54 protein-coding genes and 1 pseudogene are annotated in these 52,386 nt (G+C 68.1%); 28 read left to right on the forward strand and 27 right to left on the reverse strand.

What is annotated here, in order from left to right:
* The 13 genes from VM221_04185 to VM221_04245 all read left to right on the forward strand — a co-directional run.
* Positions 1-1,057 (forward strand): M48 family metalloprotease (locus VM221_04185; protein ID HUT74019.1); only part of this gene is annotated, 1,057 nt, incomplete at its 5' end.
* A 442-nt stretch (positions 1,058-1,499) separates the two neighbouring features.
* Positions 1,500-1,919, forward strand: coding sequence for a 30S ribosomal protein S12 (gene rpsL / locus VM221_04190; GenBank protein HUT74020.1), 420 nt, complete (start codon positions 1,500-1,502; stop codon positions 1,917-1,919).
* An 83-nt stretch (positions 1,920-2,002) separates the two neighbouring features.
* Entirely contained in the window at positions 2,003-2,470 is a 468-nt protein-coding gene (rpsG, locus tag VM221_04195) for a 30S ribosomal protein S7 (protein ID HUT74021.1), read from the forward strand.
* A 108-nt stretch (positions 2,471-2,578) separates the two neighbouring features.
* A complete protein-coding gene (gene fusA / locus VM221_04200) occupies positions 2,579-4,657 on the forward strand; it encodes an elongation factor G (GenBank protein HUT74022.1) in 2,079 nt (692 codons plus the stop codon).
* Between the two features lie 90 nt (positions 4,658-4,747).
* Positions 4,748-5,950 carry an elongation factor Tu gene (gene tuf, locus VM221_04205; GenBank protein ID HUT74023.1) on the forward strand — a complete coding sequence of 401 codons (1,203 nt, stop codon included), beginning with the start codon at positions 4,748-4,750 and terminating at the stop codon, positions 5,948-5,950.
* 12 nt (positions 5,951-5,962) lie between these two features.
* Positions 5,963-6,151, forward strand: coding sequence for a 50S ribosomal protein L33 (rpmG, locus tag VM221_04210; protein HUT74024.1), 189 nt, complete (start codon positions 5,963-5,965; stop codon positions 6,149-6,151).
* 94 nt (positions 6,152-6,245) lie between these two features.
* The gene (secE, locus tag VM221_04215; protein ID HUT74025.1) at positions 6,246-6,434 is read left to right on the forward strand and encodes a preprotein translocase subunit SecE; all 189 of its coding nucleotides are present in this window, start codon (positions 6,246-6,248) and stop codon (positions 6,432-6,434) included.
* A gap of 12 nt (positions 6,435-6,446) precedes the next feature.
* Positions 6,447-7,055 carry a transcription termination/antitermination protein NusG gene (gene nusG / locus VM221_04220; GenBank protein ID HUT74026.1) on the forward strand — a complete coding sequence of 203 codons (609 nt, stop codon included), beginning with the start codon at positions 6,447-6,449 and terminating at the stop codon, positions 7,053-7,055.
* A gap of 15 nt (positions 7,056-7,070) precedes the next feature.
* A complete protein-coding gene (rplK, locus tag VM221_04225) occupies positions 7,071-7,496 on the forward strand; it encodes a 50S ribosomal protein L11 (protein HUT74027.1) in 426 nt (141 codons plus the stop codon).
* Between the two features lie 20 nt (positions 7,497-7,516).
* Positions 7,517-8,224, forward strand: a complete 708-nt coding sequence (gene rplA / locus VM221_04230) for a 50S ribosomal protein L1 (GenBank protein ID HUT74028.1) — start codon at positions 7,517-7,519, stop codon at positions 8,222-8,224.
* A 202-nt stretch (positions 8,225-8,426) separates the two neighbouring features.
* Positions 8,427-8,960: a 50S ribosomal protein L10 gene (gene rplJ / locus VM221_04235; protein ID HUT74029.1), complete on the forward strand. Its 534-nt coding sequence runs from the start codon at positions 8,427-8,429 to the stop codon at positions 8,958-8,960.
* Between the two features lie 24 nt (positions 8,961-8,984).
* Complete coding sequence (gene rplL, locus VM221_04240) at positions 8,985-9,353, forward strand: 50S ribosomal protein L7/L12 (protein ID HUT74030.1); 369 nt, start codon at positions 8,985-8,987, stop codon at positions 9,351-9,353.
* A 177-nt stretch (positions 9,354-9,530) separates the two neighbouring features.
* Positions 9,531-10,076: a hypothetical protein gene (locus tag VM221_04245; protein ID HUT74031.1), complete on the forward strand. Its 546-nt coding sequence runs from the start codon at positions 9,531-9,533 to the stop codon at positions 10,074-10,076.
* A 12-nt stretch (positions 10,077-10,088) separates the two neighbouring features.
* Here the strand turns inward: VM221_04245 and VM221_04250 are convergent, their stop codons facing one another.
* The 5 genes from VM221_04250 to VM221_04270 all read right to left on the reverse strand — a co-directional run bounded on the left by VM221_04250 (position 10,089) and on the right by VM221_04270 (position 14,855).
* Positions 10,089-10,880 carry a sugar phosphate isomerase/epimerase family protein gene (locus VM221_04250; GenBank protein ID HUT74032.1) on the reverse strand — a complete coding sequence of 264 codons (792 nt, stop codon included), beginning with the start codon at positions 10,878-10,880 and terminating at the stop codon, positions 10,089-10,091.
* 95 nt (positions 10,881-10,975) lie between these two features.
* On the reverse strand, positions 10,976-11,614 hold the full coding sequence (locus VM221_04255; GenBank protein HUT74033.1) for a uracil-DNA glycosylase: 639 nt from the start codon (positions 11,612-11,614) through the stop codon (positions 10,976-10,978).
* Positions 11,598-12,506 carry a 4-hydroxy-tetrahydrodipicolinate synthase gene (dapA, locus tag VM221_04260; protein ID HUT74034.1) on the reverse strand — a complete coding sequence of 303 codons (909 nt, stop codon included), beginning with the start codon at positions 12,504-12,506 and terminating at the stop codon, positions 11,598-11,600. The genes VM221_04255 and dapA overlap by 17 nt, the downstream gene beginning before the upstream one ends.
* 22 nt (positions 12,507-12,528) lie before the next feature.
* Positions 12,529-13,806, reverse strand: coding sequence for an ACT domain-containing protein (locus tag VM221_04265; GenBank protein ID HUT74035.1), 1,278 nt, complete (start codon positions 13,804-13,806; stop codon positions 12,529-12,531).
* A 5-nt stretch (positions 13,807-13,811) separates the two neighbouring features.
* Positions 13,812-14,855: an aspartate-semialdehyde dehydrogenase gene (locus VM221_04270; protein HUT74036.1), complete on the reverse strand. Its 1,044-nt coding sequence runs from the start codon at positions 14,853-14,855 to the stop codon at positions 13,812-13,814.
* A 142-nt stretch (positions 14,856-14,997) separates the two neighbouring features.
* On the opposite strand from VM221_04270, the pseudogene VM221_04275 reads away from it, so the two are divergent.
* From VM221_04275 to VM221_04295, 5 genes and pseudogenes are all read left to right on the forward strand, one after another.
* Positions 14,998-15,141: pseudogene (locus VM221_04275) on the forward strand (hypothetical protein).
* A gap of 165 nt (positions 15,142-15,306) precedes the next feature.
* Positions 15,307-16,035 carry an energy-coupling factor ABC transporter permease gene (locus VM221_04280; GenBank protein HUT74037.1) on the forward strand — a complete coding sequence of 243 codons (729 nt, stop codon included), beginning with the start codon at positions 15,307-15,309 and terminating at the stop codon, positions 16,033-16,035.
* Positions 16,022-16,747, forward strand: coding sequence for a CbiQ family ECF transporter T component (locus VM221_04285; GenBank protein ID HUT74038.1), 726 nt, complete (start codon positions 16,022-16,024; stop codon positions 16,745-16,747). The genes VM221_04280 and VM221_04285 overlap by 14 nt, the downstream gene beginning before the upstream one ends.
* Positions 16,735-17,598 carry an energy-coupling factor ABC transporter ATP-binding protein gene (locus tag VM221_04290; GenBank protein ID HUT74039.1) on the forward strand — a complete coding sequence of 288 codons (864 nt, stop codon included), beginning with the start codon at positions 16,735-16,737 and terminating at the stop codon, positions 17,596-17,598. Before VM221_04285 ends, VM221_04290 begins: the two co-directional genes overlap by 13 nt.
* Entirely contained in the window at positions 17,595-17,879 is a 285-nt protein-coding gene (locus tag VM221_04295) for a hypothetical protein (protein HUT74040.1), read from the forward strand. The genes VM221_04290 and VM221_04295 overlap by 4 nt, the downstream gene beginning before the upstream one ends.
* On the opposite strand, the gene VM221_04300 is transcribed toward VM221_04295, so the two are convergent.
* The 13 genes from VM221_04300 to VM221_04360 all read right to left on the reverse strand — a co-directional run bounded on the left by VM221_04300 (position 17,876) and on the right by VM221_04360 (position 29,355).
* Positions 17,876-18,703: a TatD family hydrolase gene (locus VM221_04300; protein ID HUT74041.1), complete on the reverse strand. Its 828-nt coding sequence runs from the start codon at positions 18,701-18,703 to the stop codon at positions 17,876-17,878. The two genes, VM221_04295 and VM221_04300, sit on opposite strands and share 4 nt — an antisense overlap.
* Complete coding sequence (locus VM221_04305; protein HUT74042.1) at positions 18,700-19,614, reverse strand: hypothetical protein; 915 nt, start codon at positions 19,612-19,614, stop codon at positions 18,700-18,702. The genes VM221_04300 and VM221_04305 overlap by 4 nt, the downstream gene beginning before the upstream one ends.
* Before the next feature lie 130 nt (positions 19,615-19,744).
* Positions 19,745-20,221: a GNAT family N-acetyltransferase gene (locus VM221_04310; GenBank protein ID HUT74043.1), complete on the reverse strand. Its 477-nt coding sequence runs from the start codon at positions 20,219-20,221 to the stop codon at positions 19,745-19,747.
* A complete protein-coding gene (locus tag VM221_04315; GenBank protein HUT74044.1) occupies positions 20,218-20,988 on the reverse strand; it encodes a biotin--[acetyl-CoA-carboxylase] ligase in 771 nt (256 codons plus the stop codon). The genes VM221_04310 and VM221_04315 overlap by 4 nt, the downstream gene beginning before the upstream one ends.
* Positions 20,989-21,037: 49 nt before the next feature.
* Positions 21,038-21,877: a carboxylating nicotinate-nucleotide diphosphorylase gene (nadC, locus tag VM221_04320; protein HUT74045.1), complete on the reverse strand. Its 840-nt coding sequence runs from the start codon at positions 21,875-21,877 to the stop codon at positions 21,038-21,040.
* A gap of 5 nt (positions 21,878-21,882) precedes the next feature.
* Positions 21,883-22,707, reverse strand: coding sequence for an aspartate dehydrogenase domain-containing protein (locus tag VM221_04325; protein ID HUT74046.1), 825 nt, complete (start codon positions 22,705-22,707; stop codon positions 21,883-21,885).
* Positions 22,708-22,724: 17 nt separating this feature from the next.
* The gene (nadA, locus tag VM221_04330; GenBank protein ID HUT74047.1) at positions 22,725-23,651 is read right to left on the reverse strand and encodes a quinolinate synthase NadA; all 927 of its coding nucleotides are present in this window, start codon (positions 23,649-23,651) and stop codon (positions 22,725-22,727) included.
* A gap of 18 nt (positions 23,652-23,669) precedes the next feature.
* Positions 23,670-24,062: an aspartate 1-decarboxylase gene (panD, locus tag VM221_04335; protein HUT74048.1), complete on the reverse strand. Its 393-nt coding sequence runs from the start codon at positions 24,060-24,062 to the stop codon at positions 23,670-23,672.
* A 38-nt stretch (positions 24,063-24,100) separates the two neighbouring features.
* Positions 24,101-24,949 (reverse strand): pantoate--beta-alanine ligase, encoded by an 849-nt coding sequence (gene panC, locus VM221_04340; GenBank protein HUT74049.1) that lies wholly within the window; start codon positions 24,947-24,949, stop codon positions 24,101-24,103.
* 42 nt (positions 24,950-24,991) lie between these two features.
* On the reverse strand, positions 24,992-26,218 hold the full coding sequence (locus tag VM221_04345) for a type II secretion system F family protein (protein ID HUT74050.1): 1,227 nt from the start codon (positions 26,216-26,218) through the stop codon (positions 24,992-24,994).
* Complete coding sequence (gene folK / locus VM221_04350) at positions 26,205-26,705, reverse strand: 2-amino-4-hydroxy-6-hydroxymethyldihydropteridine diphosphokinase (GenBank protein HUT74051.1); 501 nt, start codon at positions 26,703-26,705, stop codon at positions 26,205-26,207. The genes VM221_04345 and folK overlap by 14 nt, the downstream gene beginning before the upstream one ends.
* Before the next feature lie 156 nt (positions 26,706-26,861).
* Positions 26,862-28,040 (reverse strand): dihydropteroate synthase, encoded by a 1,179-nt coding sequence (folP, locus tag VM221_04355; protein ID HUT74052.1) that lies wholly within the window; start codon positions 28,038-28,040, stop codon positions 26,862-26,864.
* Between the two features lie 76 nt (positions 28,041-28,116).
* Positions 28,117-29,355: a tetratricopeptide repeat protein gene (locus VM221_04360; GenBank protein HUT74053.1), complete on the reverse strand. Its 1,239-nt coding sequence runs from the start codon at positions 29,353-29,355 to the stop codon at positions 28,117-28,119.
* A gap of 453 nt (positions 29,356-29,808) precedes the next feature.
* On the opposite strand from VM221_04360, the gene VM221_04365 reads away from it, so the two are divergent.
* A complete protein-coding gene (locus VM221_04365) occupies positions 29,809-31,383 on the forward strand; it encodes a sensor domain-containing diguanylate cyclase (GenBank protein HUT74054.1) in 1,575 nt (524 codons plus the stop codon).
* Positions 31,384-31,453: 70 nt separating this feature from the next.
* Complete coding sequence (locus VM221_04370) at positions 31,454-33,115, forward strand: sensor domain-containing diguanylate cyclase (GenBank protein ID HUT74055.1); 1,662 nt, start codon at positions 31,454-31,456, stop codon at positions 33,113-33,115.
* Between the two features lie 21 nt (positions 33,116-33,136).
* Here the strand turns inward: VM221_04370 and VM221_04375 are convergent, their stop codons facing one another.
* The 5 genes from VM221_04375 to VM221_04395 form a co-directional block, all read right to left on the reverse strand.
* Positions 33,137-35,422, reverse strand: a complete 2,286-nt coding sequence (locus VM221_04375) for a sodium-translocating pyrophosphatase (GenBank protein HUT74056.1) — start codon at positions 35,420-35,422, stop codon at positions 33,137-33,139.
* Between the two features lie 125 nt (positions 35,423-35,547).
* Positions 35,548-36,510 carry a 6-phosphofructokinase gene (pfkA, locus tag VM221_04380; GenBank protein ID HUT74057.1) on the reverse strand — a complete coding sequence of 321 codons (963 nt, stop codon included), beginning with the start codon at positions 36,508-36,510 and terminating at the stop codon, positions 35,548-35,550.
* Positions 36,511-36,529: 19 nt separating this feature from the next.
* Positions 36,530-37,555: an ATP-dependent 6-phosphofructokinase gene (locus VM221_04385; GenBank protein ID HUT74058.1), complete on the reverse strand. Its 1,026-nt coding sequence runs from the start codon at positions 37,553-37,555 to the stop codon at positions 36,530-36,532.
* 61 nt (positions 37,556-37,616) lie between these two features.
* Positions 37,617-38,282, reverse strand: coding sequence for an NAD-binding protein (locus VM221_04390; GenBank protein ID HUT74059.1), 666 nt, complete (start codon positions 38,280-38,282; stop codon positions 37,617-37,619).
* A 15-nt stretch (positions 38,283-38,297) separates the two neighbouring features.
* Positions 38,298-38,750: a TrkA family potassium uptake protein gene (locus tag VM221_04395; protein ID HUT74060.1), complete on the reverse strand. Its 453-nt coding sequence runs from the start codon at positions 38,748-38,750 to the stop codon at positions 38,298-38,300.
* 349 nt (positions 38,751-39,099) lie between these two features.
* Here VM221_04395 and nikR point away from each other — a divergent pair, with 349 nt between their 5' ends.
* Together nikR and radC are read left to right on the forward strand one after the other, a co-directional pair.
* Positions 39,100-39,540 carry a nickel-responsive transcriptional regulator NikR gene (nikR, locus tag VM221_04400; protein HUT74061.1) on the forward strand — a complete coding sequence of 147 codons (441 nt, stop codon included), beginning with the start codon at positions 39,100-39,102 and terminating at the stop codon, positions 39,538-39,540.
* A gap of 103 nt (positions 39,541-39,643) precedes the next feature.
* Positions 39,644-40,330 (forward strand): DNA repair protein RadC, encoded by a 687-nt coding sequence (gene radC, locus VM221_04405; protein ID HUT74062.1) that lies wholly within the window; start codon positions 39,644-39,646, stop codon positions 40,328-40,330.
* An 8-nt stretch (positions 40,331-40,338) separates the two neighbouring features.
* Here the strand turns inward: radC and VM221_04410 are convergent, their stop codons facing one another.
* Entirely contained in the window at positions 40,339-41,271 is a 933-nt protein-coding gene (locus VM221_04410; GenBank protein HUT74063.1) for an NAD-dependent epimerase/dehydratase family protein, read from the reverse strand.
* Between the two features lie 256 nt (positions 41,272-41,527).
* On the opposite strand from VM221_04410, the gene VM221_04415 reads away from it, so the two are divergent.
* The 6 genes from VM221_04415 (at position 41,528) to wecB (ending at position 48,855) form a co-directional block, all read left to right on the forward strand.
* Positions 41,528-42,109 (forward strand): MerR family transcriptional regulator, encoded by a 582-nt coding sequence (locus VM221_04415; protein ID HUT74064.1) that lies wholly within the window; start codon positions 41,528-41,530, stop codon positions 42,107-42,109.
* Between the two features lie 99 nt (positions 42,110-42,208).
* A complete protein-coding gene (gene ychF, locus VM221_04420; GenBank protein ID HUT74065.1) occupies positions 42,209-43,300 on the forward strand; it encodes a redox-regulated ATPase YchF in 1,092 nt (363 codons plus the stop codon).
* 170 nt (positions 43,301-43,470) lie between these two features.
* On the forward strand, positions 43,471-44,559 hold the full coding sequence (locus tag VM221_04425) for a hypothetical protein (protein HUT74066.1): 1,089 nt from the start codon (positions 43,471-43,473) through the stop codon (positions 44,557-44,559).
* A gap of 301 nt (positions 44,560-44,860) precedes the next feature.
* Positions 44,861-46,576 carry an ATP-binding protein gene (locus tag VM221_04430; protein HUT74067.1) on the forward strand — a complete coding sequence of 572 codons (1,716 nt, stop codon included), beginning with the start codon at positions 44,861-44,863 and terminating at the stop codon, positions 46,574-46,576.
* 141 nt (positions 46,577-46,717) lie between these two features.
* Positions 46,718-47,680: an MraY family glycosyltransferase gene (locus tag VM221_04435; protein HUT74068.1), complete on the forward strand. Its 963-nt coding sequence runs from the start codon at positions 46,718-46,720 to the stop codon at positions 47,678-47,680.
* Entirely contained in the window at positions 47,668-48,855 is a 1,188-nt protein-coding gene (wecB, locus tag VM221_04440; protein ID HUT74069.1) for a UDP-N-acetylglucosamine 2-epimerase (non-hydrolyzing), read from the forward strand. Before VM221_04435 ends, wecB begins: the two co-directional genes overlap by 13 nt.
* A gap of 63 nt (positions 48,856-48,918) precedes the next feature.
* On the opposite strand, the gene VM221_04445 is transcribed toward wecB, so the two are convergent.
* From VM221_04445 to VM221_04455, 3 genes are all read right to left on the reverse strand, one after another.
* Positions 48,919-49,668, reverse strand: a complete 750-nt coding sequence (locus VM221_04445) for a class I SAM-dependent methyltransferase (protein ID HUT74070.1) — start codon at positions 49,666-49,668, stop codon at positions 48,919-48,921.
* Positions 49,669-49,869: 201 nt separating this feature from the next.
* The gene (locus VM221_04450) at positions 49,870-51,138 is read right to left on the reverse strand and encodes an Nramp family divalent metal transporter (protein HUT74071.1); all 1,269 of its coding nucleotides are present in this window, start codon (positions 51,136-51,138) and stop codon (positions 49,870-49,872) included.
* The coding region (locus VM221_04455; GenBank protein HUT74072.1) for a CBS domain-containing protein at positions 51,135-52,386 on the reverse strand (1,252 nt) is incomplete at its 5' end. The genes VM221_04450 and VM221_04455, both read right to left, overlap by 4 nt.

Below are 52,386 nucleotides of genomic sequence, written 5' to 3' on the forward strand. Positions count from 1 at the left end.
GGGCGGCCAGGCCACTCCCGCAGAAGTGGAAATGGGCAAGCAGGCCGCCCAGGAGATCGAAAAGGAGCTCCAGGTCGCGGACGACCCCGCGGCCGCCGAGCGCCTTGACCGGATCGTCGCGTGCCTGCGCCCTTACACCCAGCGCCCCGCCATCGACTACCAGGCCAAGCTCCTGGCGCGTGGCGGCATCAACGCCTTCTCCCTGCCCGGAGGCCACATCTACATCACCCAATCGCTGCTGGAGGCGGTGGAATCCGAGGACGAGCTGGCGGCGGTGATCGCCCACGAGATGGCCCACGTCGCCCTCGGCCACGGCATCGAGCTCGCCCGCCGCGAGGCCAAGATAAACAACAAAGCGGCGCTGGCGGTGCTGGCGGCGGTGCTGGCGGGCAAGAATGTTGATCCCGGCAACGTGATCATCGTCGCCTCGCTGGTGCGCACGGGGCTGCTCAGCGGCTACAGCCGCGAGGCGGAGCTGGAAGCGGACGCCAACGCTGTCATCTACCTGCGGCGGGCAGGTTACCACCCGGTGGCGGTGCTGACGGTGGTGGAGGGGCTGGCGCGCATGGAGCTCACCCACCCCAACGTCGAGCTCGGCATCTTCCAGACCCACCCCTACCCCGAGGAGCGCGCGCGCGCGACTCTGCGGCAGCTGCAAGCGATGGGGCTGCCCACCAACGCGCGCCCGGTGCTGGGGACCCTGACCACCACCTCGGAAGCGGTGGAGCGGGACGGTCGCACCATCGGACGCGTCACCCTCGACGACTTCGCCGTCTTCGAGCCGGCGGTGGCGGACGGCGACCTCACACCGCTACAGCGCGCGGCGCAGGCGGCCGCCGCGCTCAACCGGCTGGTGTTCGATGACCTGCGCATGTACGAGGTGCGCAGCGTTGTGGCGCCGAACCGCGCGCTGGTGCTGGGGCGGGGAGCGACGCTGCTGACCATCCTGCCCGGTGACGCCGAGTTCCACCATGCCACCCTCGCCGACCTCGCCGCCAAGGCCGAGGCCAACATCAAGCTCGCGCTGTGGCAGGAAGCCGTGCGCCGGGCGTTCTAGCGTTTTCCAGCAAAGCCCTCACGGCTGCGCCAACGACTGCCACCCCCACCCCCTGCAAACGGGAAGAGGCGACGAGACGTGCTCCCCCGGCTGGTCAAGGGATGGACGGATACGCGCGGGGTGTGAACTGATTCCCTTGTGCCGTGCGCCGGGGCTTGTGTGGATGAGCAGCGATGTGATACCATCCATGCCCCTGGTGGCGCGCGCCGCGAGCGGCGCCGACGGGTCGCGAGCCTGCCATAGGCCGGCGCCCGGACGCGAGTCACGCGGTGCGAGGTTCTCAGGCGGGAAAACCCCAGGCGGAGGGGTTGACAGAGAGTCAGGCGGTCGCTATAATTACAATTCGTTGCGCGGATGTGAATCCGTCTCGCACGGATGCAAGCGTCCGCGCTTCGTTATGGTAAGCGGGGGGGAGCGCAACTCCCGCAACAGGTGAAAGCGGTTGCCGACTATCCATCAGCTAGTCAGAAAGGGCCGCAAGCGCCAGCAGACGCGGGTGCGCCCGACCGTGCGCTGGGCGCTGGGGTGGAACTTCAACACCAAGCGGCGCAGGTACGTGCGGGTGCCGGGTCCGCTCAAGCGGGGGGTGTGCACGCGCGTATATACTGTAGGCCCAAGGAAGCCCAACTCGGCGCTGCGCAAGGTCGCCCGCGTGCGGTTGACCAATCGCATCGAAGTCACCGCCTACGTCCCCGGTGAAGGGCACAACCTGCAAGAGCACTCGGTAGTCCTCATCCGCGGCGGAAGCGTCAAGGATCTCGCCGGGATTCGCTATCATATCGTGCGCGGGGTCTTGGATACCTCCGGCGTCGAGGCGCGCCGGCAGGGGCGGTCAAAATACGGGGCCAAACGGCCCAAGTAATCGGCGGCGGAAGTGCGGGGCGCGACCCAGCCAGGCGTGCCTTGCACTTCGCGCGTCTCAGGCAGAGGTAGGAGTCACCGGATATGCCGCGAAAGGGCCCTGCACCGCGCCGACAAGTAAGGCCGGATCCGCTGTTCAACAGCTGGCTGGTGACACAGTTCGTCAACAAGCTGCTGTTGCGCGGCAAGCGCAGCACCGCGGAAGGCATATTCTACGGGGCGCTGCAGATCATTGGCGGGCGCGGCAAGGATCCACTGGCGGTGTTCGGGCAGGCGCTGCGCAACACCATGCCGGTGCTGGAGGTGCGGCCGCGCCGGGTGGGGGGCGCGACCTACCAGGTGCCGATTGAGGTACGCCCGACGCGGCGCGTGGACCTGGGCATGCGCTGGCTCATCCAGAGCGCGCGCGGGCGGGCGGGCCGGACTATGGATGGCAGATTGGCGGCGGAGCTGATGGACGCCGCAGACGGCCAGGGCGCTTCGGTCAAGAAGCGAGAGGATACCCATAGGATGGCGGAAGCCAACAAGGCCTTCGCCCACTACCGCTGGTAGGCCGGCAATGGTTCGCGTGCCGCGAGCCGACAGTCCGGCGACGGTCTGCATTACGCCGACCTACCGCAGGCGGTAGCGGGAGCCGGCCGGATTGATCGGGATTCGCTCATGGCACGCGATTTTCCGCTAGACAAGACGCGAAATATAGGCATCGCCGCCCACATAGACGCGGGCAAGACCACCACCACCGAGCGCATCTTGTTCTACACCGGCAAGGTGCACCGCATGGGCGAGGTGGACGAGGGGGCGGCAACCATGGACTGGATGCCGCAGGAGCAGGAGCGCGGCATCACCATCACCTCCGCCGCCACCACCTGCTTCTGGCGCGACCACCAGATCAACATCATTGACACCCCCGGCCACGTGGATTTCACGGTGGAGGTGGAGCGTTCGCTGCGCGTCCTCGACGGCGTGGTCGCGATCTTCTGCGCCGTGGGCGGCGTCCAGCCCCAGTCCGAGACCGTCTGGCGCCAGGCCAACAAGTACCGCGTCCCGCGCGTTGCCTACATCAACAAGCTCGATCGCGCGGGCGCCGGCTTTCATCGCATCCTGCACGGCATGCGCCAGCGCCTGGGCTGCCGGGTGGTGGCGGTGCAGCTACCTATCGGCTCGGAGGCCGACTTCCAGGGCGTGATTGACCTGGTGCGCATGCGCGCCCTCTACTACCCCGAGGAGTCGGGCACCACGGTGGAGGAGCGCGAGGTCCCGCCGGAGCTGATGGAGCGCGCGCAGCGCTTCCGCGAAGCGATGCTGGAAGCGGCGGCGGAGAGTGACGAGCAGCTAATGGAGCGCTATCTGGACAGTGGCGAGCTGCCCCCGGAGCAGATTCGCGCCGGGCTGCGCATCGGCACCCTGCGCTACAATATGGTGCCGGTGCTGTGCGGCGCCTCCTTGCGCAACAAGGCCGTGCAGCCACTGATTGACGCGATCGTGGATTACCTGCCGTCGCCGCTGGAGGTACCGGAGGTGCAGGGGCTCGATCCCGCCACCGGCCAGACCGTCACCCGCCGCGCGGACGATGACGAACCATTCGCCGCGCTCGCCTTCAAGATTCGCTCCGATCCGTATGTCGGCCGCTTGACCTACCTGCGCGCCTACAGCGGCGCCCTGCGCAAGGGGCAGCAGGTGCTGAATGCCAACCAGGGCCGCCGCCAGCGCATCGGCCGCATCCTGCGCATGCACGCCAATCACCGCGAAGATTTGGCCGAGATCCACGCCGGCGACATCGTCGCCGCCGTCGGTCTCAACGGCGTCGCCACCGGCGATACCCTGTGCGACGAGCACCAGCCGGTGGTGTTCGAGAGCATCCATTTCCCGGAGCCGGTAATCTCCGTCGCCATCGAGCCGCGCACCCAGGCCGATCGCGAGCGCCTGAGCGAGGCGCTGGCGCGGCTTACCGGCGAGGACCCGACCTTCCGCTTGCGCGTCGACCAGGACACGGGCCAGACCATCGTCTCCGGCATGGGCGAGCTGCACCTCGAGATCATCGTCGATCGCCTGCTGCGCGAGTTCAACGTCGCCGCCAGTGTCGGCCGCCCCCAGGTGTCCTACCGCGAGGCGCTCACCGGCACCGCCGAGGGCGAGGGCCGGTTCGTGCGCCAGAGCGGGGGCCACGGCCAATACGGCCAGGTCACGCTGCGGGTCGCGCCCGCTCCCGGTGGAGGAATCGAATTCGACAACCGCGTCACGGGCGGCGAGATCCCCAAGGAGTTCATCCCCGCGGTGGAGCGGGGGGTGCGGGGGGCGATGGAGGGCGGCGTGCTCGCGGGCTACCCGATGACTGACGTCAAGGTGACCCTGCTCGGCGGCAGCTATCACGAGGTGGATTCGAGCGAGATCGCGTTTGAAATCGCGGGGGCGATGGCCTTTCGCGATGCCGCCGGGCGCGCGCAGCCGATGCTCAAGGAACCGATCATGAAGGTGGAGGTGGTGGTGGGCGAGGACCGCCTGGGGGACGTCATCGGCGACCTCAACGGCCGTCGCGCCGACATCCAGGGCATGGAGCCAAGCCCGGGCGGGACGCAGACCGTGCGCGCGCTGGTGCCCCTGGCCGAGATGTTCGGCTATGCCACCGCCTTGCGCTCGCTCACCCAGGGGCGCGCCACCTATACCATGGAGCCATCACACTACCAGCAGGTTCCCGCGCAGATCGCGGATCAACTGCTCGCACATACGGTGCACGCATAGCGGCAGAAGACGGTGGGCCCCCGACCGGTCGGGGGCAATACTTCGCCCCGACAGGTCGGGGCGCCATCGAGATCAACTGGGAGCGAGATCATGGGCAAGCGGAAGTTTGAGCGGACGAAGCCGCACGTGAACATTGGCACCATTGGGCACGTGGATCACGGCAAGACGACCTTGACCAGCGCGATCACGTTTGTGCTGAGCAAGGAGGGGTTTGCGGAGCATCTGGCCTATGAGCGGATTGACTCGGCGCCGGAGGAGAAGGAGCGGGGGCTGACGATCAACATTTTCCACGCCGAGTACGAGACGCAGAAGCGCCACTACGCGCACGTGGACTGTCCGGGGCACGCCGACTACATCAAGAACATGATCACGGGGGCGGCGCAGATGGACGGGACGGTGCTGGTGGTATCGGCGGCGGACGGGCCGATGCCGCAGACGCGGGAGCACGTGCTGCTGGCGCGGCAGGTGCAGGTGCCGTCGATCGTGGTTTTTCTCAACAAGACGGACATGGTGGACGACCCGGAGCTGGTGGACCTGGTGGAGCTGGAGGTGCGGGAGCTGCTGACGCGCTACGAGTTTCCGGGGGACGAGATTCCGGTGGTGCGGGGGAGCGCGCTCAAGTGTTTGGAGACGCAGCAGGCGGAGCGCGACAGCGAGTGGGGGGGCGGGATCTGGCAATTGCTGGATGCGATAGACGACTACATTCCGACCCCGCAGCGCGACACCGAGAAGCCGTTTTTGATGCCGATCGAGGATGTCTTCACCATCAGCGGGCGGGGGACGGTGGTAACGGGGCGGGTTGATCGGGGGACGCTGCAGCGGGGGACGGAGGTAGAGATCGTGGGTTTGGCGGCGGCGGCGCGCAAGACGGTGGTGACCGACGTCGAGATGTTCCGCAAGAGCCTGGAGAGCGCGACGGCGGGGGACAACGTGGGGCTGCTGTTGCGGGGAGTCGAACGGGAGGACGTGGAGCGGGGGCAAGTGGTGGCGATACCTGGGAGCATCACCCCGCACACCGACTTCAGGGCGGAAGTGTACGTCTTGAGCAAAGACGAGGGGGGGCGGCACACGCCGTTTTTCAGCGGCTACCGGCCGCAGTTCTACTTTCGCACGACGGACGTGACGGGGGTGATGCATCTGCCGGAGGGGGTAGAGATGGTGATGCCGGGGGACAACATCACCATCACCGCGGAGCTGATCCAGCCGATCGCGATGGAGCCGGGGCTGCGGTTTGCGGTGCGCGAGGGCGGGCACACGGTGGGCGCCGGCGTCATCTCCGAGATCATAAAGTAGGGAAAGGCTGTCATGCCCAGGCAAGGACGGGCGCAAGACCGCGGCTTCTGGTTTGCGTGCACGGAGTGCAAGCGTCGCAACTACACGTCGGTGAAGAACAAGCGCAACGACCCCGACCGTTTGACGCTGCGCAAGTTCTGTCCGAGCTGCAAGCGCCACACCCCGCACCGCGAGACGGGCATCAACGCCAAGGCGAAGTAGGTGGGGCGCTCGGAAGGCAGCAAGGGAGTCGGTTGAATTGGCGTCGGGATCGGCAATCTCAAAGCGGAGCGCCGCCGGGCCGCGGCGGCCGTCGGTGGTAGCGCGCATCCGCCAGTTCCTAGTGGAGGCCTGGCTGGAGCTGCAGAAGGTGCTGTGGCCGTCGAAAGAGGAGGCTATCAGGTTCACCCTGGTGGTGGTCGCCGTCATCATGGTCGTCGCGTTGTTCATCTACATCTGCGACCTGGTGCTGACGCAACTGAGTCACCCGCTGTTCAATCTCTAGCCCGCGGAAACTATGAGCGACCAGGAACACGAGCAGGCGCAAGCGCCGGACGAGGGCATCGCCGCCCCCATCAGCATGGAGCCTGCGCGCGGAAAGCGGTGGTACGTGGTGCACACGTTCACCGGGCATGAGAACAAGGTGAAGGCGAGCATCGAGCGCCGCGCTGTCGCCCACGGGTTGGGCGACAAGCTCGGACGCATCCTGGTGCTGACGGAGGAGGAACTGCGGGGCACCAGGCGCGGCAAGCGCCAGGTGCGCAAGCACAAGCTGTTCCCCGGCTACGTTATCATCGAGATGGAGCTTGACGACCAGACGCAGCACCTTGTGCGCAGCACCGCCGGCGTTACCGGGTTCATCGGGCCCGGCCGGCAACCGGTGGCGCTGGAGCGGCAGGAGATCGACAGCATCCTGGCGACGCTGGGCGGCGAGGAGGCCCCGCGCATGCGGGTGGCCTTCGAGCGCGGCGACATGATGCGCGTGATCTCGGGGCCGTTCGAGAACTTCCACGGTCGCATTGAGGATATCAATGTCGCCAAAGAGAAGCTGACCCTGCTGATCTCCATCTTCGGGCGGGATACGCCGGTGGAGGTGGACTTCGCCGATGTCGAGAAACTGCAATAGACCGGTTAGCGAGTCATGGCTAAGAAGATCAAGACCGTAGTGAAGCTGCAGATAGAGGCGGGAAAGGCTACCGGCGGGCCGCCGGTGGGGCCGGCGCTCGCGCCCCACATCAGGAACTTGATGGAATTCATCAAGGCCTACAACCACGAGACCGCGTCGCAGGTCGGCAGCGTGGTGCCGGTCGAGGTCACGGTCTACGAGGATCGCTCGTTCACCTTGGTCCTCAAGACGCCGCCGGCGGCCCAATTGCTGCGCCAGGCGGCGGGCCTGGAAAAGGGCGGGGGAGCGGCCGGGCGCGAGCAGGCGGGCCAGGTGACGCGGGCGCAGGTGCGCCAGATCGCAGAAACCAAGCTGCGCGATCTCAATGCCAACGACCTCGAGAGCGCGATGCGGGTGGTGGAGGGCACGGCGCGCAGCATGGGCATCGCGGTGGTGGACTAGAACGGTGCGGGAGTTGAGCCATGGGTAGGCGTGGGAAAACCTATAGGGCAGCCGCCGAGCGGGTTGACGGCGAGCGCCTGTACGCGGTGGATGAAGGGCTCGCCCTAGTGTACGACGGCCGCCGTGGCGGCTTCGATGAGACGGTGGACATTGCGCTTCGCCTGGGGGTGGACGCGCGCCGCGGCGAGCAGATGGTGCGGGGCACGGTCGTTCTGCCTCACGGAACCGGCAAGTCGGTGCGGGTGGGTGCGTTTGCCAAGGGCGAAAAGGCGGCGGAGGCGGCGGCGGCCGGCGCCGACGTGGTGGGAGCCGAGGACCTGGTGCAGCGCATCGAGGGCGGGTGGAAGGACTTCGATATCCTGGTCGCCACGCGCGACATGATGAGCATCGTAGGCAAGCTCGGCAAGCGACTGGGGCCGCGGATGCCCAACCCCAAGGCGGGAACCCTGTCGGACGAAATCGGTAAGACTATCCGCGAGCTCAAGGCCGGCAAGCTCGAGTTCCGGATGGACAAGGCGGGCAATGTCCATGCGCGGCTGGGCAAGGTGTCGTTCGGCGTGGAACGCCTGCGGGAGAACTTCGCGGTGTTGGTTTCCGCGGTGCTGCGGGCCAAGCCGCCGACGGCCAAGGGCCAGTACGTTCGCAAGATCACCATTTCGTCCACCATGGGCCCGGGGGTGAATCTTGACGTCGTGGATGCGACCGCGGTCGCGTCCGCGACGGAATGAGCAGGCGCTACCTCGCGGCCGCCGCGGCGGCGCGACTCGACAACCGGACCGCGTGAGCACACCCGAGACAGCAGGTGCGCGAGCCTAAGGGGGCGTGACCGCCCCGCCTGCCGAGGTGAGCGGAATCGCAGCGCGACCACGCGCCGCCAATCCCTCGCCTGGGCGGGGGATTTTCGTATGCGTGGAGCACAGGAGAAAGATCATGGCGCGACCAGAGAAGGAGGCCGCAGTCGCTGACCTGGCGGCCAGGCTCAGGGAATGCGGGGCCGTCATCGTCACTGACTATCGGGGGCTGGCGGTCAAGGCGATGAGCGAGCTTCGTCGTCAACTCCGTGATGCCGGCACGCAGTACCTGGTGGTGAAGAACACCCTCATGCGGCGCGCCGCCGACGACGCCGGAGTCGGGGCGCTGACGGAGGCGCTGTCGGGGCCGACGGCGATCGTCTTCGCGCCGGGGGATGACGCGGCGGCGGCGGCGGCCAAGGCGTTGCTGGCGTTCGCACGCCAGCACGGGCTGCCCCAGGTGCGAAGCGTCATGATGGCAGGCGATCTTTACCCGGCGTCGGCCGCGAAGGAGCTGGCGACCATGCCCGGACGCGACGGTGTGCTGGCGATGCTCATGACCAGCCTGGAGGCGCCGGTGTCGAGCCTGATGATGACCCTGGAGGCGGCGGTGGGCGAACTCACAGCCGGCCTTGAGGCGATTGCGACGCACAAGGAATCAGCCGCGGCCTAGGCGGCCGCGCGACAGGAGGAAGAGATGGAAGTGAGCGAAGTCGCCGACGAGATCCTGGGTTGGTCGGTGCTGAAGATGGTGGAGTTGTCGAAGCTGCTGCAGGAGCGCACCGGGGTGACGCCGATGGCGGCGGTGGCGCCGGCGGCGGCGCCCGCAGAGGCGGCGCCGGCAGCGGAAGAGAAAACGACCTTCGACGTCATCCTCACTGGGTTCGGGGATAAGAAGATCCAGGTGATCAAGGCCGTGCGCGAGGTGACCCCGCTGGGCTTGACCGAGGCCAAGAACCTGGTCGAGTCCGCGCCCAAGGCGATCAAGGAAGGCGTGACCAAGGAAGAGGCGGCGGCCATCAAGACCAAGATCGAGGGCGCGGGCGGCAGCGCCGACATCAAGTAGAGTGCTCCTCGCCCGGGAGCGCCTCGATGGCGTCAGCGCGCAGGCGCAGCGGTGCCGGCGCCGGCTTACGCGTGAGCAGATCATGCACCCGCGGCGGCCGGGCGTATAAGGTGAGCGCCCGAACGTGGAATAACGTCTGTGGGCGCGCTCGCTACCGGCGCGCCCGGAGCGGCCGCCTTGAGGGTTTCCGACGAGTTCGAGCAGGCGCTGAGCAAGTTCCGTCAGGTGCTGCGGACGGGGTGCTGGACGCTCATCAACTGCGGCGCCTCCAAGTACCGCTGCCAGGCCTTCAAGGAGTCCAGGAGCTGCTTCGACTATCCGGTCACCGCGTGCTGCGACGTCAACCGCAGGCGCTGCGTGAGCTGCCCCGTTTTCATCCACCTGGTCGAGCTGCCCAAGTGCCGCCGGCGCGTGCTCGTAACCACCGATAGCCTGCGCATCGAGGCCGATTTCCACTGCCCGGTGGGGATGCGCTTGCTGGATGCCCTGAACGCCGAAGAGCGGGAGTTCATCGCGCTCACCGACGCGCGCGTCACCGGCCTGGGAGGAAATGGCGAGCAACGTGAGGTGCCATTCATGGCGCTGAGCCGCGACCGCATCCACGCGCTGGTGCCGCTGGCGGGTGACGACGAGGCGCAGCGGCTGGGCGCGGCGGACGACGCCGAGGTGCTCGCCGCCCTGGGTGGTGAGGGCAACGGCGCGCCGTCGCCGCAATCGGGCTAACCGGTGGCGCAGCTAGAGCCCGGCATGGCGCAGGGAGCGCATGCCCTCGTTGGCCACCAGGTATGGCTCCGCCGCCCAGTACTGCTCGTTGAAGAGCTCGAGCGACAAGCAGCCGCGGTAGCCCTTATCCACGAGCGCGGCGACGATGGGCTCCAAGGGGATGACCCCGGCGCCAGGGAAGATGCGATGACGGTCCTCGAGGTCCTGGCGGGGAATCTCGGGGCAGTCACTGATATGCACCATCAGCATGCGGTCAGCGCGCACCTGCTCGAGATCCGCCAGCTCTGAGCCGCCCTTGTGGAAGTGGAAGGTATCCAGCAGCAGGCCGCCGTTAGGTGCCCCCGCCGTGTCAACGATCTGCCACGCGGTGCGCAGGTCCTTGACCTGCTGCGCCGCGCCGATGAACTCCAAGGCGACGCTGACGCCGAACGGCTGCGCCAGCGCGCACAAGTCGGCGAAATCGCGGGTGGCGTCGGTGATGTCGCCGCGCTCGGTTGCAGCGCAGGCGACCACGCATTCGCACCCCAGCGTCTGCGCAACCTGGAAGACGTGGCGCGCTTGCGCGCGCACGCGCGCAAGCTGCCCTTCCTCCGCGTACATCCAGCCGGCGACGAAACACAGCTCGGCGGGCACCAGGCGCTGCTCCCGCAGCATGGCTGCAACCGTTTCCGCGCCGCCGACGGCATCCACCTCGCTCACCCACAGCCCGACGCCGTCGTAGCCCGCGGCGCGCGCCACTTCGAGTTGCCGCGGCAGAGGCGCCCCGCGGATGGTGACGAGATTGAGTGCGCGCTTCAGCGCCATGACCTGCCTCCTAGCTGGACTCCCGGCGAGAAAGGCCCGTCGAGCCGACGCCGCCCCCCGCGCCGACCGGCGGCCGGCGACCGGATACATCCTCGCTACTGCGCATCCAGGAGCCCGAGCTGCTTGACGTGCGGTGGCGATGGCGGCGGCTCCCGGGTGTCGGTCAGTTCCTCGCGCAGCAACGCGCAGGCGCGCGCCATGTCGGCGATGATGGTGTCGCGCAGCCGCTCGTTGTGCAGCGCGGCGGCGGGATGATAAAGCGGAACGTAGATAATCCCGCTCTTACGGTAAGCCTTGCCGTGGACCTGCGAGATCGAGGCCAGGTTAGGGTCAACGAGGGTGGCGAGAGCGAAGCGGCCGAGGGTGAAGATGGCGCGCGGCTTGATGAGGGCGATCTGGGCGAGCAGATACTCACCGCAGGCGCTGATCTCATCCGGTTGCGGGTCGCGATTGTTGGGCGGGCGGCACTTGACGACGTTGGTAACGAAGACGTTTTCGCGCGCGACCCCGGCGCCTGCCAGCAGCTCGTCCAGGAAGCGCCCGGCGGCGCCGACGAAGGGCACGCCCTGTCGGTCCTCGTGATAGCCCGGTCCCTCGCCCACGAGCATGATGTCCGCATCGGGGCGACCGTGCCCGGGGACGACGTGGGTGCGGCCGCGCCACAGTCGGCATGCGCGGCAGGAGCGGATCTCGTCGTGCACAGCATCGAGGAGCTGGCTAGGCGCCTGACTCACGTCCGCCCCCCGGCAGCAAACCCAGTCGCCCCAGTTCCCTGGTCAGCGCCTGGCGGCATCCTTCGGTCGCCGGCAGCAGCGGCAGCCGGGGAGGTCCGACCGGCAAACCGAGCATCTCCAACGCCGCCTTGACCGGGCTGGGGTTGCTCTCATAGAACAACGCTTTGACCAGCGGCAGGAGATGATAGTGCAGTTGTCGCGCCGGCGCCAGCTCGCCGGCGGCGAGGTGCCGCCACAGCCGTACCCACTGCTCGGTCGCGACGTGGGCGGCGGCGACAATGCCGCCGTGGGCGCCGAGAGCGCAGAGCGGGTAGAGCAGGGCGTCGTCGCCGGTGAGGACGTCGAAGTCCTCGGTGCCGGCGATGATCTCCATGATTTGTTCGAGGTCGCCGCTGGCCTCCTTGATGCCGACGATATTGGGGACGCGAGAGAGCTCGATGGTGGTGGCGGCTTCCATGTTGACGCCGGTGCGCTTGGGGATATTGTACATGATGATCGGCAGCGCGGCGGCGTCGGCGACGCGGCGGAAGTGCTCGATCAGCCCGCGCTGCGTGGGGCGATTGTAGTAGGGGCAGATCACGAGCGCGGCGTCGGCCGCGGCCGCCTGCGCGTGGCGCGTGAGGGCGATCGCCTCCGCGGTGCTGTTGGAGCCGGTGCCGGCGATGACGAGGGCGCGCCCGCCGGTGGCCGCGATCGCGAACTCCACCACGCGCCGATGCTCGTCATGGCTGAGGGTGGCGGATTCGCCGGTGGTGCCGCAGGGAGCGATGCCGTTGACGCCGGCCGCGATCAAGCGGTCAATGAGCGCCGCCATCGTCGCCGGATGAAACTCGCCTTCCCGGAAGGGAGTGACCAGCGGTATGTGAATGCCGGCGAAGCGAGCCCTGGCCATGTCGTCCTCCTGCGCCGGGAGCTCAGGCGATGAAATGCTGATGCAGTGCGCGCACCGCCTGCGTGCGCTGCGCCTCCTTGACCAGCAAGGAGATGTGCAGGTCGCCCTCGGTGGAACCGAAGACGGGCACGCCGGCTTGCTCGAGCACCTCCTCGACCTCGGCATGCACCTGTGCGGCATGGCCGCGCAGACCCTCGCCGACGGTCGAAACCAGCCCCCAGGCGTCCGCGCTGAACTCCGCGGTGATGTCGCGGTCGAACAGCAGATGCTCGATAATCGAGACCACGTCGCGGTACTTGGCGCGCTTGACCGCGAACTGCACGTGCTCGGCGTCTCCGGACACCGGGTAGTGGAGGATGCGTTCCTTGCGCATGGCTCCGCTCAGTTGCCCCGCCAGCCGGCCGTCGCGCGCCCGCACCGCGAACAAGATGAGGTTGGGGATGTCGGCGATCGCGGTCACCAGCCGTCCGCTTGCATGACCGGTGGCGGGCGAGATCTCGGTGCCAGGGGTGTCGGTCTTGAAGTTCTTGACCACCAGCGACAGGCCGTGCTTGCGCGCCATTACCGCCGCGCTGTGTTGCAGGACGTCGGCGCCGAGGGCGGACATGGTAACCATCTCGTCGTAAGTCAGGCGCGCCAGCGCCGCCGGGCCCTGCCCCCGGTCGAAGTGGTTGGGGTTGGCGGTCATGACCCCGTCCACGTCCTTGAAGATCTCCAGCGGCGCCACGCGCAGCTCATCGCCAAAAGGCAGAGTGGGCGTCCGCGCCAGCGTGACGGCGAGGGCGACCGCCGTATAGTCGCTGCCCCCCTCGCCGAGGGTGGTAATGACGTGGCGCTCGGGCGTCACTCCCTGGAAGCCGGCAACGAAGGCGATCTGCCCCTCCTGCAGCGCTTTGAGCACCTCGTCGGGACGGATGTCAATGATCTCCGCGTGGCCGTGGTAGTAGTCGGTGATCAGCCCCGCCTGGCCGCCGGAAAGGGCGATGGTATCGTAGCCCTTGGACTTGAGCAGGTGGGCCATGGCGACGGTGGCGACGATCTCCCCGCACGACATCAAGAGATCGAGCTCGCGGGGCTGGATCTTGGGATGAATCTGGCGCACGAGCTTGACCAGCTCGGCGGTGGAGTAGGGTTGCCCCTCGCGCCCCATGGCCGATATGACCGCGACCGGCCATAGCCCCCGATCGCGGCACTCCATGATGCGTTCAGCCGCCAGCGCCTGGTGCTCGGGCTCGGTGCAGGTGCCGCCGAACTTCTGCACGACGACGTTGACCGCCGCCTGTTCGCTGATGTCATTCACTGGCCCTACCTCGGCAGCAGTCCCATGACCGCCATCTGCTCCGCGATCTGTACCGCGTTGAGCGCGGCGCCCTTGCGCAGGTTGTCGGCCGCCACCCACAGGTTGAGTCCGTGCTCCACCGTCAGGTCGCGCCGGATGCGCCCCACGTACACCTCGTCGGAGCCGCTGATCTCCGCCGGCATCGGGTAGCGACCCTCGCGCGGAGCGTCCACCACTCGCAGCGGGCGATACCCATCGCCGTAGGGCTCAAAGTTCGCCAGCAATTCCTTCGCCCGCGCCGGAGTCAGCTCCTGCCGCAGCTCCAGGTTGATCGCCTCGCAGTGGACGTTGCCCACCGGCACGCGGCACACGGTCGCGGTCACCGCAATCGAGTCATCGCCCATGATCTTGTGGGTCTCGCGCGCCAGCTTGACCTCCTCCGAGCAGTAGCCATCGTCGTCGAAGCTGCCGATGTGGGGGAAGACGTTGAGCGCCAGGCGTTGCGGCATCTTGTCGGGGGGCGGCATCGGCTCACCGCGTACGTGGGCGGCCATCTCCGCCTCGAGCTGCGCCACCGCGCCCGCCCCGGCACCCGAAGCGGCCTGATAGGTGGCCGCCACGACGCGCTTGATCCCCACCGCGTCGTGCAAGGGCTTGAGCGCCACCACCATCTGAGTAGTCGAGCAATTGGGGTTGGCAACCAGATGATGGTCGCCGCGCAGGGCGTCGCGATTGACCTCGGGCACCACCAGGGGCACCCGCGGATCCATGCGGAAGTCGTTGCCGTTGTCAATGACCACCGCACCGCGCTGGATCGCCTCCGGGGCATAGAGCACGGCGGCGCCCTGCTCGCCCTCGGTGCCCGCGAACAGGGCGATGTCGCAGCCGTCGAACTCCTGCGGCGCCGCAACGCGCACCTCATAAGCGCGGCCGTCCACCTCCACGGAACCGGCGCTGGTGGCAAGCACGGTGACCCGCGAAGCGGGAAAGCTGCGCTGCGCCAGCACCCGCAGCAACTCCTTGCCGACTGCTCCACGACCGACGACGATAACGTTATAGCCCTCGGACATGTGCCTCTACCTGGCGTGGTTTACGGCAGGGCCTCGCCGTTGAGGATAACCGACCGCGTGCATGATAGCAGGCTGGGTTTTTCGCTGTCAAGGAAACCTGCAAGATCCCGGGAGCTCCGTCTCCAGCAAGCCTTCCGGCGGCTTGCCCAAGACGCGCAGCGGCAAGATCATGCGCCGCTTGCTGCGCGACATCGCCGAGGGCCGCGTTCTGGGCGATACCACCACCCTCGCCGATCCCACCGTGGTGGAGATGCTGCGGCGCCAGTACGAGGAGCAGGAGGGGTAAGACCGCCGGGGACCGTCGCTTCAGGCCCTGAGCTGGAGCGATGCGCTCGGCGGCGGGGGACGGTCCCCGAACAACGGCGACAGGATATCGCGCCCCAGGCGCATAATAGTCCACCGGCGCCGACGGTTCGCGTGCTCATCATCACTGTGGTCGGTGCAGGCGGACGTGACTCATCTTCACTTGCCGGACGGCGTCTTGCCGTTATGGCTGTGGGCGGGCGGGCTTGCCCTTGCCGGTGTGCTTATCGCCATTGCGGCGCGCGTCGCCGCGGGCGCGGATTTTCGCCGCCGCCTGCCCACGCTGTCCATGATCGCCGCCTTCATGATCATCTCCATGAGCGTGCCGGTGATCCCGGCGGTCTACCACGTGCAGCTTGCCGCCCTCGCCGGCATCGTCCTGGGCCCCGCGTCCGGCGTCATCGCGGCGTTCATCGTCAATCTGCTGCTGGCGCTGGTGGGCCACGGCGGCATCACCGTTGTCGGCCTCAACACCCTGATTCTGGGCAGCGAGATGCTGACCGCGTGGGCGCTGTTCCGCGTGCTCAAGCGAGCGCTGGCGCCGGGGCCGGCAGCAGGCGCCGCGGCGTTCCCGGCGATGGTGGTCGGCGCCGCGGTCATGCTTGGCATCATCGCTCTGGCTTCGCCCCAGGCGGGCCTCGTACACCTGGGCGAGGTGACCAGCTTCGGCGAGCGCGCGCACGCGGGAGGGCTGGGACCGCTGCACGCGGGGGCGCCATACGCGGAGCTGTCGCTGCGCAGGTTCGCGTGGCTGGTGCTGGGGTTGGGATCGCTGGGGTGGATCGTGGAGAGCGTCGTCACCGGCCTGGTGGTGCGCTTCGCGGCGCGAGTGAAGCCGGACCTGGTGGGGTTGGCGCCGGACTATGAGCGGGTTTGACATCGCCGTCATAGACTACTGGGCGACCTCGGGCCGCAGCTTCCTGCACCGCGCCGGGCCGGCGGCCAAGCTCATCATGAGCGCGCTGCTGCTGGCGGCGGTGGTCATCGGCGATTATCTGCCGCTGCTGGCGGCGCTGTACCTGACGCTGGTCGCGCTGCTGGCGGTGGCGCGCGTCCCGCCGCTGCGGGTCATGACCATCGGCGCCTATCCGGTCGTGTTCGTCGCGCTGTTCGTCGTCAGCGCGTGGGATGGGACGTGGCAGACGCCGGCGTTGATCTTGGGGCGCGCCCTGACCGCCGCGCTGACGTTAGTGGCGCTGCTGGCGACGACGCCCTACCCACGGGTATTCGGCCTCTTGTCGCGGGTGCTACCGCGCATCGTCGGCGAGGCGCTGTTCTTGACCTATCGCTCGCTTTTCACGCTGGCGGAGATGGCGGGGGAAATGGTGACCGCGACGCGGGTGCGCTCCGGGGTCAACCTGCGGCGGCCGGCGACCAACCTGCGCAACCTCTCGCTCGCGCTCGGCAAGCTGCTGATTCACGCCATGGACCGCAGCGAGCGCCAGTACGATATTATGATCGTGCGCGGCTACAGCGACCGCATCGCGGCGCCGGCGCGGTCGTGGAACTCGCTCGCCACCGATGCCGCGCCGATACTGCTGGGCGCGGCGGCGCTGGCGGCGGCGATCGTGACCCGATGGAACGCATAGTCAAGGTTAGCTGCATACGCCACGTCTATCCCGACCGCACCGCGGTGCACCTGTGTGGCCTCGACATGGTCGTCGACCGCGGCGATCGCGTCGCCATCGTCGGCCCCAACGGCGGCGGCAAGTCCACCATGCTGCACCACATCATCGGCTTGCTGCGCGCGCACGAGGGCGAGGTGGACGTCTTCGGGGTGGACCCCGCGCGCGACTACGCGCGCATCCGCGAGCGCGTGGGCGTCGTGCTGCAGAACGCCGAGGAGCAGATCATCGCTCCCACCGTCCGCGACGATGTCTCGTTCTCTCCGCGCAACTACGGCTACCCGTCGGCGCGAGTGCGGGAGATGGTGGACGAGGTACTGGCAGAGCTGGGCATCGCTCACCTCGCCGATCGCGTCTGCCACTACCTCAGCGGCGGCGAGAAACGCAAGGTCGCCCTGGCGGGGGCGCTGGTCACGCGCCCCGAGCTGGTGATCCTCGACGAGCCCTTCGAGGGCCTCGACCCGCGCAGCAAGCACGAGATGATTGACTTGCTCAATCATCTGCACGACGAGCACGGCCTCTCCATCGTCTATACGACCCATGAGGTCAACATCGTTCCCCTGGTGTCCAATCGCGTGTATGTCGTTTGCCGCGACGGCGTCATCTTCGAGGGCACGCCGGAGCAGACCTTCGCGCAGCGCGAACTGCTGGAGAAGGTGGGCCTGGAGCAGCCGACCCTGGCCGAGCTGAGCTATCTGCTCGGCCGCCTGGGAGTGAAGCTGGACCTGCCCAGCGGCGTGGCCGACGCCGCGCGCATGATTGCCGACGCGCTGTCCCAGGGCGCGCGCATCACCGAGGGCGAGCCACAGACATGAGCTCCCTGGAGCGGCACGATGGTGAGGGGATCCGCTGCCTGCAATTAGGCGGGCCGGTGACATTCAACTACTGCCGGCGGGCCAACCGCGGCCTGCCGTGCAAGCTCGTGGTCGGCTGCTGGCAGGGGCGCATAGAGGCGCTCGCGTTCCTGGCCGAGCATTTCACGGCTGAGCAACTGCGAGCGGCCTTGGAGCCGGCTCCAGGGGGCAAGCTGGAGCGGCTGATCGGCCTGGTCGAGCGCACCCGGGCCGAGCTAGAGGCCGCCGGTGGTGATCGCTAGCCCGCCAACTCCGGGAAGCACGCGGCGGCATTGGCGGTGGTGATCTGGGCCACCTCCGCCGCCGTCACCCCCCAGCACTGCGCGACCGCCGCGGCGATGAGCGGCAGGTATGCCGGCTCATTGGGCTCGCCGCGGTGCGGGTGCGGGGCGAGGTAGGGGCAGTCCGTCTCCAGCAGCACGCGCTCGCGAGGCAGGCCCCGGACGATGGCGCGCAGGCGCTCAGCGCTGCGAAAAGTCACCGGGCCGGCGATGCCGATGTAGAGCCCTATCTCGACCGCGCGCCGGGCGATATCGGCGTCACCGGAGAAACAGTGCAGGACCCCGCGCCGGCGTTCGCCCTCAGCCCAGATCGCCAGCACCTCCTGGTGGGCGTCGCGCGAATGCACGATTACGGGCAGGTCGAGCTCCGCGGCCAGGGCCAGGTGCGCGCGGAAGGCGGCGGCTTGCGCGTCACGCGGGGAGCGGTCGCGGTAGAAGTCGAGGCCGGTCTCGCCGATGGCGACCGCTCGCGGCAGAGTCGCCAGGCGGCGCAGCTCGGCCAGCGCCTCCGGCCCCACGCACGAGGCATCGTGGGGATGGATCCCCGGCGCGTGCCACACGCGCTCATCAGTCGCCGCCAGGCGGGCGCCGCTGGCGCTGGTGGCAAGGTCGAAGCCGACGGTAATAATGCGCCCCACGCCGGCGGCGGCGGCCCGCGCTATCGGCGCGGATGTGGCACAGGCGCCCTCGCCTGTGATTCCGGGAGCACAGCCGAGGCGGCTGTGCCACAAGTCCGGGTGGGTGAGGTGGGCGTGAGTATCGGTGAGACCGACGCCGGCGCTCACGGAGCCGCCCCCGGGCGCGGCTCCCGGTAGCGCCCGGCTGCGCGGTGGATGCGCATGCGGCGGAAGACGCTCTGCGTGTTGCCGGGGACGGTCTTGCCGCCGATGATCGCACGGCCGGCGCGGTCTGACACCACGATGTATACCGCGCGCAGCATTCGCCCCAACATGCGGGGCGAGCCGGGGATATCGGTCTGCCCGATGACGGCAAAGGAGTACTCGCCGAAGGCGTCGCTGCGCATGGTGATGTCGCCGTCGTAGGTGGCGACGCCGAAGCCGAACGCGAAGTCGGGGCTGAAGGACTGGGCGGCGTCGCAGCCCGGCCACAGGGCAACGCGGTGCGAGTTGCTGGCGGCGGAGGCGACGGCGGTGAACGCTCCCGTATCGCCGGGCCGAATCTGGTCGCCCGGCGACACCGAGAAGGAGCCGATGACCGGGGTGTCGTCAACCACCCAGCTCCGCTGCAGGTATTCCGCGGCCAGCCTCCACACGCCATCGAAGTCCTTGATCCACACCTGGTCGAGGGCGTTCACGCTCGGCGCCCACGCCAGGATGGGCGTCGGGTGATCGAGGGCCGCGACGTCGGCGAGAAGCTGCGCCGAGAACTCAACCTGCACCGAGGCCAGGTTGGGGGATATGATCTCGAGCTGCTGGCGCGCGAGGCGGAAATCCCTCAGGTCCGGGAAATCGGCGGCAATGGCGGCGATGTGATCGGCCTTGCTCTGCTCGTCGAAGGCGTAGTCCTCGGAGATGTAGCGCTCGAGCAACGCCGGGTCCTCCCGCGCCCAGGCTGTCATCAGGCCGCTGACGCTGGCGAGCAGCCGGCGGCGATCTACGTCATCTTTGTCCTGGCAGCCCCCAGACAGCCCCAGTGCAAGCAGGGCCGTGACCAATAGCGCCCAACGTTTCGTCATCCTGACCCTCCTCGTGCAGCAGTCAACTGTGACTTCGCCTGCCAGAGCAGGAACACCTGGGCCGCCTCAACCGGCAATTTGACGACGAGGACGACGAAAAGGTGCCGCCCGCACTGGGAGACGGCGCCCCCTATTCGCGGGCCCCTCGCCCCTCCAGGGAGCAGACCATCAGCCACGCGTCCTCGCCGCCGCCGTAGTAGCCCCGCAGGGTGCTCGCGACGCGAAAGCCAAACCGCTCGTAGAGCCGACATGCGGCCGAGTTGCGTACGCTCACCTGCAGGTTCACGCGCTTGACCTTCGCTGCCGCCAGATGCGCTAACGCCTGGCTCATCAGCTGCGAACCCACCCCGCGGTTGCGCAGATCCTCGCGCACCGCGAAGGTGGACAGCTCCGCGTGGCCGCGCCGCAGCGACCTGCGACAGACCACCGCGTAGCCCACGACCTCACTCTCGATTGCGGCCACGCGGAAGCCGTCGCCGGCGTGCCACAGCAGGTACAACAGCATGCCCGGCCCGAAGGCATGGCGACCGAAGTAGCCCCGCTCCATCGCCGCGATCGCGCGCACATCGCCCACCGCCGCCCGCCGGTAGCGAATTTCGCCGTTCATTCGATCACTAGGCCGTGACTGGAGGTGGCGACCAGGATTCCGCCAGCGCTGTCTATCAGCAGTCGCCCCTGATCGTCAATGCCCTGCACGCGTCCACGCGCGAGGCCGTCCGACCAGGTGCGGACGAGGCGGCCGGGGGTGGTGTCGAGCGCCCGCCACCGGCGCAAGATCTCTCCATCGGCGCCGCTCTCCAGTTGCTCCAGCAGCTTCTGCATGCTGTGGCACAGCTCGCGCAGGAGCTGATCGAGTGGGATGTCGCGGCCTGCCGCCTCGTGCAGGGAGGTCGCGACCGCGCGCAGCCGCGGCGGCAGTGCGTCGCGCGGCACATTGGCGTTGATGCCGACGCCGATCACCGCCCAGCGCAGGTTGTCGCCGGCAGCCGCGGTCTCGACCAGCACTCCGCCGACCTTGCGGTCGTCAACCACCAGGTCGTTGGGCCATTTCAGGGTCACCGCCGCCCCCGCCGATGCCGCCGCCTCTGCCGCGGCGACCGCAGCCGCGAGGTTGAGCACTCCCGCGCGCGTCGCCGGCAGGCCGCGCGGGCGCGTCAGCAGCGACGCCCATAAGCCGCCGCGGGGAGAAGCCCAACGGCGCCCACGCTGCCCGCGCCCGCTGGTCTGCTCCGCGGCGACCACCACCGTGCCGTGGGCTTCGCCGGCGCGTAGAAGTTGCTTGGCGACATCGCTCGTGGAGGGGACCACCTCGAGCCGAATGACGCGGGCTCCCAGCGGCGGGCGGGGGGGGAGAGATGACAGATCAGGTCTCAACTCGGCATCTCCGGTCATCGCCGCTCGGGCGTACGGGCGCGAGAGATGACTACGCGATCTCGAGGGCGATATCCAGCGCCGGCGCGGAATGGGTGAGCGCACCAACAGAGATAAGGTCCACCCCGGTCTCCGCGATTGCCCGAACCGTTTCCAGGGTCACGCCTCCGCTCGCTTCGGTCAGCGCGCGCCCGCGCGCAAGCTCGACCGCGGCGCGCAGGTCTTGGCGGCTCATGTTGTCCAGCAGCAAGGCATCGGCGCCGCGCTCCAGGGCCTCTTTCACCTGCGCCAGGGTCTCGACCTCCACCTGCACCTTCATCCCGTGGGGCACATCGGCGCGCGCGGCTGCCACCGCGGCGGCAATGCCTCCCGCCGGCCGCAGGTGATTGTCCTTGATGAGCACGCCATCGAAGAGGCCGAAGCGATGATTGGCGCCGCCCCCGAGCGCAACCGCCCACTTGTCGAGACAGCGCAGGCCGGGGGCGGTCTTGCGGGTGTCGAGGATGCGGGCGGTGGTACCCGCGACGGCATCAACGTAGCGGCGCGTGAGCGTCGCAATGCCCGACATGCGCTGCAGGAAGTTGAGGGCGGTCCTTTCGGCCCCCAGCAGGGCGCGCGTGTAGCCGGCGACCTCGGCCAGCGCCGTTCCCGCCGGCAGCGCGTCGCCGTCGGCCGCCAGAACGCTGACCTCGATTCGCGAGTCAACCTCGTGGAAAGCCATGCGCGCGACCTCGAGGCCGGCGATGACTCCGGCCTGCCGGGCGACGACCACACCCGACCCTCGGGCGGCGGCAGGCACCACCGCCTGGCTGGTGATGTCACCGCGACCGAGGTCCTCGCGCAAGGCGCGTCGCACGATTTCGACTACCATGGCCGGCGTGGGAGCTGTCATCTGTCTCACACTACTCGCAAGGGAGTGACCAGTGATCGCAGGATGCCGACGGCGACTCTTCCCACCACCTCGGGATGGATCGCCTCCGTGGCCGTGGCCGGCACGCGCACGCGGCTGGTGGTCTCCTGCCCCGCGGCCGAGACCGCGAGCTCGATATCGGTGAAGCCGCTGTCGCCGCCGGCATGGATTCGCACCAGCAGTTCCCCCTCGCCTATGGCAATGGCGGCTGGAGCTATCAGGTTGGCGACCGCGGGGAAGGCGGCCATCGCATCCACCGCTTCGCCCTGGAAGACCGCCTGCGGCTCGTCTGCGGACTTGAGTTCGCGGCCGCGCAGAAACGGCGCGTCGGCGAGCACCGACCGCGGACAGGTGACGGTGAGGTTGGCCCGCGCTTCGGGAGACACGGCGGCGGTGTTGAGCGTGGTTGCGCCGGCGAGCAGGCAGTTGGCGGCAAACAGATTGAGGCCGCGCTCGTAGGCCAGGCGCGTGAAATCGTCGCGCGCGAAGAAGGCGGCGACGTTGGTTACCAGCAAGTCCTTGCCTCCGTTGAGCGCGGCCATCATGACCCCGGGGGCGACGTGGCGGTTGGTGGCTTCCACCACCAGGTCCACCGAGGCGACCAGTCCGTTGAGCGACATGGAACGAATCGGGCGCTTGAGCTCGAAGACGAGCCTCTGCGCCTTGTCGGGATGGGTGTCGCAGACCGCGGCGAGGCCGGCGTGGACGGCGCCGGCGTCGAGGGCGTGGCAGATCGTTCGTCCCACGGTCCCGCACCCGACCACCCCCACGCGCATGAAGGGGCCGAAGCTTGCGCTGTCATAGCTGGCCATGATGCATCCGCTGCGAGCTAGGATACCTCGAGCATGCGCTCGAGCGCGGTGCGGGCGCGCGCCGCCACCTCGGCGGCCACCTCCACCCGCCCGGACAGGTCCTCCAGCGACCACAGTATCTTTTCCAGGGTGATGCGCTTCATGTTGGGGCATGTCGCCAGCCGCGTCACCGGCACGAAGCGCTTACCCGGCGCCTCCCGCTGCAGCCGGTGGATGAGCCCCACCTCGGTCGCCACGATCATCGTCTGGGCGGGGCTCTCGCGCGCGCGGCGGATCATGCCCCCGGTGCTGAGCACGTGGTGGGCGAGGTCGAGCACCTCGGGCCGGCACTCCGGATGGGCCATGACCTCCGCCTGCGGGTGCTGACTCAGGGCCGCCCGCACGTGCTCGACGGTGATGCGATCATGAGTTGGGCAGTACCCCTGCCACAACAGCAGCCGCTTGCTGGTATGTCGTTGCACCCACATTCCGAGATTGCGGTCGGGAATGAAGATTACCTCCTGCGCGCTAATCCCTTCCATGACGCGCGCGGCGTTCGCGGAGGTGCAGCAGTAATCACTCTCGGCCTTGACCTCCGCCGAGGTATTGACGTAGGCCACCACCGGCATGCCGCGGTGTTCGGCCTTGAGTGCCCGCAGCTCGGCGGCGGTGATCATGTCGGCCATCGGGCAGCCCGCGCGCGGCTCCGGATGGAGCACGAGCTTGTCGGGGGCCAGCACCGCTGCGGTCTCGGCCATGAAGCGCACGCCGCAGAAGACGATGACGTCGGCGTCAACGAGCGCCGCCCGGCGGCTGAGATCGAGCGAGTCGCCGGTGATGTCCGCCAGGTCCTGGATTTCGCCCAATTGGTAGTTGTGCGCGAGGATGACGGCCCGACACCGGCGACGCAGCTTCTCGATGCGCGCAAGCAGGCGGTCGGCCGTATCGGCGATAACGCTGGTCACGGGCCTGTCGCGGGCACGTCAGCCATCGCCCGCACGCTCCACGGACTCGCCGACGATGATGTCGGTGACGTGATTCCGGTCATCCACGCGCACCACGATCGGCTGCCAGTCGCGTGCCTCCTCCGGCGTCAGCCAGGCGTACGCGATGAGCGTCACCTTGTCGCCGATCTGACCCTTGAGCGCCGCCGGGCCGTTGAGGCAGACGGTGCCGGAACCCGGCTCGCCGACGATGACGTAGCTCTCCAGGCGCTCGCCGTTGCTGTAGTTGAGCACCTGCACTCGCTCGTGGGGCAGGATGTTGGCTGCCTTCATCAGCTCCTCGTCAATGCTGACGCTGCCGGCATAGGCGACATTGGCGTCCGTCACCGTTGCGCGGTGGATCTTCGACTTGTAGAGGTTGAGTAACGGCATCGCCATTCCCAGGTGGTAGTTTCGCGCCCCGCGAGCGCTCACCCTTCTACGATGACATTGTCTATCAATCGAGTATTACCCACGTATGCGGCGAGGGCGAGCACCGTCGGCCCGCAGATGCGCTCGACCGGGGCCAAGCTGCCCGCGTCCGCCGCTTCGAGATACTGCAGCTTGACCAGCGGCTCCCGGACAATCGTCTCGCGCGCGCGGGCGAGCACTTCCCCCGCCTCCCGGACCCCCGCGCGCACCAGCTCCCGGGCTTGCGCCAGCGACCGGTAGAGCACAGTCGCGGCTTCGCGCTCGGGCGGCGACAGGTAGCGGTTGCGCGAGCTCATCGCCAGGCCGTCCGGTTCCCGTACCGTCGCCACGCCGACGATCTCGACCGGCAGGTGGAGGTCGGCCACCAGGCGGCGCACTACCATGAGCTGCTGGTAGTCCTTCTCGCCGAAATACGCGCGGTGCGGCTGAACGATGCCCAGCAGCTTGGCCACCACCGTCGCCACCCCGCGAAAATGGCCGGGCCGGAAGGCCCCGCAGAGGCGGTCGGTCAAGTCCCCCGTGACCTCGACCAACGTCGCGTCACCGGGCGGATACATCTCATCCTCGGGCGGCGCGAACAGCAGGTGCGCGCCCGCTTCGTCAGCCATGCGCGCGTCGCGCTCGAGGTCGCGCGGATATTCGAGGTAGTCATCGCCGGGGCCGAACTGCGTGGGATTGACGAAGAGGCTGACCACCACCACGTCATCGCGCTCGCGTGAAGCGCGCATGAGGGAGAGATGCCCGTCGTGGAAGGAACCCATGGTGGGCACCAATCCGATCGTCTTGCCGGCGCCGCGGGGCGCGGCCAGCAACACGCGAAGCGCTTGGACTGTGGCGACCATCTGCACGGCTGCTGAACCTCAAGCATGACGCCGGGGCGGCGCGTCGGATCAGAACCCTTCTCCGGCGCCCGACAGCAGGTCGCCGAGGCCGCTGAAGTAGCCGATCCAGAAGCTGATGACGAACATGCCGACCATCACCGCCACCAGCAGGTAGAACGCGACGCCGGCGATGACCGCCGTCTGCTTACCGGAGGTGGTAGCCTCGGCATGGAAGTAGTCGGCCAGCTTGTCGAGCATCTTGTCAATTTCGCCGGTGCGCTCGCCGGTGGCGACCATGTCAATCGCTTGCTCGGGGAACTCGCGCGACAGCGCCATGACCGCGCTCAAGGACTCGCCCGACATCACGCGCGGAAGCTCCCGCTGCAGGGAGGCGGCCATGGCTTCGTTGCCGGTGGCGGCCGCGGCGGCGGCGAGGGCGCGCCGCAGCGGCACCCCCGCGCGAATCAGCATCGCCATCGCCCGCGCCCAGCGCACGAGGGCGGTGCGCCGCACGATGCCCCCGATCCACGGGATCAGGAGCTTGGCGCGATCCCAGCCTTGGTGCAGCGGCGGCGCCTGCATCAGCAGCCGCCACAGGAACCAGAAGCCGACCAGCGCGACCACCCACAGGCCGATGCTGTGGAGAATGGTCTGCAGGTAAACGTGCCAGTCGAAGACCAGCCGGCCGGCGCCGCTCGATCCCGCGACCGCCGGGATGATAGGGGGGATGAGGATGAACAGGAGCAATACGGCTTTCGGGTAGAACGTCTCAATCCGAAAGGCCATCTCCAGCTCGTACATCGAGTCGTAAAAGGCCGCCAACTGTTCCATCGTCTCGTTGAGCAGGCCGGTCTCCTCGCCCGTCTCCACCAGCGCCCGGGCGAAGAGGGGGAAGGTGCTTGCATAGCGCTCCAGCACCGGGGACATCGGCCGTCCGCGTTCGGCCGCTTCGGCGATCTCGCGTGCGACCCGGCGCAGGGTGCGGTTGCGCGTGCGCTGCGCGAGGGTGAGCGCCGCCTCGTGCACGTTGATGCCCGCGCCCAGCAGACTGGAGAAGGAGCGGTACCAGATGGCGCGTGACTTGGTGTTGACGCGATGGAGGATGAAGGAGAAGTAACCCCGCGCGAGGTTCTGGTACCACGTTACCGCCGGGCGCGCGCGCTCCCCCTTGACGCGCAGCACCCAGTACCCCATCTCCCGGATCCGCTCGACCGCGCCGTGCTCGGTTTCGGCCTCGACGCTGCCGCGAACGATATCGCCGGTGGTGGCCTTGGCTTCGTACCTAAAGGTCTGCACTGACGTCCTGTTCCTGCGCCATGGCGTCGGCGATGTCGGTCACCCGGCGCCCGTCGGGCATCGTCAGCTGGGGCGCGATCTCCGCCAGCGGCGCCAGCACGAACCCCCGCCCCCACATGCGCGGATGGGGGAGGGTCAGCTCCGGCGTCTCCATCTGCACGCCGTCATAGAGCAGCAGGTCAATGTCTATGACCCGCGGCCCCCAGCGCCCCGACCGGTCGGGGCGCCCCAACTCTCGTTCGATGCGCTTGACCGCCTGCAGCAGGTCGCACGGCGGCAGGCTCGTTCGCGCCTCCGCCGCCAGATTCAGGAACTCGGGCTGATCGGTGACTTCCGCCGGAGCGCTGCGATACACCCGCGACGCGCTGGATATCGTCAACCCCGGGGTCTGGGCGAGCTCGCGCAGAGCGCGCTTGAGGTTCGCGCGGCGGTCGCCGAGATTGGAGCCGAGCGACAGGTACACACGGGTCTGCGGGGCCCTAACCATCTGTTCCTTACCCCTCGGTCTGTGTGTACATCATACGTTTAGGCGGGTCCGGCGTCAACCTTCGAGTGCATGGCAGGGCAACCAAAGGCGGGGGAGAGCGAAGACTGAGGAATGTGGGTCGGCGCGGAGGGCTGCGGGGCGCGAGCCCGGAGGCAGCTAGTCGCCAGCCCAGCCGCGCACCACCGCGTCAGCCATGCGCAGCGCTCGCACGGCGGCGGCCACATCGTGAACGCGCACGATATCCACGCCGTTGGCGACCGCCAGCGCCAGCACCGCCAGCGTGCCCTCCAATCGTTCCTGCGGGGGAAGGTCGAGCACCCTGCCAATGGTGGACTTGCGCGACGGCCCCAGCAGCACCGGCTGCCCGAGGCTCTTGAGCTCCCGCAGCCGGCGGACGATCTCCAGGTTGTGATTGACCGTCTTGCCGAAGCCGAAGCCGGGGTCTATCACCACCTGATGGCGCGGTACGCCGGCGCGCTCGGCCAGCTCCACGGAATCACGGAGAGAGGACGCAATCTCGCCCAGGAGGTCGTCGTAGTCAGGGGCTTGCTGCATGGTCTTGGGTGTGCCCTGCATGTGCATGACCACGACCGGCGCGCCGCGAGCGGCGGCGAGCGCGGCCATCTCGGGATCCGCGCGCAAGCCGCTGATGTCATTGATGACGCTGGCCCCGGCGTCGAGCGCGGCGCGCGCCACCTCGGGCTTGTAGGTATCGATGGATATGGGCGCGGCGACGCGGCGGCGCAGCCCCTCGATCACCGGCACCACGCGCGCGATCTCGCTGTGGCTGTCCACCGGGTCTGCACCGGGACGCGTTGACTCGCCGCCGAGGTCCAGGAGGTCCGCACCCGCGGTCGCCATCGCCTCGCCGCGTGCGATCATCGCCGCGATGTCGCCCCCCAGGCCGTCACCCGAGAAGGAATCGGCAGTGGCGTTGATCACGCCCATGACCAGGGTTCGCTCGCCGAGCGGGAGCGTGCGCGAGCCGCAGCTCAGAGCGCCGGAGAGGGGCGTATCGAAATCGCGCAGGGCGCGCCCGATTTCCGCCGCCGCCCGGTCGAGGCCGTGGGGCGCGGAAACCAGCCGCTCGCACAGGCGCCGAAAGTCCGCGATCGTCCCCACGAGCAGGCAACCGCTCGCTTGGTCCTTGGCGCCGCCGATCACGGCGCGGCCGCCGCAGGCCGACATCTCGCGTCGCACCACGGCGGCCGCCGCGGCGGGCACGGCGTCTATCTTGACTAGCCGCAGTCGCGCCTCAGCCGTGATGTCGGCGGCGTCGGCGGGAGGGGCGCCCATGCGCTGCAGCTCAGCGGTGATGTCCGCCTCACCCCCCAAGGCGAGCGCCCGCGCCCTCCACGGCCGCGGGGCGGAACGCGCATCACCCCGGCTCTGGCGCCCTTCAACCGCCATCCTAGTGGTAGACGCGAGGGCCGGCGTCATCAGCCCACGGGTGCGCCAACTCCAGGTCCATCCTCGACAGCGCATCCATCGCCTCGTCGCTCAGGTGGAAGCCATGGTCGCGCAGCGCGCGGGCGGGGTCGCGCAGCAGCTTGACGCGGAACACGCGGTCCTCGGCTGCGCGCAGCAGTACTTGCCGCACCTGCACGTCGTCGAGGTTGTCGATCGCCTGGCGACAGGCATGGGCGGTGTCATCGTCGTCGCCTGCGCTCATCATCTCCGCGCGCAGGTACTCGTGCATTGCCTGGGCGACATGTCCCTGCTGCTGCAGGAGCACTCCGAGCTTGAGGTGGTGGTGCGCCTCCCGGGGCTGGAGGCGAGTGAGACGTCGCACCGCCGCCAGCGCATCCGCCAGGCGGCCGCTCTGGTAGTAGCCCACCGCCAGCAACTCGTAGCCGGCGGGATTGGTGGGCGCGAGCACCCGAATCTCAGTCGCGTGCTCGATGGTCTCGTCGTGGCAGCCGAGATCCGCGCACACTTCCGCCAGCGCGCAGCGCACCTCGATGCTGTCGGGAAAGGCGCGCGCAGTCCGGCGCAGACAGTCGGCGGATTCGCGCAGGCGCCCCTGCAGCATGAGATTGCGGGCGAGGCCGAGCCGATACTGAAGGTTGTCCGGGTTGATGCGGATGGCCTGCTCGAGGGCCGCCGCCGCCTGCGCGGCATCGCCGGCGCGTTCGCTGGCGAGGGCCAGCTCAACGTAGCTCGGCTCGTAGTCCGGGTCGAGCTCGGTCGCGCGCAGGCACTCCCGGGCGGCATCCTCAAAGCGCTCCTGCGCCAGGTAGTACGAGGCCAGACCCTTGTGCGCGCACGCGCAGTCGGGATCGGCGCGCACAGCCTCCTGGAACAACTCTACGGCGATATCCGGCAAGTGGCACGACTCGCAGGCGCGCGCGAGGGCGCAGTACGCCTCGGTGTTGCGCGGATCGAGATCAATGGCCCGGCGCAGGTGCCTCATGCCTTCCTGCGCCAGTCCCGCCTCAACGCAGCACGACCCGAGGGTTATCAGCGCGGGGACCAGCGCGGCCGTCTGCCTGCGCTGGTGCAGGCGCTTCGCGCATCGCACGCGACCGCGAAGGAGCTCGATAGCGGAGGCGAAGTCGCCCTTGGCCGCCAGTCGCCGCGCCCGTCGGTGAGCGTCCACCAGCGCGGCGCGCTCACGTGCGACCGCAGCGCTCGTTATCTTGGAACTCATGTGGATAACACCTTTGACCTCGGTAGCTGCGTTCTTCGGCGCGCGCGCGGCCATTCCTGCAACCCGTGGACGACCACGTGGTGCGCGATCCGCGGCTTGTCGCCGGCCGTTGTCGGCAGGGGCCCCAGGCAGGGACCCCGGACTGCTTGACACGACTGGCGTCCCGGGTATAGCATTGCCGACAGCGAAAGGAGGTGGTGTGCATATGGCCGACTTAGCACGAGGTGAGGCTTCAGGTTAGCGCCTGCTTGCAGGCGGCCTCGAGCCTCTACACAGCAACGCGAACGGAGCCGCAGGATGTCGGCTCCGTTCGCTTTTGGTCCCCCCGAACGCCCTCCCCGCCGGTCGCTCCGCTCCCAGCTCGAGCTGTCGCTTCGTCGGTTGTGTGGGAAACGACAAATCGGTCGCCAATATGGAATAAGGCCAAGGAACCATCCGCCAAAGGGGTCCGCTATGTCCGCAGTCGAGCCCGGACGGCCGCCGGCGCTGGGCCGTCCCTTTACCGGCTTAGCCGGCCTCAGCGATCCACCGACGCCGACGGTGCAGGTAACGTCCGTCGTGCGCCTGGTGGTGCTGCTGACGGTTGTGATCATGGTGCGCCTGCGAGACCCGCGCCTGGCGATCGGGCCGCTCGATCTGCTGCTGGGAATGGGCGGCGTTTATGTCCTGGCCACGACCTTTCTGCCGCGGCGGGAGCCGGTGGAGGGGCTCACTCGCTTCTTCCTCATCTGCGACATCGGCTTGATCTCCGGGCTGGTGTGGTACACGGGGGGAACGCGCAGCGAGTACTATCTGCTCTACTACCTGCCCATCCTCCACGGGGCGGCTCGCCTCAACTTCCGTGACGCCATCACCACCTCGCTGCTGGCGGGGTTGAGCTACGTCCTCATCGCGATTGGCACCGGGCCGATGGTGCCGGTGGTGACGACGAGCTTGCTTCGCGCCGGAACCTTCGGGGGATCGGTGGTGATTCTCGCCATCTTCTTCGCCATGCTGGCGCATGAGGCGCGCGCCAATCGCCTGCTGAACCGGCGTCTGCAAGAGGCGCTGGAGAGCGTGTCTGCCGTCTATGATGTGGCGCGGGCGGGCAGCGCCCGTGACAGCGTGCGGGACGTGCTGGACACGATGCTGCGTCAGGCGACGCGCCTATCGGAGGCCGACAGCGGGGCGCTGGCGATGCTGGATGACGACGGCAAGTTCCAAGTGCTCGCGCGGCAGCACGCGGAGGGCGCGCCGGAGTTGGACTTCGACGAGGAACTGGCGCGCGAGGCGGTGGAGCGGCGCGACTCGGTGTCGCGCGAAGCAGGCCAGCCGGATGCCGCGAGTCCGGTGCGGCGGGTGGCGGTGCCGTTGTTCGTCGGGCGCAGTCCGCTAGCGGTGCTGCAAGTGCGTAGCGGCTCGCCGAGCGGTCTCAGCGTGCACGAGATCGAACTGCTGCGGGCCATGTGCGCGGAGGGCGGCATGGCGATCGAGAACGTGCGCCTGCGCGCGGAGACCAAGCGCGCCGCCGCGGTGGACTACCTTACGGGGATCTATAACCGGCGCGAGTTCGAGCGGCGCCTGGAGGCGGAGATCCGCCGCACCGCGCGCCATGGCGGGCAGGTGTCGCTGGTGCTGCTGGACGCGGACGACTTTAAGCACTGCAATGATTCCTACGGGCACCAGGCAGGCGATCAGGTGCTGCAGGCGCTCGCGGGCCGCCTCGAGGCCGTCATTCGCACTGAGGACACTGCCGCGCGCTACGGCGGGGACGAGTTCGCCATCATCCTGCCGCAGACCGATATCTCCGGCGCTCGGGCAGTCGCCGACAAGATACAGCGCGAGCTGGGGGCGCTGCGGTTTGGCTGGGCCGCCGACGGCTGGCAGCCCACGGTCAGCATCGGCGTGGCTGCATCAGAGGGCGAACTCTCGGCCAGCCTGCTCCTGCAGAAGGCGGATCGCGCTTTGTACGAGGCCAAGGATTCGGGCAGGAGCAAGGTCTGCGAGTGGCGGCGGGGAGCGCGCGTCGTGCCCCGACACGCAACGTGACCGCGCACATCATAGGCGCAGCGCCGGGCGGCATCATGACCCACGCCCCGGCGGCGGAGCCGATCTCGAGATGAAGAATCACTACCCCCAGGTGCTCGATAGAGTCGCGTCAGTAGTGCGCGCCGTCGTCCTGCTGACGACCACCATCATGACGCGCCTGCGTGCCTATCCCGGCGCGCCCGGCCTTGGACTGGACCTCTTCCTCGCCTTCGGCGGCGTCTATATCCTGGTGACGGCGATGGCCCAGCACTACGCGCGCCGTCACCGGCCCGACACCGGGGCGCTGGTGAGCCTGGACGTGTTTTACATTACCGGGCTGGTGTGGCATACCGGCGGCTTGCACAGTGAGTACTATCTGCTCTATTACCTGCCCATTCTGAACGCCAGCATGCGGCTGGATTTCCGTCAGGCGATCATGTCGTCGGCGCTGGCCGGACTCTGCTACGCGCTAATCATGGTCGCGGGCGGCCTCGAGTCCACGGTCGTCAGCACCGCGGCGCTGCAGCTGGCGACATTCGGCGGGTCGGCGCTGGTGTTGGCGCTGTTTTTCGGGACCGTGGCGACGCTCTCCAGGGGCCAGCGCCAGCTGACGGACCGGCTCGAACGCGCAGTCGAGCGACTGTCGGCACTCTACCGCGTCGCCCGCGCGGTGCACACCGAGAACGGCCTGCAAAGCGTGGCGGACACGACCCTGGAGTTGGCGCTGGAGCTGTCGTGCGCGAGCGCCGGCTACCTGGCGCTAAGCGGTGAGGCCGGCCAACTGACGGTGATGGCGACCCGCGTCGCCGCCGGCGAGCACGAGACCGGGCGCGACTTCGGCCAAGTCGCGGTTACCTCGCGCGCTCAGCGAGCGCGCACCCATATGTGTGAGCAACCGCCGTTCGATCTCCACCTGGCGGAGCACTGCCTGGTGCAGCGGGCGCCGACCGTGACCGACCCGCTGGGGCGGCATCCGGAGCTCAACCGCCCAGGCGACGGCTGCTGTGCGGTGTCGGTGCCCCTTGCGTACGGAGATCATACCTACGGGGCGCTGCAGCTCTTTAGTCGCTCCGGCGACACCTTCGCGCAGGCGGAGCTGGAGCTGTTGACGGCGCTGACGCAGGAGGCCGCGGTGGCGATTGAGAACGCGCGCCTGGCGACCGAGGTGCGCCGGCTGTCGGTGACCGACGAACTCACCGGCCTCTATCATCGCAGCGAGTTCCGGCGGCTGCTGACGGCGGAGGTCGAAGCGGCGCGCGTAAACGGCGCTCCCATTGCCGTCGTGCTGTTCGATGTGGACGGCATGCGTGGCATCAACTCCGAGCACGGACACGCGGCCGGGGATGCGGTGCTGCTGGCGTTCGCCGACCTGCTGCGGCGCTATGTGCGGTCGCAGGACATCGTCGCGCGCTTCGGCGGCGACGAGCTCGCGGTGCTGCTGCCGCACGGCGGGATTGACGCGGCCCGCGCAGTGTCAACGCGGGTGTGCCAGGCCATGGCTCACCGCGAGTTCCGATTCGAGGGTGAAGACGAGGCGCACTGTGTCACGCTGTGCGCGGGCGCCGTGGTGGCACGCGAAATGCCCAGCAACGCGGACCAGCTCATCGGCCGCGCCGACGAAGCCCTGTTCGAGGCGCGCGAGGCCGGCGCCGGGCAGATCCGCTTCTGGGAGGCGACGGTGCGCCGCGGCATCGTGACCGAGGTGGGCCGCATCGTCGAACGCATGCAGGACTCGTCGCAGCAGTGGCGTTGACGCCCGCGGCCGACGGCGCCGTCAGCCGCTCGCGTCGCCGCCTTCCCCGGGCGACGGTTCAGCCGTGACTCCGCTGCGTTTGCTGAAGCCTACCGCTACCGCCAGCGCGGCGATAGCCGCCGCCACCACCAGCGCCCGCCCGGCCAGGTTCATCGTCTCCAGTTGCCCGACCGCGACGAAGGGCGCGATGAGGATCGCGACCAGGTTCATTACCTTGATCAGCGGGTTCAGCGCGGGGCCGGCGGTATCCTTGAGCGGATCGCCCACCGTGTCGCCGATGACGGCCGCCTTGTGGTTGTCGCTGCCCTTGCCGCCGTAGAGGCCGTCCTCGATCTTCTTCTTCGCGTTGTCCCACGCGCCGCCGGTGTTGGCCATGAACACGGCCAGGAGTTGGCCGGTGAGGATCGCTCCCGCAAGGTAGCCCCCCAGGGCGGCGGGGCCGAGTCCGAAAGCCACCGCGATGGGCGTGGCTATCGCCAGCAGGCCGGGTCCGATCAGCTCCTTCTGGGCGGCGGCGGTGCTGATCGCGACGCAGCGCGAGTAGTCGGGGCGGCCGGTGCCCTCCATGATGCCCGGGATCTCGCGGAATTGACGGCGCACTTCCTCGACCAACAGGCTCGCCGCGCGCCCCACCGCGCGAATGGCGAAGCTGGAGAACAGGAACGGCACCGCGCCGCCGATGAGCAGGCCGATGAACACCGGCGGGTAATCCACCGGGATGCCCCCCGCCAGCCCGCCCTCGGCGGCAAAGGAGGCGAAGAGCGCCGTCGCCGCCAGCACCGCGGTGGCGATGGCGAAGCCCTTGGTGAGCGCCTTGGTGGTGTTGCCCACCGCATCCAGCCGCGCGACGATGCGATGGGCGGCGACGTTCTCGCTATCCCCTTCCTTGAGTGCCCCGGACATCTCGAAGATGCCGTTGGCGTTATCCGAGATGGGGCCGAAGGTGTCCATCGCCAGGATGTAGGCGGTCGTAGTCAGCAGCCCCAGCCCCGCCAGCGCCACGCCGTAGAACGCCAGCGCCAGGTTGCCGCCGAAGATGACGAAAGAGCCGAGCATGGTCAGACAGATGGCGAGGATCGCCCACACGCTGCTCTCCATGCCCTCCGCCAGCCCGGCGAGAAGCATGGTGGCGGCGCCGGTGCGGGTGGCGCGAGCGATCTCCGTCACCGGCCCCTTGTCGGTGGCGGTGAAGTGCTCGGTCAGGCGGCCGATGATGAGGGCGAGGACGATGCCCATTAAGGTGGCGAAGAAGAAGCGCCAGTCCGGCAGGTAGAAGAGGGTCGCGACGCCGAAGCCCACCGCCGCCAGCAGCGCCGATACCCAGAAGCCGATGTTGATCGGCTGCATCGGATTCATGCTCTCGTCGTCGCGGCCGCGCACGAACCAGGTGCCGGCGATGGAGGCGAACACCCCCACCGCGCGCACCAGCAGGGGATAGATGATGAGCTTGAGCCCGAAGCCCATATCCTTGCCCAGGAAGATGGCGGCCGCGCCCAAGATAATGGCGGCGACCAGGGTTACCTCGTAGCTCTCGAAGACGTCGGCCGCCATCCCCGCGCAGTCGCCGACGTTATCGCCGACGTTGTCGGCGATGACCGCCGCATTGCGCGGATCGTCCTCGGGGATGCCCTTTTCGACCTTGCCCACGAGGTCGGCTCCGACGTCAGCCGCTTTGGTGAAAATCCCGCCGCCGACCCGCATGAAGAGGGCGGCCAGCGAGCCGCCGAAGCCGAAGCCCACCAGCACGCGCATGGCGTTTTCCTTGAAGGCGAGGAAGATGACGGTCGCGCCCAGCAGCCCCAGCCCGACGGTGAACATGCCCGAGACCGTGCCGGCCTGGAAGGCCAGTTCCAGGGCGCGCTTGAAGCTGCCGAGCGCGGCGTTGGCGACCCGCACGTTGGCGCGCACCGCCAGCCCCATGCCGACGTAGCCGGCGCCGTAAGAAGCGAAGACCCCCATCAGAAACGACAGCGCGATGCCCAGCGGGATCATGCGGTCCTCGGCGTACTTGCCGAGGTAGAGGAAGTAGAGCCCGATGGTAATGGCCAGGATGAGCCAGATCATGGTGCGAAACTGGCGCCCGAGGTAGGCCATGGCGCCGTCGTGGATGGCGGCGCCGACGCTCTGCATGGCGTCGCTTCCGGGTGACGCGCGCATGACCTTGCGCGTCAGGTGCCAGCCATAGAGCAGCGCGATGATCGCCGTCGCCAGCACCGCCCACAGCATCCCGATCTCCAGCGGCTGGAGGTGGGGGAGGACGATCTGCGACTCGCTCATCGCCGCGCCCGCCTGTGATGCGTCACCCATATCGTTAAGACCTCCTGAGATACATGGCCGCCCGGGCCGAAGTAGTGCGCGGTCCGGGCGTACTTAGACTTGCGTATGTCGCCGCCGCCCGGCGCCGCCTGCCCGCGCAAGCGACCGGCGTCGGCTCAGCTCGCCAGCACCAGCGCGAGATCGTACAGCGATCTGTCTATGGTCTTCTGCTGACTCCACACCGTGTCCACCGGGGAGACCACCACGCGGTCGGATTGGATGCCGACCAGGCTCCCGGCGCGCCCCTCGACCAGGCAGTCCACCGCGGCGGCGCCCAGGCGCGTGGCCAGCACGCGGTCGGCGGCGGTGGGCGCGCCCCCGCGCTGCACATGGCCGAGAACGGTAGCACGGGTGTCCGCGCCGGTGATGGCCTCGATATCGGCGGCCACCGCCAAGCCGCGGGCGGCGCCCTCGGCGACGACGATAATGTACGACTCCTTGCCGCGCTCGCGCCCCCGCTTGATGGTAACGCCGATCTTGTTGATCTCAAACGGGATCTCGGGGATGAGGATCGCCTCTGCGCCCCCGGCCAGACCGACGTGCAGCGCGATGAAACCCACCGTGCGCCCCATGACCTCGACCACGAAGATGCGTTCGTGGCTGACCGCGGTATCGCGGATCTTATCTATGGCGTCCAGCGCCGTGTTGACCGCCGTGTCGAAGCCGATCGAGGAGTCGGTGCCCGCAAGATCGTTGTCAATGCTGCCGGGGACGCCCACCGTCGGCACCTGCCACTTGTGCCACAGCTCGTGCGCGCCGTGCAGGGAGCCATCCCCGCCGATGACGACCACGCCCTCGATGCCGTGGCGATGGAGTTGCTCCACCGCTTGGCGCTGCTTCTCTTCGGTCTTGAACTCCGGGCAGCGCGCGGTGAAGAGGATGGTGCCGCCGCGGTTGATGATGCCGCTGACCGCGGTCGCCGGCAGCGGCTGGAAGTCAGCGGCCATGAGGCCGCGGTAGCCGTGGCGCACGCCCATCACTTCCAGCCCATGATGGACCGCTCGCCGCACCACCGCGCGGATGGCCGCGTTCATCCCCGGCGCGTCGCCGCCGCTGGTCATGACTGCGATGCGTTTCATGGCTCGGCCCTTCCCGCGCTCACTTGAACAGCGTCTTGATTTCCTGGTAGAGCTCGTGGGGTACGGTTTTCAGCTCCGCCACCGCCTGCTCCAGGGGCACCCCTACATACTGGTTGTTGGTCAGCGAGGCCATATAGCCGAACTTGCCCTCGTGCGCCAAGTCCACCGCCCGAATGCCTAGGCGTGTGGCCAGCATGCGGTCGAAAGCGGTGGGCGCCCCGCCGCGCACGATGTGCCCCAGCACCGCCAGTCGGGTTTCGAAGCCCGCGCGCTCCTCGATCTCCTTGGCCACGAACTCGCCGACCCCGCGCTCACGCAGAACGACGTGGCCGAAATCATCGGTGTGGGCGGCGGTATGGTCGGCCTCGGTGACCTCCACGCCCTCGGACACCACCACCAGGCCGTGGTGCTTGCCGCGCTCGCGCAGCTTGCCCAGATGGCCGCACATCTCGTCCAGGTCGAGCGGCTCCTCGGGGATGAGGATCCAATCGGCGCCGCCGGCGACCCCGGTTTCCAGGGCTACCCAGCCGGCGTGGCGCCCCATCACCTCCAGCACCATCACCCGCCGGTGGGAGCGGGCGGTGTCGCGCAGGCGATCGGCGGCATCGGTCGCCACCTGCACCGCGCTGTCGAAGCCGAAGGTATAGTCGGTGCGATTGAGGTCGTTGTCCATGGTCTTGGGGACGCCGACGGTGTGCACCCCAAGCTTGAACAGCTTGTGCGCAACCCCCAAAGTGTCCTCGCCGCCGAGGGCGATGATGACGTCGAGCTTGAGCTCCTGGATATGATCGAGGGTCGCTTGCAGGTCCTGCTCGCGCTTGAAGGGATTGGTGCGCGACGACTCGAGGATGGTGCCCCCGCGCGAGATGATGTCGTCCACGACGTCAATCGTGAGGGGCACGGTGTCGCCGTTGATCAGCCCCCCCCAGCCGAGCTTGATGCCGACGCATTCATCGCCGAAGTCCATGGCGCGCATGACGACGGCGCGCAGGGCCGGATTGAGCCCTGGGCAGTCGCCGCCGCCGGTTAGTACTCCTAAACGCATGTCAGCAACCCTCCCTGATAGATAAAGATAGCGCTGAATTGAGGTCGCGCCGCCCCGCAGGTCACGCGAGCGGACCGGTTATCACCTCGCGTAGGGCGCGCTCGTCATTCGGGCGCGTGAGAGCGACGATGCAATCGCTCGCCTCGAACCGGGTGGTACCGCTCGGCAGCACCATCTGATCGCCGCGAATGATCACCGCGATCACCGCGTCGCCCGGCAGGTGAATGTCCTTGAGGGCGCGCCCCACCAGCGGGGATTGCTCCGATAGGTCCGCCTCCACGACCTCGATCCCGCCGCGCTTGAGCGCGGTCAGCGGCACCACCTGCCCGGTGTCCACCTCTTGCTCAATCAGGCTGTAGATGATGCGCGTGCTCACCACCGTAGCGTCTATTCCGAGCAGACGGAAGATCTCCTCGTTGCGCGGGTCGTTGACCCGCGCGATCGTGCGCTTGACGTCGAAGTGTCGCCGCGCCATCTGACAGATCACCAGGTTATCCTCATCGTCGCCGGTGACTGCAACCACGACCTCCGCGCGCCCCATCCCCACCTCCGACATCACCCGCACCTCGCATCCGTCACCCGCCAGCACCACCTCCCCCAGCTCCTCCGTTAGCGCCTCCGCGCGCCGCCGGTCCTTCTCCAGCAGCAGGACCTCGCGTCCCTCCTCGATCAGCGTCTTGGTCAGATGGTAGCCGACCTTGCCCCCGCCAACGACGATCACGTACATGTTCACCCCTCCGCCCTAGCGCCCGAGCTCGCTCGTGAGCTTGGCGCACTCCTCGTAGCTGCGCACCGGGTCGCCGGCGATGAGGTCCCTAATGATTCCCGCACCGACGCACGTCGAGCAGAAAGTTGCGATGCCCATCTTGCTGTAGGCCTCGGCGCGGATGGGGTCGTAGATGCGCGCCATCGCCCGCGGCACCCCGAACTTGGTCTGGGCGATCTGCGTCGCCATGATGTTGGTGTTGTCCCCGGGCGTGACCGCGATGAAGGCGTCGGCGTTCGGCACGCCCGCGCGCAGCAGCGTGTCCTGGTCAATCGCGCTGCCCACCAGGCGCGTGCCCACGAAGTCCGAGCCAAGGCGGCGAAAGGACCCAACATCCCGGTCCGCAATCGTGACCTCGTGCCCCTCGCGCGCCATCAACGTGGCGAGCGCGGCGCCGACCCGGCCGCACCCGACGATCACAACCTTCATGAAGCCTCCCTGGTGGCGGTCCCCTGCCTGCAACTGTCCATCGAACCAGCATTATAAGCGTTCCCGTGGCAGTACGCAAGTGCGCTTGCCGGGTCGCAGGAGCGCCGTTCTCAGCAGCCGGATGAGACTCGTCGCCGCAGATGTGTGTGCGAACCCCTCTCCCTGCCAGGGAGAAGAAGGTTGGGGGTGGATTGGCAGCGCCCCGACTTGTCGGGGCGAGAAGGTCGGCCCCGAGGGTCGGGGCCCCACCGTGCGACCCTCACTCAACCGCAGGGGGAGGGGCAATCGGGGCTCCGTCGCGCCCTTTACAGACGCGCCGGCTTGTGCTACCTTCTCACACGTTCGTGCCATGAGAAACCACGATCAGAGAGAAGACAAAGAGCTGGAGCGCTTTGGGGTGTCCATGAGCGGACGCCTGCTGCGCAAATTCGACCGCGTCATTCGCAGCAAGGGGTACCGCAGTCGCTCGGAGGCCATCCGCGACATCATCCGGGACTACCTGGTGGGGGAGGAGTGGGCGCGCGATCGGTCGCAAGTCGTCGGCACCGTGACCATCGTCTACGACCACCAGACCCGCGAACTGGGCGAGGCGCTGACCCACCTTCAGCACGCGCATGGTGGGGCGGTCATCTGCAGCACCCACGTCCACCTCGACCGCCACAACTGCCTGGAAGTCGTGGTGCTCAAGGGGCGCCCCGCCGACGTGCGCGCCATCGCCGACCGCCTGGTCAGCACCCGCGGCGTCAAGCACGGCAAGTTGGTGTGCACGACCTCCGGGTCGCGCATGTGATTGCTTGCCCTCGCTCCAGCGTTGACAGCTCCGGCGGCGGCAGGAGCGCCCCGGCGTCGAGGCGAACTGCTCCGTGGCGCGTTCGCGCGCACCTGGGGGAGCGATGGAAGCTTACCACACACTGATCCGCGAGCTGCCCGCCGACGAGCGGCCGCGCGAGCGGCTCGTCCGCTTCGGCGCCGAGGCGCTGTCCACCCCCGAGCTGCTGGCCATCATCATCCGCGTCGGGTCCAGCCGCGGCTCCGCCATTACCCTCGGCAACCAGCTCTTGAGCCGTTTCGGCAGCCTGCGAGCTATCGCTAAGGCGACGGTCGCGGAGCTGTCGGCGGTGCCGGGCATGGGTACGGCCAAGGCGGCGCAGATCAAGGCCGCCTTCGAGCTGGGCAAGCGCCTGGCCACCACCACCGAGGAGCGCCCCGAAGTCAATCGCCCCGACCTCGCCGCCAACCTGATCATGGAGAAGATGCGCTACCACGACAAGGAGCATTTCGAGGTGCTGGTGCTTGATACGCGCAATCGCTGCATCGCCGTGCGCTCCGTTTCCGTCGGCAGCCTCAACTCGAACGTCGCGCATCCCCGCGAGGTTTTCCACGAGGCGATATCACACTCGGGCGCCGCCATTATCGTCGCCCACAACCATCCCAGCGGCGACCCCACGCCGAGCAAGCAGGACCAGGCGCTCACGGCGCGCTTGGTCGAGGCGGGCAAGATCATGGGCATCGAAGTGCTCGACCACCTCATCATCGGCGACGGCCGTTGGCTGAGCATGAAGGAAAAGGGGATGCTGTAGCGGATTCACTACGCGCGGCGGTAATGTCGCTCCAGCTCCGACGCGTAGTGAGCGCCGAGCTCGTGGGCGTGGTCTTGCAGCCATCGGCTGAATCGGGTAGGGCAGGTCGGCGGTTGATCCGAGACCAGCAGATTGGCCGTAAGCCCGGAGACCTCGTCCGGCGTGATGACGACATCTCCCACCAGCGACCCAATCAGGCGGGCGGCGGCGAGCGCCGCAAGCGCCGGGACGCGAACGATCATCGCCCGGCTCCCCACCCGCTGCCGCACGAGCCGAACCAGCTCCTCGAATGTGTACGTCTCCGGGCCGACGGCGTCCAGGATCACGTTTCCCACCCGCCCGGACGATTCGACGGCAAGTGCGGCGACATCTCCCACGTGGGCGGGCTGCAGCCGGTACTCGCCCTTTCCGAATAACCCGAAAACAGGCAGGCGCCGCAGCAACCACGCGATGTTGTTGATGAGGATGTCCCCCTCGCCGAACAGCACCGTCGGCCGCAAGATGGCGTAGGACATTCCCGATTCCAGCAGGGCGCGCTCCACCACCGCCTTGCCGCGAAAGTAAGGCAGCGGCGAATCCAGGGACGGGTTGGTGATGCCGATGTGGACTATCCGCCGCACACCGGCCTCGGTCGCCGCGCGGATCAGAACCAGCGAATTGGCAACCGCCCGGTCGAAGGTGGCGTCGCCGCGGCTGAAGCGCACCCAGTAGGTGTTGTACAGCGTCGCTGCTCCGCGCAGGCTCGCCGTCAGCTTTGACGGCACATCGAAATGGAAGGGCACCGCCTCAACGCGATCTCCAAACGGATGGGGGCGGTTCGCATGATTCGTGAGCGTGCGCACGCGCTGTCCCTGCTCCAGCAACAGCGAGGTGATGTGTCTGCCCAGGTAGCCGAAGGCCCCCGTGACCACCTGTAGCTGCGATGATGACAGCGGCTTCAACCTGTTCTCACGAGTCCCCCGCACCGCTGCTTCGGCGTCGGAGGCAGCATTACCTCGTGCCTTTGCGCGAAGCACGGATCAGGTGGGAAGTCGCGGTTGTCCGCTGCGCGGCACACGTTGCACGAGATCGGGGCTAGGCGGCGAGGCCGCGTTGTGCTAGCATTCGACTGCTAGCTGGACGGGCTCCTGGTAGTCGGTCGCGTATGCTGGACCTGGCGCGTGCCGTCCTGACATGGACATCAGGAGGCATGCGCACATGGAAGGGTCGCTCGCTGCAAACTCAACCGTCGGTGCGCGGGTGCATCCCGCGCAAGTTTTCGGCCGTCTCCGCCTGACCGCGGGCAAGGCGGCGGAGCTGTGCGGCGTGACGCGCCGCCAACTCTGCTACTGGACTGACAAGGGCATCATCCCTTGCTGCAACGGCGGCGCCGAGCGCGGGTCCTCGCGCCGCATCTACGACTTCGCCGGCATCAGCAAGGCCCTCATGCTCAAGCGTCTCATGGATGAGGGCCGCGGACTGCGCCGCGCCGTGCGCGAACTCAAGCTGCGCTTCCATCAGGCCGCGCCGACCGCCCCCGACACCCCTGCCGCCACTGACGAGCACGCCATGCTCGCCCAGGCCGAACGTTTGACGCGGCTGAGCGACCAGGCCCGCCAGGTCAGCGTTCAGACGCAGCGGCGCGAAGCGCTGGAGCGCCTGGCGCTCGCGCTTCAGCCGTTGGTGGAGTTGTCGCAGGCGGCGTGCGACGGTCGCACCAGCGTGGCGCGAGGAGATCGCGCGGGCGAGCTGACGTCGCTGGTCTCGGAGGCCGAGCGCGCCATGACCCAGGCGTCATAGCGGGCTGCAAGTCCGCCTCGGCGGCGCCCGGGGTTCAGCGCAGCCCGCCGGGCAGGGGCGCGACCCCCGCCGTCGAACCGGAGGTGGTGGCGGTGACGCGTGATTCGTATCGGCATAGTCGGGCTCCCGAATGTGGGGAAGTCCACCATCTTCAATGCTCTTTGCGGCGGCCAGGCGAAGGTCTCGAACTACGCCTTCTGCACGGTGGAGCCGAACCGGGCGGTGGTGCCGGTGCCCGATCCGCGGCTGGAGCGAGTGGCGGAGACCTTCGGCCAGGAGCGGGCGGTTCCGGTGACGGTCGCGTTCGTGGACATCGCCGGGTTGGTGCGCGGGGCGAGCGAGGGCGAGGGCCTGGGCAACCAGTTCCTCGCGCACATTCGCGAGGTGGATGCGATTCTGCACGTCGCGCGCTGCTTCGCCGATGCGCAGGTGGCGCACGTGGAGGGAGACGTGGACCCGCGGCGCGATGCCGAGATCGTGGACCTCGAGCTGGCGCTCGCCGATCTGGGCACCGTCGAGCGCCGCCTGGAGAAGGCGCGAGTCGAGGCCAAGAGCGGCTCCGCCGAGGTGCGCCGGCAGATGGTGTTTCTCGAGCACCTCGCCGACGTCCTCGGGCGTGGGCAGCGCGCGGCGGCGGTGCAAGCGACCGAGGCGGAAGGGGGGGTGCTCGCCGAGCTGCACCTGCTGACGGCGCGCCCGGAGCTCTACCTGGCCAACGTGGCGGAGAATGTCGGGGAATCCGGCCCACTCGCCGCCGGGCTGCGGGCTTACGCCGAGGAGCGAGGATCGGCATCGCTCGAACTGAGCGGAAAGATCCAGGCCGAGTTGGCGCAGCTTCCTGCCGGTGAACGCGCGCAGTTTGCCGCTGAACTGGGGGTGGCGGCTGACGCGCTGGACATGGTGATCGCATCCAGCTATCAGGCGCTTGACCTGGTGACCTTCTTCACCGCCGTGGGCAAGGAGGCCCGCGCGTGGCCGGCGCCGCGCGGAACTACGGTCTCGGAGGCCGCGGGGGGCATTCACAGCGACATGCAGCGTGGATTCGTGCGCGCGGAGGTGATGGATTTCGAGACGCTCGATCAGGTCGGGTCATGGGAAGAGGCGCACCGACGAGGGCTGCTGCGAGTGGAGGGCAGAGACTACGTGGTGCAGGAAGGGGATGTGATCCACGTGCGATTCACAACTGGGTGATGGCAGCCCCGGCCAGGGGGCGTGTAAGTGATCCCGGCAGCGGGCTGCTCCTCCCGCCACAAGGAGGCGGCGAAGGACCAGCCGAGGCGGGTAATCGCGCGGCCAAAGGGGAATAACATCAGCGACATGTAAGCCGAGGATGTAGGAACGACACGAAGGAGGACGCCACCATGAGTAAGTTGTGGGCGAGGCGGGCGATGACGTGGGCTACCGGCCTGCTGGCGTTGGCCTTATTGGTGGGGGCGGTGCCGAAGCCGCTCACGGCGCTGGGCCCTGCCCAGGCTGGGTTCTTCGCCAAGGCGAAAGAGAAGAAGGCGCCCCCCTCGGCGGACAGTGCCAAGCACAGCGACAGCAATAAGAGCGACAGCGGCGGATTCTTCAAGCAAGTGAAGGCAAAGCAGCCGCCCCCTCCGCCGGAGGCCGCGCCTAAGCCCGGTCACCGGCCGGGCTCGGGCGGCGGGCTCTTTGAGCACGCGCAACCGGGGACCGAATCGCCGGTCATGGCTCCCGCGGGCCCTCCACGCGACTCGCCCGCGGCGAGCGCATGGAAGGGTGACGGGGCGCTGCTGGACGGAATCAAGTCCCCGCTGCGGCCGGGCTGGAGCAGCCGCGGCTACTTCGAGCAACTGCGCAGGGAGCGGGAACTGCGCCGACGTGATGCCCCGGACTTCCACTACTGGTACTATCCCTACGATCTTGGCTTCTACCTATGGCTTCACTACCACGACTGCCCGTGGTATATCTGGCCCTACTACTACGGCCACACCTATCCGGGCTACTTCTACTACTATGCCCCGCCGCCAGTGGTGATCGTCACCGAGTCGGACCGCTGGGCCTCCGGCGAGACCTACCTCCCCTACGTCTCCTGGCCCTGCGAGAGCCTGATGGAGGCCAAGCGCGACATCGAGCAGGCGTGGCTCCAGGAGCGCATTGAGCTCCTGGACACGCACCTCGACTCCGAACACACGATCGCGAGTTACTTCCGCGATGAGTACACGCACGGCCTCTCCGCTGACGAGTTCCGGCAGTTGACCGCAGACGCGTTCGCCAGCATTCGCACCGTGAGTTTCGACCTGACATCAGTGCGCTACGTGGGCACGGCGGATTGGGCGCGGCTCACGGGCAAGCATGTCTTCGACGACCCCTACGACCAACGCACGATGGTCTCTGTCGGCTATCTGCTGAGGCGCGTCGAGCGTGAGGGCGGGTGCGCGCGCTGGGTAATCTGGGAGGTGCGCCAGTCGCCGTACGCCTCGTGATCGTCAACGCCGACAAGCAGGCGTTGCGCCCTGTGCGCGTGGGCGTGATGCCTGCCCGCCCCGTGGAGGGAATCACGTCCCCACAAGGGACGTCCCATCATGTTCCGGGTTGACGCGGCGCCAATGGTTGATCGCAAGTCGGCTGCGGTTGAAATGGACGGCGGTGCTCATCAGGGCGGTGAATCCGTTTCGACACAGCGCGGATGCTGCTGCGGGCGTCATGCTTGACGCCCGCGCGCAGGTTGCCCTACAATGGAGGCCGTTGAGCGAACTCATCCGTTGGTCGTAGCGAGGTAAGACTGTGGCTGACCGCACCGAGGACCAGATCCGCGATCTGCACGCGGAGATCGAACGGCTGCGTACGCGGCTGGCGGAGCTGGAACGTAACAAACGCACCCTCGAGGATCAACTGTCGGCGACCTCGATGGCCACCGAGGCGCCGCCACCAATCACTACCGCCAGCGAGCTGCAGAACACGCTGCGCCTGTTTGTGAAGAAGGTGGCCATGATCTTGCAGGCCGACAAATGCGTCATCATGCTCTACGACAAAGAGTCAGGGGAACTGCGGGCGCAGGTGCCGGCCTTTGGCCTCACCGACGACGAGGTCAGCACCTTCCGCGTGCGCGCGACGCAGGGGGTATCCGGCGAGGCCTTCCGCAACGGCGCGCCGGTGTTGTGCGATGACCTGCTCGCGGACCCGCGCACGGTCAAGGAGAACGTGGCTCTGCTCAAGGTGCGCAACAGCCTGAGCGTGCCCCTGGCGATTGAGTTCCGCGACGAGAACCAGGAGGTGGTGGACCGTCAGACCATCGGTGTGCTGCACGTGTTCAACAAGCGCGGAGGTGGGGGGTTCGACGAGGAGGACGTGCGACTGCTGACCGTGCTCGCGCGCAGCGCGGCGTCGGTGATCTCGAACGCCCAGGTCTACATCGCCGTCGCCGCCGCCAAGCAGCAGCTCGAGTCGACCTTCCAGAGCATGCTGTCCGGGGTGGTGGTGGTCGCCACCAGCGGGCAGATCCTGCTCATGAACTCGGCGGCGCGCCGTATCTTCGGGATGCACCAGGACGACGGCACGGGTCAGAGCCTGGCCGGCGTGGTGGGCAACGAGAAGGTGCAATCGCTGGTCAGCGCTTCGCTTGAGGACGCGGAGGAGAAAGCGGAGGAGGTGTCGCTCTACACGCCCAGCGAGCGCGTATTCCAGGTGCAGACCGCGCTTCTGCGAAACCAGGATGCCACGGTCGCGGGCGTCGTTGCCACCTTCAACGACATCACCGACCTGCGCAACGTCGAGCGCATGAAGACGGAGTTCGTGGCCACGGTGTCGCACGAGCTGCGCACTCCCCTGACCTCGATCAAGGGCTTCATCCGCACCCTGCTCGACGATGCCGAGGGCTACTACGATCGCGACACCCAGGCGGAGTTCTATCAGATCATTGACCAGGAGTGCGACCGTCTGGTGCGGCTCATCAACGACCTGCTCAATGTCTCCCGCATCGAGGCCGGGCGCGCGCTGGAGCTCAGCCTCAAGCCGGTTGACCTGCGGACCCTCGCGGGGAGAGTGGTGACCAGCCAGCAGTCGTACACCACTCGCCACAGCATCGTGCTCGATGTGGCCGAGGACCTGCCGCCGGTGATTGCGGATGAGGACAAGATCGATCAGATGCTGACCAACCTCATCAATAACGCCATCAAGTACAGCCCTGACGGGGGGCACGTGTGGGTGTCGGCTCGCATCGCCGGCGACGAGGTCGAGGTCAGCGTCAGGGACGAGGGAGTGGGAATCCCGGCCGAGCATCTGGACAAGATCTTCGCCCGTTTCCACCGTGTCGAGAGCGGGGACGCCCGGCGCGCCGGCGGCACGGGCATCGGTCTTTACCTGGTCAAGCACCTCGTCGAGGCCCATAAAGGTCGCATCTGGGCTGACAGCAGAGTCGGCAAGGGATCCACCTTCACCTTTGCCATCCCATTGACTCAGCCGGTGGTGCAGGACGAACGCGCTCAGTTTCTGGGCGCGTAAGCGCCCACCAGCGGCGCCCGGGTTCGACTCACCGCGGGCCTCGCCCCTCGGGAGCGGCGGCGCGAGTGCGCGCATGCACCGGGGGCGCACCGTCGCCGCAGCTGCTTGCGGCTGTCACCGCATGCGTGGGGTGGAGGATTCATGGGCGGGCCCGGAGCCTCTGTGCTCGTGACTTGTTTCGCCGCGGCGGCCGTGGTCGCGGCGGTGGCGACCCCGGGGGTAATCGCACTCGCCCTTCGCACCGGCGCGGTTGATCACCCGCGGAGCCGGCGCGTGCATGAGAGCCCGACGCCGACCTGGGGGGGGCTCGCGATGCTCATCGGCTTCGTGACCGCCATGGGCGCGGGGCTGCTGGCGGCGGGAGCAGGGCGCATCGGCCCCGATGTGCCGCTGGGCCACCTGGCAGCGGTGGTGCTGGGGGCGTCCGCCATCTCGGTGCTGGGCGCGATAGATGACCGCTGCGAGATGCGCTCACTGCCGAAGCTCCTGGGACAGGTGGCGTGCGCGGCCCTGCTGCTGCCCTTCGGTGTCACCATCAGCGGACTCGCCGGACATCCGGTCCCGGCGTGGCTGGGCGGCGCGCTGACAGTGGCGTGGGTGGTGGCGATCGTCAACGCCATCAACTTCATTGACGGGCTCGACGGCCTGGCGGCGGGGGTGGTGGCGATAGCCTCGGTGGCGCTGGCGGCGGTAGCGCTCGATCGCGGGCAGCTGGGGGCGGCGGCGATGTCGGCGGCGCTGGCGGGATGCGCGACTGGTTTCCTGCCCTACAACTTTAACCCCGCGCGGGTGTTCATGGGCGACCTGGGCAGCCACTTCCTCGGCTACACGGCGGCGGCGATAGCGGTGCTGGGGACCTTCAAGATCGCCGCGTCGGTGGTGCTGGTGACCCCGGTGGTGGCCTTCGCGGTGCCGATCCTTGATACCGCGTGGGCGATGATACGCCGCTACCACACCGGCCACCCTATCGCCCGCGGCGATCGCAACCACCTTCATCACCGCCTGCTCGAGAGCGGCCTCTCGCAGCGCCAGGCGGTGCTGATCATCTACGCCGTGACCGCCGTGTGCTCCGCACTGGCGGTCGCCATGTCGTGGCCGTCGTGAGCTTGGGGATGGTCAAGCGCAGCGAACGAAAGCGAATAGCCGTAGTCGCGGGCACGCGCCCGGAAGCGATCAAGCTGGCGCCGGTAGTGCTGGAACTGCGGCGCCACCCGCAGCTCTTCGACGTGCGCGTAATCGCGACCGCCCAGCATCGGCGGCTGGCGGACGAGTCGTTTGCGCTCTTCGCCATCGAGCCCGACTACGACCTGAATGTCATGACCTCGCGGCAGAGCCTGACGCGCGTCACCTCGCGCGTGTTGGAGCGCCTGGAGCCGGTGCTCGCCGACATTGGACCGGACCTGGTGCTAGTGCAGGGCGATGCCGCCACCGCATTCGCCGGCGCGCTGGCGGCGTTTTATCACCGGTGCGCGGTGGGCCACGTGGAGGCGGGGCTGCGCACGGGCGACAAGTACGACCCCTTCCCGGAGGAGGTATTCCGGCGCCTGGTGACGCCCATCGCGGACCTGCATTTCGCCCCCACCGACGCCGCGCGCGCCGCATTGCTGGCCGAAGGCGTAGCCGCCAGCGCCATCCACGTCACCGGCAACACCGTCATTGACGCCTTGATGTCGGTGGCGCGGCAAGATCAGCCGCTGCCCGCCAGGATCGCCCGCGCCCTCGGCAGCCGTGAGCGCCGGCTGGTGCTGGTTACCGCGCATCGTCGCGAGAACCTGGGGCGCCCGCTGCGCAACATCTGCCGGGCGCTGCGCGATCTCGCCCGCCGGTTCGAGGACCTCCTAATAGTCTATGCCCTGCACCCGAATCCGCAGGTTACGAACGTCGTGCGGGCCGCGCTCGGCGCGGAGCGGCGGGTAGTCCTCATCCGCGCGCCGCGCTACTCCCAATTCGTGTCGCTGATGAAGCGAGCTCACCTGGTGCTGACCGATTCGGGGGGGCTGCAGGAGGAGGCGCCGGCGCTGGGTAAGCCGGTGCTGGTGCTGCGCCGCACCACCGAGCGCCCCGAGGGCGTCGCCGCCGGCGTCGCCCGGGTGGTGGGGGTCGAGACCGCCGACATCGTTGCGGCGGCGACGGCGCTGCTGCGCGACCAGCGCGCCTATGAGGATATGGCGCGGGCGATCAGTCCCTACGGTGACGGCAAGGCTGCACAGCGCATCCGGCGGGCGATTCTCCATCATTTCGGCCTGGGCCCGCGGCCCCGCGATTTCAGCGGGTGCTGACGCATGCGAGCAGGAAGGGATTCCTAACCACCAAGGCACAAAGACACCAAGCAAGTGGCGCTCTCAATCCGAGATTCCCTGGGCTGCCGCCTTCCTCGCTAGGCGCAGCACGGCAACGTACGACTTGGTGAGAGTACCGCCGTTTCTTTCGATCAGCGCAGCGATCTCTGCAAACAGCCGATTCCTGACCTTCTCGGGCAGGAGACGATGGTCGGGGTACGTGTTAAGCAGATTCAGGTAGCTGCGGGTGTCGTAAGTGACCGACCATGGATAGCGCCTCTCTATTGCATCGTCAAAAAGGTCCTCTCCACTCTCGGCGACTGATCCGCTGGACGGCCCCTCCGGGGCGTCGGCTGCCGACCGCGGCAGACATCGCTCGTAGATGCTCTGCAACTCCCTGAAGAACGCTGAATCAGAATACGGGGATGCGTCGGCGTTGCGGAACATGGCAAGCGCGCCCGACGGTTTCAGGGCGGCGGCGGACTTGCTGTAACGAAGCCCTGGCGTTATCCATTTGAACGCGTCGGCTACGATCACGAGATCGAAGACCTCTGGCTCAAGCGGCCAGTCTTCAAATGTGGTTACTCGGACTTCCGCTCGTGGATATGCACTCAGCTTGTTTGCCGCGAGTGCCGCCAGGTTCGGGCCCGGTTCCAGGCACAGCATCGAGTAACCGCGCCGAGCGAAGGACTCACTGGCCTTCCCGGTGCCGCACCCGATTTCCAGAATCGCACCGCCGGTCGGAATGCCCGATAGTGAGATGGCGGCATCTATCAGCTCGGGCGGGTACTGTGGCCGCGCCTCATCGTACAATGCCGCTATTCCGTCAAAGATCGTTCTGCCGAGTGTGCGATCCATAGCCGCAGCTGTACCGTTTCCGACGTTGCGTGAAGACGATCTGATGGTATGCTGTCTGTAGGGGCGTGATTCATCACGCCCGCTGTGGGAGGGCGCAATGAATTGCGCCCCTACTATCTGTTCCTTGGCATCTCTGTGACTTGGTGGCGAGAGACGCTAACCCAGGAACGTGGTCACGACTAGGGCCAGCGTGAGGGCGATGACGATGACGGCGGTCGCCCAGGCGATGAAGTTGAACGCCCGCGAGTTGCGATACGGGCCCATCAAGGCGGGGTTATTGATGAGCACCAGCATGAAGAGAAGCACGAACGGCAGCAGAATGCCGTTGGCGACCTGGGAGAGATACATAATGTGGAGCAGGGGCGCCCGCGGCAGCAGCACCAGCCCGGCGCCGATCACGATGAGGCCGGTGTAGAGACCGTAGAACTGGGGGGCCTCGCGCAAGCTCTGGTTGACGCCGCGTTCCCAGCCCATGCCCTCGCACACCGAGTAGGCGGTGGCCAGGGGCAGGATCGAGGCGGCGAAGAGGCTGGCGTTGAGCAGGCCGAAGGCGAAGAGCTGCGAGCAGTAGCGCCCGGCCAGCGGTTGCAGCGCCAGGGCGGCGTCTTCGACGGTGCGGATGGGGATATGGTTCGCGTAGAGCGTGGCGCCGGTGGTCAGGAGAATGAAGCCGGCGACGATGACGGCGACGATGCAGCCGGTGATGACGTCAATGCGGCAATACCCGTAGTCGCGCGCGGATACGCCCTTGTCCACCACTGCGGATTGCAGGTAGAACTGCATCCACGGCGCGATGGTGGTGCCGACGACGCCGATCAGCATGGTGACGAAGGCCGGCCGCAGCGACAGGGTGGGGGTGACGGTGTGATGCAGCACCTGGCCCCAATCGGGCCGCGCGAGAATGCCCGACAGGAAGTAGGAGACATAGAACAGACACGCGAGCAGGAAGACCTTCTCCACCTGCCGATAGCTGCCCTTGACGACCAGCCACCACACGAAAAGGGCGCCCAGCGGCACCGCCAGGTACTTGCTCACGCCGAAGATCTCTCCGCTCGCCGCCAGACCGGAGAACTCCGCGGTCGTGTTGGCAAGATTGGCGACCAAGAGGCCGAGCATGAGGAAGAAGGTCAGCTTGACCCCGAAGTTCTCGCGAATGAGGTCGGCGAGGCCCTTGCCGGTGACCGCGCCCATGCGCGCGCACATCTCCTGCACGACGATGAGCGCGAAGGTGATGGGGACGAGCGACCACAGCAGGGCGTACCCGTACTGTGCGCCGGCGAGGGAATAGGTGGCGATGCCGCCGGCGTCGTTGTCCACATTGGCAGTGATGATGCCCGGCCCGACGATGGCGAGGAAGGCGATCAGCCCCGCCCAGGTGGGCCGGCGCAGCCAGCGCCGCCGATGCTCGGTAACGCCGCGGGTCACGGCCGCACGCCCCCGCCGAGGCGCGGCTTGCGTTCCTCCAGCACGGTATCCATCGCGTCGTCCACGGTGACGATGCCCAGCAAGCGCCGCTCCCCATCCACGACCGGCAGCGCGAGCAGGTTATACTTGGCCATCAGGGGCGCGAGTTCATCGTGGCCGGTGTCGGCGGGCACCGAGATCACATCCCTCAGCATCACCTGCGAGATGGGCCGGTCCGGCGGCGCCACGATCAGGTGGTGCAGCGATAGGACGCCGACCAGCCGGCCCGAGTTGCCGGTGACATAGACGTAGAACACGGTCTCCGCATCCGGCGCCAGCTCGCGCAGCCGGGCGATGGCTTGATCGGCGGTGAGGTGCTGGGGCAGCGCCACGAAGTCCGTTGTCATCAGGCCGCCGGCGGAATCCTCGGGGTAGCTGAGCAATTGCTTAACCTCCGCCGCCTCCTCCGGTTCCATCAGCTCCAGCAGCTCGTCGGCCCGTTTCTCCGGCAGGTCGGCGAGCAGGTCCGCCGCATCATCGGGCACCATCTCCTCCAGGATGTCGGAGGCGCGCTCGTCGTCCATGGAGTTGAGCACCGAGACCTGCAGCCGCGGGCTGAGCTCCTGCAGGGTGTCCGCCGCCTTCTCCTCGTCCAGGGAGCGAAACAGGGTGTCGCGGTCGGAGGCCCCGAGCTGGCTCGCGATCTCCGCCAGGTCCGCCGGGCGCAGTTGGGCCAGGGCCTCGCGCCCGAAAGACAGTTGAAGGGGCTGCGACACCGGCTGGGGGGTCATCACGTACTCCCAGCTCAGCAGGCGCTCATCCGACTGGCGGCCGAACACGCGGGACACGTACAGGGCGGTGCGCTCGAGCCCCAGGCGCCGCAGCAGCCCGCGCGTGCCCGTGTCCACCGCCACCAGCCGCACCACCCCGTTGAGGTAGGCGATCTGAAGATCGTTGACCCGCACCAGGCGCCGCCCTTGCAAGTCAACGATCTGGCGGTCCAGGATCGAACGCGCCAGCCAACACTCATCCTCTGCCAGCGCGCCAGGGGCAATCTCCGCCTGCTCGGATTCGAGGGTGATGGCATCCGCAGAAACGCTGCGCACCTGGTCCCACGGCAGCACTTGTTCTCGGCGGCGACCGGCGCTTACCAGGATCTTCGAGACGGGGGGGAATTCTTCGGTGCAGCGGATGGCGAGGTCTTTTAGCCGCCCCAGGTATCGCCCCGAGCGGTCGCGCACCGGCTTCTCCAACATCGAGCTGAGAAAG

The sequence above is a fragment of the Armatimonadota bacterium genome, assembly GCA_035527535.1.
Taxonomy (GTDB): Bacteria; Armatimonadota; Hebobacteria.

What these genes read in the sequence shown, in the direction of transcription:
- rpsG (HUT74021.1), top strand. Translation starts at nt 2,003, where the DNA reads ATGCCGCGAAAGGGCCCTGCACCGCGCCGACAAGTAAGGCCGGATCCG.
- fusA (HUT74022.1), top strand. Translation starts at nt 2,579, where the DNA reads ATGGCACGCGATTTTCCGCTAGACAAGACGCGAAATATAGGCATCGCC.
- tuf (HUT74023.1), top strand. Translation starts at nt 4,748, where the DNA reads ATGGGCAAGCGGAAGTTTGAGCGGACGAAGCCGCACGTGAACATTGGC.
- rpmG (HUT74024.1), top strand. Translation starts at nt 5,963, where the DNA reads ATGCCCAGGCAAGGACGGGCGCAAGACCGCGGCTTCTGGTTTGCGTGC.
- nusG (HUT74026.1), top strand. Translation starts at nt 6,447, where the DNA reads ATGAGCGACCAGGAACACGAGCAGGCGCAAGCGCCGGACGAGGGCATC.
- rplK (HUT74027.1), top strand. Translation starts at nt 7,071, where the DNA reads ATGGCTAAGAAGATCAAGACCGTAGTGAAGCTGCAGATAGAGGCGGGA.
- rplA (HUT74028.1), top strand. Translation starts at nt 7,517, where the DNA reads ATGGGTAGGCGTGGGAAAACCTATAGGGCAGCCGCCGAGCGGGTTGAC.
- rplJ (HUT74029.1), top strand. Translation starts at nt 8,427, where the DNA reads ATGGCGCGACCAGAGAAGGAGGCCGCAGTCGCTGACCTGGCGGCCAGG.
- rplL (HUT74030.1), top strand. Translation starts at nt 8,985, where the DNA reads ATGGAAGTGAGCGAAGTCGCCGACGAGATCCTGGGTTGGTCGGTGCTG.
- VM221_04250 (HUT74032.1), bottom strand. Translation starts at nt 10,880, where the DNA reads ATGGCGCTGAAGCGCGCACTCAATCTCGTCACCATCCGCGGGGCGCCT.
- dapA (HUT74034.1), bottom strand. Translation starts at nt 12,506, where the DNA reads ATGGCCAGGGCTCGCTTCGCCGGCATTCACATACCGCTGGTCACTCCC.
- VM221_04270 (HUT74036.1), bottom strand. Translation starts at nt 14,855, where the DNA reads ATGTCCGAGGGCTATAACGTTATCGTCGTCGGTCGTGGAGCAGTCGGC.
- VM221_04285 (HUT74038.1), top strand. Translation starts at nt 16,022, where the DNA reads ATGAGCGGGTTTGACATCGCCGTCATAGACTACTGGGCGACCTCGGGC.
- VM221_04290 (HUT74039.1), top strand. Translation starts at nt 16,735, where the DNA reads ATGGAACGCATAGTCAAGGTTAGCTGCATACGCCACGTCTATCCCGAC.
- VM221_04295 (HUT74040.1), top strand. Translation starts at nt 17,595, where the DNA reads ATGAGCTCCCTGGAGCGGCACGATGGTGAGGGGATCCGCTGCCTGCAA.
- VM221_04305 (HUT74042.1), bottom strand. Translation starts at nt 19,614, where the DNA reads ATGACGAAACGTTGGGCGCTATTGGTCACGGCCCTGCTTGCACTGGGG.
- VM221_04310 (HUT74043.1), bottom strand. Translation starts at nt 20,221, where the DNA reads ATGAACGGCGAAATTCGCTACCGGCGGGCGGCGGTGGGCGATGTGCGC.
- nadC (HUT74045.1), bottom strand. Translation starts at nt 21,877, where the DNA reads ATGACAGCTCCCACGCCGGCCATGGTAGTCGAAATCGTGCGACGCGCC.
- VM221_04325 (HUT74046.1), bottom strand. Translation starts at nt 22,707, where the DNA reads ATGGCCAGCTATGACAGCGCAAGCTTCGGCCCCTTCATGCGCGTGGGG.
- panD (HUT74048.1), bottom strand. Translation starts at nt 24,062, where the DNA reads ATGCCGTTACTCAACCTCTACAAGTCGAAGATCCACCGCGCAACGGTG.
- folK (HUT74051.1), bottom strand. Translation starts at nt 26,705, where the DNA reads ATGGTTAGGGCCCCGCAGACCCGTGTGTACCTGTCGCTCGGCTCCAAT.
- VM221_04360 (HUT74053.1), bottom strand. Translation starts at nt 29,355, where the DNA reads ATGAGTTCCAAGATAACGAGCGCTGCGGTCGCACGTGAGCGCGCCGCG.
- VM221_04365 (HUT74054.1), top strand. Translation starts at nt 29,809, where the DNA reads ATGTCCGCAGTCGAGCCCGGACGGCCGCCGGCGCTGGGCCGTCCCTTT.
- VM221_04370 (HUT74055.1), top strand. Translation starts at nt 31,454, where the DNA reads ATGAAGAATCACTACCCCCAGGTGCTCGATAGAGTCGCGTCAGTAGTG.
- VM221_04375 (HUT74056.1), bottom strand. Translation starts at nt 35,422, where the DNA reads ATGGGTGACGCATCACAGGCGGGCGCGGCGATGAGCGAGTCGCAGATC.
- pfkA (HUT74057.1), bottom strand. Translation starts at nt 36,510, where the DNA reads ATGAAACGCATCGCAGTCATGACCAGCGGCGGCGACGCGCCGGGGATG.
- VM221_04385 (HUT74058.1), bottom strand. Translation starts at nt 37,555, where the DNA reads ATGCGTTTAGGAGTACTAACCGGCGGCGGCGACTGCCCAGGGCTCAAT.
- VM221_04390 (HUT74059.1), bottom strand. Translation starts at nt 38,282, where the DNA reads ATGTACGTGATCGTCGTTGGCGGGGGCAAGGTCGGCTACCATCTGACC.
- VM221_04395 (HUT74060.1), bottom strand. Translation starts at nt 38,750, where the DNA reads ATGAAGGTTGTGATCGTCGGGTGCGGCCGGGTCGGCGCCGCGCTCGCC.
- nikR (HUT74061.1), top strand. Translation starts at nt 39,100, where the DNA reads ATGAGAAACCACGATCAGAGAGAAGACAAAGAGCTGGAGCGCTTTGGG.
- radC (HUT74062.1), top strand. Translation starts at nt 39,644, where the DNA reads ATGGAAGCTTACCACACACTGATCCGCGAGCTGCCCGCCGACGAGCGG.
- VM221_04415 (HUT74064.1), top strand. Translation starts at nt 41,528, where the DNA reads ATGGAAGGGTCGCTCGCTGCAAACTCAACCGTCGGTGCGCGGGTGCAT.
- VM221_04425 (HUT74066.1), top strand. Translation starts at nt 43,471, where the DNA reads ATGAGTAAGTTGTGGGCGAGGCGGGCGATGACGTGGGCTACCGGCCTG.
- VM221_04435 (HUT74068.1), top strand. Translation starts at nt 46,718, where the DNA reads ATGGGCGGGCCCGGAGCCTCTGTGCTCGTGACTTGTTTCGCCGCGGCG.